Below are 57,043 nucleotides of genomic sequence, written 5' to 3'. Positions count from 1 at the left end.
GGAGACGTCGAAGGAGTACGAGTCCTTCATCTGGAACTCGCGTCCGCGCAGCACGCCGGAGCGGGGCCGCGCCTCGTCCCGGTACTTGGTCTGGATCTGGTAGAGCATGACCGGCAGGTCCTTGTACGAGGTGCACTGGTCCTTCACGACCAGGGTGAAGATCTCCTCGTGGGTGGGGCCGAGCAGGTAGTCGGCGCCCTTGCGGTCCCGAAGGCGGAACAGCAGGTCCCCGTACTCCGACCAGCGGCCGCTGACCTCGTAGGGCTCCTTGGGCAGCAGCGCGGGGAGCAGCACCTCCTGGGCGCCGATCGCGTCCATCTCCTCGCGGACCACGCGCGAGACGTTGTCCAGTACCCGCTTGCCGAGCGGCAGCCAGGTCCACACGCCGGCCGAGCTGCGCCGGACGTAGCCGGCGCGGACCAGCAGCCGGTGGCTGAGGGTCTCGGCGTCGGCCGGGTCCTCGCGGAGGGTCTTGGCCATGAGGCGGGACATGCGCTGCACGGGGGGCGTGCCGTGGTGTGTGGACATGTCCGGAGGCTACCGGGGCGCACGCGGGCCCCGGAAACCGGTTTTGCCCGGCTCAGGGCCTGCGCAGCGGCAGTTCCGCGCCCATGACGGCGTACGGGAGGCTCGCGCTCGGGAAGAGGACCTGGCGGGCGAGGTCCTGGTAGCCGAGGGCACGGTAGAGGCCCCGGGCGGGGCTCTCGGTGTCGATGGCGGAGAGGATCGAGCGGGGCTCGGCGGCGGCGTCGGTGATGCGGGTGATCAGCTCGCGGCCGACGCCGTGGCCCTGGAAGCCGGGGTGGACGTGCAGTTCGGTGATGACGAAGGAGCCGTCGAGCCAGGCCTCGTGGCCGCCGGCCCGCAGGTAGGGCTCGACGATGCCGGACCACCAGTGGCGGCGGTCGTTCGGCATCCCGTAGACGAATCCGGTGAGCGCGCCGTCCTCGGTGAAGGCGCCGAGCGCACGGGCTCCGGGGCAGGTCATGTGGCGCTGGACGATGTAGCGCCGGATGCCGACCTCCTCCTCGCTGAGGCCGAAGGCTACGGCCTGCACGCGCAGGGCCTCGTCCACGCGGGCGGCGAGGTCGAGGGGGCCGATGCTCAGTCCGGAAGGCAGCATGCGGCTGACCTTACTGCGCGGTACCCGCGTGCCGGTATGCCAGGCCCCGTTCGGAGCCGGGGCGTTCAGAAGAGCACGCTCATGAACGCGCCGACCTCGCGGAAACCGACGCGTCGGTACGCGGCCCGCGCCGCGGTGTTGAAGTCGTTGACGTACAGGCTGACCACGGGTGCGACGTCGCGCAGGGCGTAGTCGACGACGGCGGCCATGCCGGCCTCGGAGTGGCCGCGGCCGCGGAATTCGGGGGCCACCCACACACCCTGGATCTGGCAGGCCTTGGCGGTGGCGGCGCCGATCTCCGCCTTGAAGACGACCTTGCCGTCCTCGACGCGGGCGAAGGAGCGGCCGGTGCCGACGAGCTCGGCGACGCGGGCCTGGTAGAGCAGTCCGCCGTCGCCGGCCATCGGGGAGATGCCGACCTCCTCCGTGAACATGGCCACGCAGGCGGGCATGATCAGGTCCATCTCGTCCTTGCGGATCCGGCGGACCCGGGGGTCGGGGGCGACCGTCGTGGACGAGTGCTCGATGACCATGAGCGGCTGGTGGGAGCGGACCTCGCGGGCCGCTCCCCAGCTGGGCTCCAGGAGCTTCCACAGCAGCCGGGTGGGTTCGGCGGGGCCGACGATGGAGGAGCAGCGGCGGCCGGTGCGGCGGGCCCGGTCGGCGAAGGCGCGCACGGCGTCGGGGCCGGCGCACACGGGGACCAGGTTGGCGCCCGCGTAGCAGAGGGAGCGGAGCTCTCCGTCGGCGTACCAGCCCCACATCTCGCCACCCAGGCGCCAGGGGTCGAGCCCGGCGACCTGGACCCGGGAGGTGACGAAGGCGTTCTCGACCGGCTCGCGTCCGAGGACTTCGAGCGCGGCGTCGAGATCACTGGGTTCAAGGACCCTTGTGGTGGTCTGCGTCAACACGGGGGCCTCACGGTACAAGTCTGCTGATCTCCGCACTGTACCCGCCGGGGCCGGAGGATGCCCGGCCGGCGGGTCACGAAAAGGCCCCGGCCCCGCCCGCGAGCTGCGGTAACGGGGCCGGGGCCGATGCTTGGAGGGCGGGGTGGGGGGCCCGGATCAGACGCCGATGGCGACGGTGGGCTCGCCGCTCATCACGCCGTCCTTCTCCATCTGCTCGGCGATCTTCATCGCCTCTTCGATGAGGGTCTCCACGATCTTCGACTCGGGGACGGTCTTGATGACCTCGCCCTTGACGAAGATCTGGCCCTTGCCGTTGCCGGAGGCGACGCCGAGGTCGGCCTCGCGGGCCTCGCCGGGGCCGTTGACGACGCAGCCCATGACCGCGACGCGCAGCGGGACCTCCATGCCCTCCAGGCCCGCCGTGACCTCCTCGGCCAGCTTGTAGACATCGACCTGGGCGCGGCCGCAGGACGGGCAGGAGACGATCTCCAGGCGCCGCGGCTTGAGGTTCAGCGACTCCAGGATCTGGATGCCGACCTTGATCTCCTCCACCGGCGGGGCCGACAGGGAGACGCGGATCGTGTCGCCGATGCCCTCGGAGAGCAGCGCGCCGAAGGCGACGGCGGACTTGATGGTGCCCTGGAAGGCGGGGCCGGCCTCGGTGACGCCGAGGTGCAGCGGGTACTCGCACTGGGCGGCCAGCTGCCGGTAGGCGTTGACCATGACGACCGGGTCGTTGTGCTTGACCGAGATCTTGATGTCGCTGAAGCCGTGCTCCTCGAAGAGGGAGGCCTCCCACAGCGCGGACTCGACCAGCGCCTCGGGGGTGGCCTTGCCGTACTTCTTCAGCAGTCGGGCGTCGAGGGAGCCCGCGTTGACGCCGATCCGGATCGGGGTGCCCGCGTCCTTGGCGGCCCGCGCGATCTCCTTGACCTTGTCGTCGAACTGCTTGATGTTGCCGGGGTTCACGCGGACGGCGGCGCAGCCGGCGTCGATCGCGGCGAACACGTACTTCGGCTGGAAGTGGATGTCGGCGATGACGGGGATGTTCGACTTCTTCGCGATCACGGCGAGCGCGTCGGCGTCGTCCTGCGTCGGGCAGGCGACACGGACGATGTCGCAGCCGGAGGCGGTCAGCTCGGCGATCTGCTGCAGGGTGGCGCCGATGTCGGAGGTACGCGTCGTGGTCATCGACTGCACCGAGATGGGCGCGTCGCCGCCGACGGCCACGGAACCGACCTGGATCTTGCGGCTGACCCTGCGGTCGGCAAGCTTCGTCGGCACGGCCGGCATTCCGAGAGAGATGGCAGTCATCTGCTGTGCAACCCCAAGGTGTGGATCAAGGTCCCGAATTCGGCGGGCTCCAGCCTCCGAGATTACGGCAATCCCCGCGTGCCCCTTGCATCCGAGGGGGGTGCGCCACCCGAACGTAGGGAGCCGGGCACGATCCGTGCCCGGCTCTCCTGTCGGTGGGGTATCGGCCCGGGCCGCTAGGTGATCTTGATCGGGTTCACCACGTCGGCGACCATCACCAGCAGCGTGAAGCAGATGAACACGCCGGCCACCACGTAGGCGACGGGCATCAGCTTCGCCACGTCGAACGGGCCCGGGTCGGGGCGCCGGAAGATCCGCGCCAGGTTGCGGCGGAACGACTCCCACAGGGCGCCCGCGATGTGCCCGCCGTCCAGCGGGAGCAGCGGGAGCATGTTGAACAGGAACAGCGAGAGGTTGAAGCCGGCCAGCAGGTTGAGGAAGAAGACGAGCTGGTGCTGGGCGGGGATGTCGAGGGTGAAGATCTCCCCGCTGACCCTGGCCGCGCCGACGACGCCCATCGGGCTGTCCTGCTTGCGCTCGGCGCCGTTGAAGGCCGCGTTCCACAGGTCCGGGACCTTGGACGGAAGCTGGACCAGCGACTGCACGCCGGCCTCCATCATCTCGCCCATGCGGTCGACGGACTGGCCGAAGGACTGCGGGACGTAGCCGGGGGCGGGGGTGAAGCCGAGGAAGCCCGCGGTGACGTACTGGTCCTTGACGTACTTGCCGCTGCCGTCCGTCTTGGCGACCTTGTTCTCGATCAGGGTGGCCTTGAGGTCCACGCGCTGACCGGCCCGCTCCACCGTGATGGTCGCGGGGCCGACGGTGGCCCGGATGTCCTTCTGCAGCGCGGACCAGTCGTCGACCCGGCGGCCGTTGAAGGCGACGATCTTGTCGCCCGCCTTCAGGCCCGCGGCCTTGGCCGGGGCGGCGGGGTCGCCGGGGGCGCACTTGTCGCGCTTCTCGCTCTGCTGGATGACGCAGTCCGAGACCGTCTGGACCGAGGTGGTCTGCGTGTTCAGCCCGAAGGTCATCAGGGTGGTGACGAAGATCGCCACGGCCAGGACCAGGTTCATGAACGGTCCGGCGAACATCACGATCACGCGCTTCCACGGCTTGCGCGTGTAGAAGAGCCTGCTCTCGTCGCCGGGCTGGAGCTCCTCGTACGCGGCCGAGCGGGCGTCCTCGATCATCGACCGGAACGGCGAGGTGGACCGGGCGGTCACCTTGCCGTCCTCGCCGGGCGGGAACATCCCGATCATGCGGATGTAGCCACCCATCGGGATGGCCTTGATCCCGTACTCGGTCTCGCCCTTCTTCCGCGACCAGACGGTCGGGCCGAAGCCGACCATGTACTGCGGTACGCGGATGCCGAAGAGCTTGGCCGTGGAGAGGTGCCCCAGCTCGTGCCAGGCGATGGAGACCAGCAGGCCGAAGGCGAAGATCACGACCCCGAGCACCGTCATCAGAACTGTCATGCGCGCGCCTCCACGGCGGCCCGAGCCGCCATCTCCCGCGCCCGGGCCCTGGCCCAGGCCTCTGCTTCAAGGACGTCCTCGACGGTCAGGGAAGTTCCCGACGCCGGCGTCCCGTGCTCACCTACCACGGCAGAGACCGTATCCATGATTGCTGTGAACGGCAGCCGGCCGGCCAGGAACGCCTCGACGCACTCCTCGTTGGCCGCGTTGAACACAGCCGGTGCGGTGCCGCCGAGGGTCCCGACGTGCCGGGCCAGGCCCACCGACGGGAAGGCCTCGGTGTCCAGCGGGAAGAACTCCCAGGTGGACGCCTTGGTCCAGTCGAAGGCGGGGGCGGCGTCCGGGATCCGCTGGGGCCAGCCGAGGCCGATCGCGATGGGACCGCGCATGTCCGGCGGGGTCGCCTGGGCGAGGGTGGAGCCGTCCGTGAACTCCACCATCGAGTGGACGTAGGACTGCGGGTGGACGACGACCTCGATGCGGTCGAAGGGGATGTCGTAGAGAAGGTGCGCCTCGATGACCTCCAGCCCCTTGTTGACCAGCGTCGCCGAGTTGACGGTGATGACCGGGCCCATCGCCCACGTGGGGTGTGCCAGGGCGTCCTCGACGGTGACGGCGGCCAGCTCGGCGCGGGTGCGGCCGCGGAAGGGACCGCCGGAGGCGGTGACCACGAGCTTGCGGACGTCGGCCCGGGTGCCGGCGGCGAGGGCCTGGAAGAGGGCCGCGTGCTCGGAGTCCACGGGGATGATCTGGCCGGGCTTCGCGAGGGCCTTGACCAGCGGGCCGCCGACGATCAGCGACTCCTTGTTGGCGAGGGCCAGCGTGCGGCCCGCGCGCAGCGCGGCGAGGGTGGGCGCGAGGCCGATGGAGCCGGTGATGCCGTTGAGGACGGTGTGGCACTCGGAGGCGGCGAGCTCGGTCGCGGCGTCGGGCCCGGCCAGGATCTCGGGCAGCTGCTCTCCGGCCCCGTACTGGGCGTTCAGCGCCTCCTTGAGGGCCGGTACGACGTCCTCGCGGGCGACGGCGACCTTCTCGACCCGCAACCGGCGGGCCTGCTCGGCCAGCAGTGCGACCCGCCCGCCGGCGGCGGACAGCGCGGTCACGCGGAACCGGTCGGGGTTGCGCAGGGCCAGGTCGATGGCCTGGGTGCCGATGGAGCCGGTGGACCCGAGGATGACGATGTCCCGGCGGCCGGCCGCGGGGTCGAAGAGGAGGTGCGGGTCGGCGAGGGGGGCTGGGCTGTCGCTCATGCCCCCATTGTTGCCGCAACTCACGACGGCTTGGACACGGAGTCCCCCTGGACGACGGCGGCGAGGAGCTCGGGCAGGGTTCCGGCGAACTCGGGGAGCGAGCGGGCCGCGCGCCACCAGGCCCCGGTGTCCCCGCGCAGCGCGGCCTCGAAGAGCCGGTCCGCCTCGGCCCGGGCGTCCAGCACGGCCTGCGGGCGGTCGTGCCGGTCGGGGTGGTCCACGTCCCCGAGCCAGTGGTCCTCGTCCAGGGCCCAGGCGGCGGGGGCCTTGTGCCGGATGACGTCGGTGCCGGTGAGCACGCCGCCGTCCAGGCAGGCGCGGACCCAGCGGATGTCCTCGCCGAGGTCGCCCATGGCGTTGGGCACGGCGAGGCTGGCCAGGGCCAGTTCGCGCTCCGGAGCGTCGCCCGGCGGGACGGAGCGGGGGGCCAGCGCGTCGATCGCCCGGGTGAGACCGGGCACGGCGGGCACGGCCGGCCCCGCCGGCACGGGCACGGTCCCGGCGGCCACCGCGGCGGCCAGCTCCGGGAGGGTGCCGGGGAACGCGTGGGCGTGCCGGTGCAGCTCCGCCCACAGGCGCGGGTCGTCGCCCAGCGCGGGGCGCAGCACCCGCCGCAGTGCCGTGCGCATCCCCGCCCACTCGTCGAGGTTCCAGGCGAAGCGACCGGTGGCGTGCGCCTGGCCGAGCAGCAGGGCCCGGTGGGCCGGGGCCACGGACTGCGCGAGCTCGTCGAAGGTGAGGGTGCCGGTGCGGACGGCTCGGACGGCGGGCCGGTGCCAGTGGGGCCCGTACGAGGTCTGCGCGCGCGTGTCGAGCAGGGCGAGGCACTCCTCCCGGCCGAGCCCGCCCACGAGCAGCAGCGCCTCGGCCGAACCGGGCGGCAGCGGGGCGCGGGCGTGCTCGCGCAGCAGGGCCCCGGGGTCGAGCGCGTGGGGCAGGGCCAGTACGTCGAGCGGGATGCGCGGCCGGTGGGCGCCGTGGCGGCGCAGCAGGGTGAGGACCTCCTCGCCCGTCAGGGGCGGTGCGTCGGGGCCGAGCTCACGGCCCAGCTCGGAGCCGAGCGTGGCGAGGAGTTCCGGGGAGGGGGCGGGGCGGCGCGCGTACCGTGCGGGGCCGGGCAGGCCGGGCAGGGGGCGGCCCCGTACGTGCGGGTTGCGGGCGATGGTGCGTCGGTCCTCTTCGGTGCCGTCGCGCAGCAGGAGCGTGACGACGGGGGCCGGGAGGTGTTCGTCGCGGCTCAGGTAACGGCGGGTGGACGGGTCGAGGCGGCCGAGCAGGTTCGCCGTGACGGTGTCCGGTGCGTGGCGCAGGAGTAGTGCCACGCACCAGGCCAGCCGCCTGCTCTGTCTGTCGACGTCCACATGCATCCGATTCCCCGTCGCCGCTCCGGTACGCCTTTGCGCGTGCGGAGATGATCTCAGTCGACGGGCCGGGAGTCAGCGGATGGGGCGGTGGACGTTCGGGTGGGTGGAGGGGCCGGGGGTGGCGTCCGCGATCCAGGGGCCGTCGCCGGAGGGGTCGATGATCCCTTCTTCGAGCCAGGCGTAGGTGCCGGTCAGGACGCCGGCGACGACCTTGCGGTCGAGGTCGTCTGTGTTGGACCAGAGGCGGCCGAAGAGTTCCTCGACGCGGAGCCGGGACTGCTCGCAGAAGGCGTCGGCGAGCTGGTAGGCCTCGCGGCCGTGGTCTCCGGTGGCGCGCAGGTGCTCGGCGCGGACGCAGGCCGCGCTCATCGCGAAGAGTTCGGCGCCGATGTCGACGACGCGGCCGAGGAAGCCCTGTTTGGTCTCCATGCGGCCCTGCCAGCGGGACATCGCGTAGAAGGTGGAGCGGGCGAGTTTGCGGGCGCCACGTTCGACGTAGCGCAGGTGGGTGGCGAGGTCGGGGTGGCCTGCGGGGTGGAAGGCGCGGTACGTGCCGGGGACCTGGCCGGCGCCGGTGGCGAGCCTGGGCAGCCAGCGGGCGTAGAACCCGGCGGCGCGGGCGCCCGCCTTCGCCTTGTCGCCGAGCGCCTTCTCGGGGTCGATGAGGTCGCCGGCCACCGACAGGTGGGCGTCGACGGCCTCGCGGGCGATCAGCAGGTGCATGATCTCCGTCGAGCCCTCGAAGATCCGGTTGATGCGCAGGTCGCGGAGCATCTGTTCGGCCGGTACGGCCCGCTCCCCGCGGGCGGCCAGGGATTCCGCGGTCTCGAAGCCGCGGCCGCCGCGGATCTGGACGAGTTCGTCGGCCATCAGGCAGGCCATCTCGGAGCCGTAGAGCTTGGCGAGGGCGGCCTCGATGCGGATGTCGTTGCGGTCCTCGTCCGCCATCTGGGAGGCGAGGTCGACGACAGCTTCCAGGGCGAAGGTGGTCGCGGCGATGAAGGAGATCTTGGCGCCGACGGCCTCGTGCTCCGCGACGGGGCGGCCCCACTGCTCGCGCACTCCGGCCCACTCGCGGGCGATCTTCAGGCACCACTTGCCGGCGCCGACGCACATGGCCGGCAGCGAGAGCCGGCCGGTGTTCAGGGTGGTCAGGGCGATCTTGAGGCCGGCGCCCTCGGCTCCGATGCGCTGGTCGGCGGGGACCCGCACCCGGTGGAAGCGGGTGACGCCGTTCTCCAGGCCGCGCAGGCCCATGAAGGCGTTGCGGTGTTCGACGGTGATGCCGGGCGAGTCGGCCTCGACGACGAAGGCGGTGATGCCGCCGCGGTGGTTCTCGCTCTTCGGCACCCGGGCCATCACGACGAGGAGGTCGGCGACGACCCCGTTGGTCGTCCACAGCTTCACGCCGTCGAGCACGTACGCGTCGTCCCCGTCGGGCACGGCCGTGGTGGCCAGCCGGGCCGGGTCGGAGCCGACGTCCGGTTCGGTGAGCAGGAAGGCGCTGATGGCGGTGGTGGCGCAGCGCGGGAGGTAGGCGTCCTTCTGGGCCTGCGTGCCGAACATCTTCAGCGGCTGGGGCACGCCGATCGACTGGTGGGCGGAGAGCAGGGCGCCGATGGCGGGGCTGACGGAGCCGACGAGGGCGAGGGCCTTGTTGTAGTAGACCTGGGTCAGGCCGAGGCCGCCGTACTTGGGGTCGATCTTCATGCCGAGTGCGCCGAGCTCCTTGAGCGCGCGCACGGTCTCGTCGGGGATCTTCGCCTCGCGCTCGATGCGCGCCCCGTCGATGGAGGTCTCGCAGAAATCCCGCAGCCGGGCCAGGAAGGCCTCGCCGCGCCGGACGTCCTCGTCGGCGGGGAGCGGGTGGGGATGGATCAGGTCGAGGCGGAACCGCCCCAGGAAGAGCTCCTTGGCGAAGCTGGGCTTGCGCCAGTCCTGTTCCCGGGCCGCTTCCGCGACCTGCCGTGCCTCGCGCTCGGTCACCTTGGGCGTTACGGGACGTGCGGGCTGTGTTGCGGACATGAGCGGGCTCACCTCGCCGCGGGAGTCGGGTGGAACCGGCCTACCGGCCGGTACTACCTGTCAGACGTACCCGTTTCACGGCGCGGGGAAAATCCCGGCTGGGCCGGGTGGATGAAAAGGAGACGGCCGGAGCCCCCGCACAGTAGGCTCCGGCCGTCGGCTCAGTGGCCGTACGAGATCAGATGTCGAGGCCGGTCAGGACCAGGACTCGCTCGTACGTGTAGTCGTCCATCGCGTAGCGGACGCCCTCGCGGCCCACACCGGACTGCTTGACGCCGCCGTACGGCATCTGGTCGGCGCGGTAGGACGGCGCGTCGCCGACGATCACACCGCCGACCTCGAGCTCGCGGTGGGCGCGGAACGCGGTCTGGACGTTGCGGGTGAAGACGCCGGTCTGCAGGCCGAACTTCGAGTCGTTGACGGCGGCGAAGGCCTCGTCGGTGTTCTCGACCTTCAGCAGGGTCAGGACCGGGCCGAAGACCTCTTCGGTGGCGAGCTTGACGCCGTCCGGGACGTGGGCCAGGACGGTGGGCTCGAACGAGGCACCCTCGCGCTTGCCGCCGGTGAGGAGCTTGGCGCCCGCGGAGACGGCCTCGTCGACCCAGGACTCGACACGCTTGGCGGCGTCCTCGGAGACGAGGGGGCCGACGTCGGTGGCGTCGTCGTTCGGGTCGCCGGTGACCTGCGCCTGGACCTTCGCGACGACCTTCTCCACGAGGCGGTCGTAGACGGAGGCGTCGGCGATCACGCGCTGCACGGAGATGCAGGACTGGCCGGCCTGGTAGTTCGAGAAGGTCGCGATACGGGTCGCGGCCCAGTCGAGGTCCTCCTCGGAGGACCAGTCGTCCAGGACGACGGCCGCGGCGTTGCCGCCGAGCTCCAGCGTGCAGTGCTTGTGGGGCACCGACTGCTGGATGGCGTAACCGACGGTGTCGGAACCGGTGAAGGAGATGACGGGCAGGCGCTCGTCCTTCACCAGGGCCGGCATCTTGTCGTTCGCGACCGGCAGGACCGACCAGGAGCCGGCCGGGAGGTCGGTCTCGGCGAGCAGCTCACCCAGGATCAGGCCGGAGAGCGGCGTGGCCGGGGCGGGCTTGAGGATGATCGGAGCGCCGACGGCGATGGCGGGGGCCACCTTGTGGGCGCACAGGTTCAGCGGGAAGTTGAACGGCGCGATGCCGAGGACCGGACCCTTGACGAAGCGGCGGGTCAGGGCGAGACGGCCGACGCCACCGGCGTCGGTGTCGAGGCGCTGGGCCTCTCCGCCGTTGAAGCGGCGGGCCTCTTCGGCGGCGAAGCGGAACACGGACACCGCACGGCCGACCTCACCGCGGGCCCACTTGATGGGCTTGCCGTTCTCGGCGGAGATCAGCTGGGCGATCTCCTCGGTGCGCTCGACGAGCCGCTTGGACACGTGGTCCAGGGCGGCGGCCCGTACGTGGGCGGGGGTCGCGGAGAACTCCGCCGTCACGGCGTACGCCGCGGCCACGGCCTCTTCGACCTGCGCGTCGGTGGGCACGCTGACGGTGCCGACGAGGCGTCCGTCCCACGGGGAGTGGACGTCGAAGCTGTCCTCGCCGGTGGCCTGGCGGCCGGCGAGCCAGAAGGCGTGGGTGGAAGTCATGCGAATCCCGGCCCTTCGGAGTGTGCGGTGGGTCCTTGTCCCCTCCACCGTAGGACTCCGGCGGGGATTCGGCGTTTATCCGGGGTGTAGTACCTGGTGTCGGGGGCGCGCCGGTTTGTCACTGTCCCGGGCGGCCCGGCCTGTGCGGGCCCTGCCGGTGCGGCTCCCGCGAGGGGGCCGCGCCGGCCTTTACGAGGGGGTCGAGCTGGCCTTGAGGGCGAGCCACAGCTCCATGCGTACGTCCGGGTCTTCCAGGGAGCGGCCGAGGATCTCCTCGACGCGCTTCATCCGGTAGCGCAGGGTGTGCCGGTGGACGCCGAGGTCGGCGGCGGCCGCGTCCCACTGGCCGTGCCGGGACAGCCAGGCCTGCAGGGAGGCCACCAGGTCGCCCCGGCCCGTCGCGTCGTGATCCTTCAGGGCCCGCAGCGTGCCCTCGGCGAAGGCGCGTACGGCGTCGTCGGCGAGCAGCGGCAGGACCGAACCCGCCGCCATGTCCTCGTGCTCGACCATCGGCCGGCCGCGCCTGCGGGCCACGGCGAGGGCCTGGTCGGCCTGTTTCAGGGCGGCCGCCACGGTGCCGGGTCCGGCCGGTGCGGACAGGCCGACCACCAGTTCGTCGGGCTCCGGGCCGTTCGTGTCCCGGCCGCGCCTGGCCTCCAGTGCCTCCGCGTGGTCCACGCACGCCTGTACGGCCGAACCGGCGTCGGCGGCCAGCACCACGAGTCGGCCCGGCTCGGGCACCACCAGCAGCGCCTCGCCGGTACGGGCGGCCGCGGACTCGACGGCGTCCGTCAGCAGGGCCAGGCCTTCGGGCTGGGCCGTGCCGGGGAGCGCCGGTTCGGCCACGATCAGCCGGAAGGGCGCCTCCAGGAGGACCCCGTACAGGTCCCCGGCCACGGACCGGGCGTGCTCCGCCTCGCCCGCCAGCAGCATCCGCAGCACCGCCGCGCCCAGCCGGGACTCGGCGTCGTGCAGGGAGCGGGAGCGTTCGGTGGTGAGGGTGAGCAGGGCGACGGCGGAGTGCACCGCGTACCGCTCGGCCGTGCCCAGCGGGGCGGCGGTGCCGACGGCCAGCGCACCGCGGGCCCGCCGCCCGGTGCCGAGCGACTGGAGCTCGACCCGGTCCTCGGCGCCGCCCACCACCGCGCTGGCGGGCGCGGGCCGGTCGCGCAGCCGCTCCACGTCGGGGGTCAGCCGGGCGGCGCGGCGGGCCGCCCAGTCGGGGGCCGCGGCGACGACGGCGCCCGAGGTGTCGTAGAGCGCGGCCCACCCGTGCACGTGCGCCGCCAGCTTGCCGAGCAGTTCGGCGGGGCCCTCGGCGGAGAGCGCGGCCCGCGTCAGCTCCCGCTGCGCCTCGAAACCGGCGGTGACGGCCCGGTACTGGTCCGCCGCGAGGGCCGCGGAGACGGCCTTGCTGATCGCGAGGAAGGGGGTCTTGCGCGGCACCTCCAGCAGCGGCATCTCCTCGGCCCGCGCGGCCTCGACCAGGGCTTCGGGGATCGCCTCGTAGTTGACCCCGATCGCGAAGCCGATGCCGACGACTCCGGCGGCGGCGAGGCGCCGCACGTAGCGGAGCATCTCCTCGGGATCCTCCGCGTCCAGCTTCATCGCGGTGATCAGCAGCAGCTCCCCGCCCTCCATGTAGGGGACGGGGTCGGCGAGCTCGCTGACGTGGGCCCAGCGCACGGGGGTGTCGAGGCGGCTCTGCCCCGCCCGGACGCCGAGCTTGAGCGCCGAGTGCTGGACGAGTGAGGCGAGGGTGAGCGGCATCGGTTACCAGGAGCCTTAGCGGGAGGGGTCGGCGGAGGGGAGGGCGGAACGGAGGCCTACAGGCCACCAGAACGACCGCAGGGCTTTTCGCCGTGGCGTATGAACGGCTCCCCTCGATTCTGCCACCTCGTATGGGTCCGGGTGTGGTTCAGGCCGATCCGGCCAGCCGTACCAGCAGCGGCGCCGCCCGCTCCCCGCGGACCGAGGTCAGCGACAGCACGGCGGACCCCGGGGGCACGGCGTGCGCGAGGTCGGACGCGGACCAGCGTTCGCGCTCGACCTGGCGCACGGTCACCGCGTCGGTGGTGACAGCCTTGCCCGTGACGAGCTTGCGGAAGGTGTGGATGGCCCGGGTCAGCGGCTGGTCGGCGAAGACGGTGCGGTGGGTGACGTCGCGGGTCTCGACCCACTCGGTGCCCCAGGCCTCGGCGAACCGCCGGCCGTCCCAGGTGGTGACCCCGGAGAAGGCCATCCGGCAGCCGACCGCCCCGAGCAGCGGAATGCGCAGGGCCTCCGGTACGTCGTCCAGCGTGCGCAGCGTGAGCAGCACTCCGGCGTTGGCGGAGCGCAGCCGCTGTACGCCGCGCACGGTCTCCGGGGTCAGGGTGTGGGAGGCGTCGTCCAGCGCGAGCAGGGCGAAGAGGGAGCGGTCGGTGCGGGCCGCCGCGGCGGCGTTGAACTGGGCGAGCAGCAGCCGGGCCAGCATCCGGGAGGCGTCGGCGTGCGCACGCTCGGGCAGGTCGACCCGGACCCGGATCGGGTGTTCCAGGGCGCGCAGGGAGAAGGGCCGCCCCTGCCCGGTGGTGTCGAAGAAACCGGCGAAGGCGGGCCGGTCCAGCAGGGCCACCCGGTCGGCGAGGGCCGGCCCGGGGTCGCCGTGGGCCCCGTACTGCCGCTCCCGCGCGTCGAGGTCGCGGAGCATGGCGTGCGCCCCCGCGTCCCCGGCGTCCTCCAGGGCGCGGCGCAGCCCGTCGAGGGCCGGGCGCGCCTGGTCGAGCAGCCCGCGCAGCTCGGGCACGGAGGGGAAGCGCCCGTACGCCGTCCGGAAGGGCCCGAGGAGCTGCGCGAGGGCGGTCGCGGCGCGGCGCACGTCGATGCCGGGGACGTCTCCGACGAAGCCCTCCGCGAGCAGGGTGGCGGCCTCGTCGGGGTCGGTGGTGCCGCCGTAGAGGTCGAGGTCGTAGACGGATTCGGGGTCGCCGACGCGGACGACGACGTCGTAGGCGGCGTCGGGCCCGAGCTGCGCGCCGGCCGCCCCGACGGCGACGACGGCCGCCTGCCCGGCGAGCGCCTGCAGCGCGAGCGACTCGACGACGGGCCGCACGAGGCGGCCCGTCTTGCCGGCCCCGGAGGGCCCGACGGCGAGGAGGGATGTGCCGAGCACCGCGGGATCGAGGGCGAGGCCGGTGCCGCGGCGGGCGTAGGGGTTGCGCGGCTCGTCCTCGACGGTGCCGAGGCGCACCTGCCGCACCAGCAGATCGTGCCGCGCGGCCCTGACGGGCAGGTCCCGCGCCCCGGAAGGGTGCCCACAGGCGGCGGCGCCCTTGTCCCGCACGGCATCGGCGAAGGCCCGCAGCCGGCTGGGATCGGCTTGCACGGACTCCCAGGCCCGGCCGATGCGGGCGTAGTCCACGTCGTTCATCCGCCCGGCCCTGATCTCGGCCTCCAGCCTCTCGGCCGTCTCGACCAGCCCCGCGGCGCGCACTTCCGCCCAGGTGGCCGGGTCCGTGCTCCGCCCCGACTGCGCGGCCGCCCGTGCGGCCGCGGCTTCCGCCCGAGTGGCTCGGCCCCGGCCGGACCAGTCGGCGAGCCGCACGAAGAACACGATGACCGGCAGGTAGATGAGGGCGTAGAGGAGCCACTGGACGACCGCCGAGGTGACTCGACCCATCTCCGAGTACGGCAGGTGCCCGAAGGCGAGGTCCTCGGCCCTTACGAGATGGGTCCTGAAGACCATCACCACGAACAGCGCGCCGAGCGCCGCGCCGAGCGCCGCGGCCGGCCGTCCGCGGTCCGCCACCACGCGCTCGAAGGCGGTCCGCCAGTTGCCCAGTCGGGCGAAGCCGTAGACGAGGCCACCCGTGAGGATCAGCTCGTAGACCTCCATCGCGATGAGGCCCCGATCGTCGACCGGCAGGTTGTCGAGACCGCCCCACCAGTCTCCGGGTGTGAAGAGCACCAGCAGGAAGGACGAGTAGGGAACGGCTCCGTACATCGTGAGCCGCCACACGAGGACGCAGCCGAGGAAGGCCAGGATCGCGCGATTGCGGAGCTGGCGGACGTCCACTGCCTCACGTGCGGCACCCCGAGTCGGACCGGTCCTCCACACGCCCGGGTCGGTGCCCGCACGAGGAGCGGACAACCACTGCTCGAACGTCGGCCCTTGGGCCGGCGCGTGCGCGGGGGGCGGCGGTACGGGCGGCTTCGGGGGAGCACCCGCGGGTGCGGGCGGGGCCGCCGGCCTGGGGACGTGGCCCGGGTGGGTCGTCCGTCCGTCGTGCGTGCCCTCGGTGTCCATGAACCCCTGCCCCCTGCCAGTTCCGGTGCTGCGCCGCTCAATCTAGTGCCCGGCCCGCGCCTTCGGCCCGTACCCGGTCATGATCCACAAGACACGCCGCACATCCCTCCTATGGCCGCCACGGACAAGGACACGCGGGCACCACTCCCGAACGGAGCATGCAGGACCCCCTCCCCCGGGCCTAGCCTGCGGACAAAGACACAAGTGCGTCCGAAATCACCCCCAGGGAGCTCCCTATGACCGCTGTCCCGCAGGAGCGCAAGCTCGTCACCGCGATCCCCGGCCCCAAGTCGCAGGAGCTGCAGGCCCGCCGCCTTGAGACCGTGGCCGGCGGCGTGGGCTCCGTGCTCCCCGTCTTCACGGCCCGCGCGGGCGGCGGCATCATCGAGGACGTCGACGGCAACCGCCTGATCGACTTCGGCTCCGGCATCGCCGTGACCTCCGTCGGCGCCTCCGCCGAGGCCGTCGTGCGCCGCGCCTCCGCGCAGCTCGCCGACTTCACCCACACCTGCTTCATGGTCACCCCGTACGAGGGCTACGTCGAGGTCTGCGAGGCGCTGGCCGAGCTGACCCCCGGCACCCACGCCAAGAAGTCGGCGCTGTTCAACTCCGGCGCCGAGGCCGTCGAGAACGCCGTCAAGATCGCCCGTGCGTACACCAAGCGCCAGGCCGTCGTCGTCTTCGACCACGGTTACCACGGCCGTACGAACCTCACGATGGCGCTGACCTCGAAGAACATGCCGTACAAGCAGGGCTTCGGACCGTTCGCCCCCGAGGTCTACCGCGTCCCGGTCGCCTACGGCTACCGCTGGCCCACCGGTGCCGAGAACTGTGGCCCCGAGGCCGCCGCCATGGCGATCGACAACATCACCAAGCAGATCGGCGCCGAGAACGTCGCCGCGATCATCATCGAGCCGGTCCTCGGCGAGGGCGGCTTCATCGAGCCGGCCAAGGGCTTCCTCCCGGCGATCGTGAAGTTCGCCAACGAGAACGGCATCGTCTTCGTCGCCGACGAGATCCAGTCCGGCTTCTGCCGCACCGGCCAGTGGTTCGCGTGTGAGGACGAGGGCATCGTCCCCGACCTGATCACCACCGCCAAGGGCATCGCGGGCGGTCTGCCGCTCGCCGCGGTGACCGGCCGCGCCGAGATCATGGACTCCGCCCACGCGGGTGGCCTGGGCGGCACCTACGGCGGCAACCCGGTGGCGTGCGCCGGTGCGCTCGGCTCCATCGAGACCATGAAGGAGCTCGACCTCAACGCCGCGGCGAAGAAGATCGAGTCCGTCATGAAGTCCCGCCTGGCCGCGATGCAGGAGAAGTACGACATCATCGGCGACATCCGCGGCCGCGGCGCCATGATCGCGATCGAGCTCGTGAAGGACCCGGTCTCCAAGACCCCGTTCCCGGAGGCGGCCGGCGCGCTCGCCAAGGCCTGCCACGCCGAGGGCCTGCTCGTCCTCACCTGCGGCACCTACGGCAACGTGCTCCGCTTCCTGCCGCCGATCGTGATCGGCGAGGACCTGCTGAACGAGGGCCTGGACCTCATCGAGGCCGCGTTCGCCGGCATCGGCACGGAGATCTGATCGAACGTCTAGAACGTCCGATCGCAGCGCCCGCCCGGTACCCGCGGTAACGGTCGGGCGCTGTGAAGAAGCTGTGGGGGGCCGATGGCAAGAGCGCGTTCGTGCTGTCGGTCCCCTTTCCTCTGCCGTACGGTTTCTGCAGATGAGTGAGACACCCCGCTCCCGGGAAATCGGGGGCGAAACCAGTACCGGGCTTCCCCAGCGCCGCACTGGGCATGCGTTCGCGCACACTCCTCGCCGATCGGACAGCCGTCCGCCCCAAACCCCCCGGGGCGTACGGCAACCCGATCCGGGCGGCCGTCCCGGAACCACCCCCCCTGTTCCGGGACGGCCGGCCATTCTCCCGGCGCTCTGCGCCGGCCTCCTCGGCCTCTTCGCCCTGATCACCTGGCAAGTGCTCGCGTCGGGCCCGCTGCTGACCCCGGATCACGCGCTCAGTCGCGCCCTGGTGCGCACCCTCCCGGACCCGCTGACCGAGCGCCTCGCGGACCTGGGCAACATCCCGGTCGCCGTGCCCGTCCTCGTACTGGCCATGGTCTACGCGGCCCGGCGCGGCCGGTACCTCGCCGCGGGCGCCGCCGGCCTGGCGATGGCCCTGGTGCCGGCCCTGGTCATCCCGCTGAAGGAGTGGACCGCCCGGCCGGGTCCCCTGGAGCCCTGGGCCGCCGGCTACTACCCCTCCGGCCACACCGCCACCGCCGCCGTCGCCTACTTCGGGGCGGCCGTGCTGCTGCGCCCCCACACCCGCCGGGCCTGGCCGACGGCCGTCGCCCTCGTGTTGACGGGGGCGACGGCCGCGGGTCTCGTCGTACGGGGCTGGCACTGGCCGTTGGACGTGGTGGCCAGCCTCCTGCTGTGCGCGCCCCTGGTGCTCTGGGTGCGGTGGGTCAGCCGCCGAAGTACGCGTCGAAGTTCCGGCTGAACTCCCCGCCCCCGAAGCGGTCCCAGTTGATGGACCAGGTCATCAGGCCGCGCAGGGCGGGCCAGGTGCCGTGGGTCTGGTAGCCGCCGCAGTTCGTCTTCTTCGTCAGGCAGTCCAGGGCCTTGTCCACCTCGGCGGGCGAGGTGTGCCCGTTGCCCGCGTTGGGCGTGGCCGGCAGGCCGATGGCGACCTGGTCCGGGCGCAGCGGCGGGAACACGCGGGCGGTGTTGCCGGCCACCGGGAAGCCGGTGAGCAGCATGTCGGTCATGGCGATGTGGAAGTCCGCGCCGCCCATGGAGTGGTACTGGCCGTCGAGGCCCATGATCGAGCCCGAGTTGTAGTCCTGGACGTGCAACAGGGTGAGGTCGTCGCGCAGGGCGTGGATGACCGGCAGGTAGGCGCCGGCCCGCGGGTCCTGGCCGCCCCAGGGGCCCGAGCCGTAGTACTGGTATCCCAGCTGGACGAAGAAGGTCTCGGGGGCCATGGTCAGGACGAAGCCGGGGCCGTACCTGGCCTTCAGGGTCTTCACGGCCGAGATCAGGTTGACGATTCCGGGGGTGGTGGGGGCCCTGAAGTCGGTGTCCCCGGTGGCCAGGGAGAGCGAGTGGCCCTCGAAGTCGATGTCGAGGCCGTCGAGGCCGTACTCGTCGATGATCTTCGAGACGGAGGAGACGAAGGCGTCGCGGGCGGCGGTGGTCCCGAGCTGGACCTGGCCGTTCTGGCCGCCGATGGAGATGAGCACCTTCTTGCCCGCCGCCTGCTTGGCCTTGACGGCCGCCTTGAACTCGGCCTCCGACTCCACGTTCGGGCATTCGGTGACCGGGCAGCGGCGGAAGCGTATGTCGCCGGAGGTCACCGAGGTGGGTTCGCCGAAGGCGAGGTCGATGACGTCCCAGGAGTCGGGTACGTCGGCCATCCGGACGTACCCGGAACCGTTGGCGAAGCTCGCGTGCAGGTAGCCGACGAGCGCGTGCGCGGGGAGCCCGCCACCGCCACCGCCGCCGCTCGTGGTGGTCGCGGAGACGGGGGCGCTCTTCGGGGACTCGCCCGCCGCGTTCACCGCGCCGACCTGGAAGGTGTACGTGGTGGAGGCGGCGAGGCCGGTGACCGTCGCCGAGGTGGTGGTGACGGACAGGGGCGCGGCGCCGTCCCGGTGGACGGTGTACGAGGTGGCTCCGGGCACGGCCGTCCATGACAGGGCGATCGCGCTCGACGAGCCGGCGGAGGCGGTCAGGCCGGTGGGGGCGGCCGGGGGCTTGGTCTCGCCGGTGCCGCCGGGGTCGGGTCCGACGAGGGTGAGGTCGTCGGTGAAGTGGGCCGGCTGGCCGTACCAGCCGTGGGTGTAGACCGTCACGGAGGTGGTCGACGGTCCGGTGCGGAAGGTGGTCGTCACCTGCTTCCAGGCACCCGGGGTCTGGGTCCAGGTGGAGACGTCGGTGGTGCCGGTGCCGCTCGCGCCGAGGTAGACGTAGGCGCCCTGCACCCAGGCGGTCAGCGTGTACGCCGAGTCGGGCTTGACGGTGACGGTCTGGGAGCAGCGGGCGTTGTCCTGGCCGGCCGGAGTGGCCCGAAGGGCCGAACCGCCGCCGTGGACGGGTGTGGTGACGACGGCTCCGCTGCCCGCCGAGCAGCTCCAGCCGTCGAGGCCGGTCTCGAAGCCGCCGTTGCGTACCAGGTCGGCGTCGGCCGCCGCGGCGGGCGGCCCGGCGGCGAGGAAGCCGGCCACGGCGAGCGCGGCGGCTCCGAGGAAGGACATGGCTCTGCGCACAACTGCCTCCGGGGCGTGGGGGGATGGAGGGGGTCAGCGGCGCCCAAGATGGTCCAGACCAATACCCTTGTCAAGACTTCCGGCCCTCCTTCGTGAGCACGCGTGCGGCCGCCTCGTGCATCGCGAGCTCCAGCACCGCCGTGTCGGTGAGGGTCCCCTCGCCGTCCGGGACCACCAGCCAGCGCACCCCGCCCGTGGCCCGACCGGGGTACGGGACCACGATCCAGGTCCCGCGCCCCGCTCCCCGTACGCCCGTACCGAGCCAGCGGGAGGTCGTGCCCGGGGGCACGAAGAAGCCCAGCCGCGAGTCGCCGAAATCGGCGAGCACCGGGCCGGGCCGGTCGAGGAGCGTCTTCAGTACGTCGAGGGTGGCGCGCCCCAGCTCCCCGGGCAGGATCAGCACGTCCCAGCGCCGGCCGGCGGGCAGCAGCGTCACCCCGAGGGGGTGGCGCTCCCACTCGGACCGGCAGGCCTCCGGGTCGGGTGCCACCGACGCCAGCCATTCCACCGCCGTCTTGGTCTCCGGGATCGTCATCGCCCGGCCTCCGTTCCCTGTTGGTGAGGTCCTCACCAGGGGAGAGCGGGGCCGGGCGCGACTATGACGCGGGTTCGGGCAACCCGTGGCGGTGAACCGGGTCACAGGGCGAAGGAACGGTAGGCCCGGGTCGTACGCCGGGGTGGGACGCCCCGGCGTACGCGCGTCCTCGGGGCCTCAGCTGTCGAAGCCGAGCCCGAAGCGGTCCAGCGTCCTCAGCCAGAGGTTGCGTCGCCCGCCCCGGGCGTCCGCACGGGCCAGCGACCACTTGGTGAGGGTGATCCCGGTCCACGCGAAGGGCTCGGGCGGGAACGGCATCGGCTTGGAGCGGACCATCTCCAGACGGGTCCGCTCGGTGGGGACGCCGTCCAGCAGGTCCAGCATCACGTCCGCGCCGAAGCGGGTGGCGCCCACCCCGAGCCCGGTGTAGCCGGCGGCGTAGGCGACCTTTCCGGAGTGCGCGGTGCCGAAGAAGGCGGAGAAGCGCGAGCAGGTGTCGATCGCACCGCCCCAGGCGTGGCTGAACTTCAGCCCCTCCAGCTGCGGGAAGGCGGTGAAGAAGTGCTCCGCGAGCTTGAGGTAGGTCTCCGGGCGGTGGTCGTACTCGGAGTCGAGCTTCCCCCGGTAGGGGTAGATCGCGTCGTAGCCGCCCCACAGGATCCGGTTGTCCCGGGTGATCCGGAAGTAGTGGAACTGGTTGGCGCTGTCGCCGAGGCCCTGGCGGTTCTTCCAGCCGATGGAGGCCAGCTGCTCCTCGGTCAGCGGCTCGGTCATCAGCGCGTAGTCGTAGACCGGGACGGTGAACGGGCGGATCCGCTTGACCAGCGACGGGAAGATGTTGGTGCCCAGGGCGACCCGGCGCGCCAGGATCGTGCCGTACGGGGTCTGGACGGTCATCCCCTTGCCGGCCGAGGCCATCTTCAGGCCGGGGGTGTTCTCGTAGATCCGCACGCCGAGGTCCAGGCAGGCCTGCTTGAGGCCCCAGGCGAGCTTCGCCGGGTTGAGCATGGCGACGCCGTCGCGGTCCCAGACGCCCGCGAGGAAGGTCGGGGAGTTCAGCTCCGCGCGCACCGCGTCCTGGTCGAGGAACTCCGAGGTGCCGGACAGACCGGCGGCCTCGGCCTCCCGGTGCAGCTCCTTGAGCTCCTCGACCTGGTGCGGCTCGGTGGCCACGTCGATCTCGCCCGTGCGCTCGAAGTCGCAGTCGATGCCGTAGCGGGCGACCGCCTCCTCGATGGCGTCGAGGTTGCGCGCGCCCATCTCCTCCAGCTTGGCGAGCTCGCCGGGCCAGCGGGCGAGCCCGTTGGCGAGGCCGTGGGTGAGGGAGGCCGCGCAGAAACCGCCGTTGCGGCCGGAGGCGGCCCAGCCCGCCTCCTTGCTCTCGATCAGGACGACGTCCCGCTCCGGGTCCCGCTCCTTGGCGAGGAGCGCGGTCCACAGGCCGCTGTAGCCGGCACCGATGACGAGGAGGTCGCACCGCTCGTCGGAGGTGAGAGCCGGCCGGGGGGCGGGCCTGCCGGGGTCGTCCAGCCAGTACGAGACCGGCTTCGCTTCGGAAAGGGATTTCGCAACACTACGCATGGCGACTGGGGCCATGTCTTCCAACTCCCTACGGGGTGTTACTTGGGCTGTGCCTTCTTGCGGCGGTTGCCGACCATCTGGCCGGCGAGGACCACCAGCACCGCGATGACGAACATCGCCGTGCCGATGACGTTGATCTGTACAGGCGTACCGCGCTGGGCCGATCCCCACACGAACATGGGGAAGGTGACGGTGTTGCCCGAGTTGAAATTGGTGATGATGAAGTCGTCGAACGAGAGCGCGAAGGAGAGCAGCGCGCCCGCCGCGATTCCGGGTGCGGCGATCGGCAGGGTGACCCGTACGAAGGTCTGCACCGGGCCCGCGTAGAGGTCGCGGGCGGCTTCCTCCAGGCGCGGGTCCATGGACAGCACGCGCGCCTTGACGGCGGCGACGACGAAGCTGAGGCAGAACATGATGTGGGCGATCAGGATCGTCCAGAAGCCCAGCTCGATGCCCATGTTCAGGAAGAGCGCGAGCAGCGAGGCCGCCATCACGATCTCCGGCATGGCCATGGGCAGGAAGATCAGCGAGTTGACCGCGCCGCGCGCCTTGAAGCGGTAGCGCACCATCGCGAAGGCGATCGCGGTGCCCAGTGCGGTCGCCACGATGGTGGACCACAGGGCGATCTGGAGCGAGAGCGAGAGCGAGCCGCACATGTCGGCGACCCCGCACGGGTCCTTCCAGGCGTCGAGCGAGAACTCCTGCCAGGCGTAGTTGAACCGTCCGGTGGGGTTGTTGAAGGAGAAGACGGTGACGACGACGTTCGGCAGGATCAGGTAGGCGAGCGTGCCGAGACCGGCGATGACCACGAGGTTGCGCCGCAGCCAGGTGAGTGGGTTCTTGCGCATCAGACCAGGTCCTCCGTCCCCGCACGGCGGATGTAGATGGTGACCATGATCAGCACGATGGCCATGAGGATGAAGGACAGCGCGGCCGCCGTCGGGTAGTCGAGGATCCGCAGGTACTGCGACTGGATGACGTTGCCGATCATGCGGGTGTCCGTGGAGCCGAGGAGTTCGGCGTTGACGTAGTCGCCGCTCGCCGGGATGAAGGTGAGCAGGGTCCCGGAGACCACGCCCGGCATGGAGAGCGGGAAGGTCACCTTGCGGAAGACCGTGGCCGGCTTCGCGTACAGGTCCCCGGCCGCCTCGTGGAGGCGGGTGTCGATGCGCTCCAGCGAGGAGTACAGCGGCAGGATCATGAAGGGGAGGAAGTTGTACGTCAGACCGCAGACCACCGCGAGCGGCGTGGCCAGCACCCGGTCGCCCTCGGTCATCCCGAGCCAGCTGGTGACGTCGAGGAAGCCGATCTTGTTGAGGACGCCGACCACCGGGCCGCCGTCGGCGAGGATCGTCTTCCAGGCCAGCGTGCGGATCAGGAAGCTGGTGAAGAACGGGGCGATGACCAGGACCAGCAGCAGGTTGCGCCGGCGACCCGCCCTGAAGGCGATCAGGTAGGCCAGCGGGTACCCGAGCAGCAGGCACAGCACGGTCGCCGTGCCGGCGTAGGCCAGGGAGCGCAGGAACTGCGGGTAGTACTCGGTGAAGGCGTCCCAGTAGGTCTGGAAGTGCCAGGTGACCCGGAAGCCCTCTTCGAGGGAGCCCGTCTGCACCGAGGTCGAGGCCTGGTAGACCATCGGAAGCACGAAGAAGACCAGCAGCCACAGGATGCCGGGGAGCAGCAGCCAGTACGGGACCAGCCGCTTGCGCACCGACGGCTTGTGCACCGGGGGTTCGGCCGAGGCGGGCGCCTGGGGCGGCGCCGTGTCGGTGGCGGGGGCGGTCACGCGCTCTCCTCGACGGTCTCGATGCCCGCGTCGATGTCCTGGTCGGCGTCCAGCCCGAAGGTGTGGTCCGGGTTCCAGTGGAGGACGACCTCGGCGCCGGGCACCAGGCGGGCGTCCCGCTCGATGTTCTGGACGTAGACCTCCAGCTCGGGGCAGACCTGGCTGTCGATCACGTACTGGGTGGAGACGCCGATGAAGGAGGTGGCGGCTATCCGGCCGGTGATCTTGTTGCGGCCGGCGCCTATGGTGTGCTCCTCGTCGGCGTGGACCAGGGAGATCTTCTCCGGGCGCACTCCGACCAGCAGCTTTCCACCGGCGCGCGGGGTCGTCGCGCAGCGGGCCGCGGGCAGCCGCAGCTTCGTACCGGAGGCGGAGACGGCGATGTCGGTTCCGGCGGACTCCACGGAGGCCTCGATGAGGTTGGAGGTGCCGAGGAAGTTGGCGACGAAGGTGGTGCCCGGGTTCTCGTAGAGCTCGGCGGGGGCGCCCAGCTGCTCGACGCGGCCGCCGTTCATCACGGCCACGGTGTCGGCCATGGTCATGGCCTCCTCCTGGTCGTGCGTGACGTGCACGAAGGTGATGCCGACCTCGGTCTGGATCCGCTTGAGCTCCAGCTGCATCTGGCGGCGCAGCTTGAGGTCGAGGGCGCCGAGGGGCTCGTCGAGGAGGAGTACCTGCGGGTGGTTGATCAGGGCGCGGGCGACGGCGACGCGCTGCTGCTGGCCGCCGGAGAGCTGGTGCGGCTTCTTGCGGGCGTGCTCGCCGAGCTGGACCAGGTCGATCATCTCGTCGACCTGCTTCTTGACCGACTTGATGCCGCGGCGGCGCAGGCCGAAGGCGATGTTCTCGAAGATGTCCATGTGCGGGAAGAGCGCGTAGCTCTGGAAGACCGTGTTCACCGGGCGCTTGTACGGCGGCAGGTCCGTGACCTCGCGGTCGCCGAGGTGGACGGTGCCGGTGGAGGGGTCCTCCAGGCCGGCGATCATGCGCAGGGTGGTCGTCTTGCCGCAGCCCGAGGCGCCGAGCAGGGCGAAGAAGGAGCCCTGGGGGATGGTGAGGTCCAGCGGCTGTACGGCCGTGAAGGAGCCGTAGTGCTTGCTGATCCCGGAGAGGCGGACGTCGCCGCCCTCGGTCTTGTCAGTCATGGATGGGTCCCGGGGTGGTGTGGTCGAGGGGTCGGAGGTGGGCCCGGCCGTCGAAGGGGCTCGGGGGGCCGGGCGCCTAGGCGCCGATGAGTTTGGCGAACTTCTCTTCGTACGCCGTCTCTTCCTCACTGGTGAGCGAGCGGAAGGCGTGCGCCTTGGCGGCCATCGCCTTGTCCGGGACGATCAGGGGGTTGTCCGCGAGCGCGGGATCGATCTTGGCGAGCTCGTCCTTGACGCCCTCGACCGGGCAGACGTAGCTGATGAAGGCGGCCAGCCGGGCCGCGACCTCGGGCTCGTAGTAGTAGTCGATGAGCTTCTCCGCGTTGCCCTTGTGCCTGGCCTGCGCGGGGACCAGGAGGTTGTCGCTGGAGGTGATGTAGCCGGGGGCCGGGATCGCGTACTGGATGTCCGGGTTGCCGGCCTGGAGCTGGATGACGTCGCCCGCCCAGGCGAGACAGGCCGCGAGGTCGCCCTTGTCGAGGTCCGCGGTGTAGTCGTTGCCCGTGAAGCGACGTATCTGCTTGGTGTCCACGCCCTTCTGGAGGCGTCCGATGGCGGCGTCGAAGTCCGCGTCGGTGAAGTTCGCCGGGTTCTTGCCCTGGTCGATCAGGGTCATGCCGACGGAGTCGCGCATCTCCGTGAGGAAGCCGACGCGGCCCTTGAGGGTGGGGTCGTCGAGCAGCTGGGTGACGGAGTCGACCTTCTTCCCGCCGGTGGCCTTCGTGTTGTAGGCGATGACGGTGTCGATGCCGGTCCAGGGGTAGCTGTGGGCGCGGCCCGGGTCCCAGTCCGGGTTGCGGAACTGCGGGATCAGGTTGGCGTACGCGTGGGGCAGGTGGGACGGGTCGAGCTTCTGCGCCCAGCCCAGGCGGATGATGCGCGCGGCGAGCCAGTCGGTGACGACGATCAGGTCGCGGCCGGTGTCCTGGCCGGCCGCGAGCTGGGGCTTGATCTTGCCGAAGAACTCGACGTTGTCGTTGATGTCCTCGGTGTACTTGACCTTGATCCCGGTCCGCTTGGTGAACTCTTCGAGGGTGGGACGGGACTTCTCGTCCTCGCTGGTGTCCATGTACTCGGTCCAGTTGGAGAAGTTGATCTCCTTCTCCTGGTTCGAGTGGTCGTCGGACGCCGCTGCCGCGTCCCCCTGGCGCTTGGCGGGCGGGATGCCACAGCCGGCCAGGGTGGACAGACCGCCGAGGGTGAGCGCGCCGACACCGGAGGCGCGCAGCAGCGAGCGGCGGGTGAGGGCGCCGCGCCCGCTGGTGAGGCTGCGTCGCATCGCGGCGAGTTGCGCCTCCGAGAGGCGGTCGGGCTCGAACTGCTCCATGCTCAATGCCCTTTCGGGAGGTGTACCGCTGGTCGGGCGGTGGGCGTGTTATCGGTCCCCGAAGATCGTGCGGTGCCAGTCCTTCGCGGCAACCGCGGTGTTGTCGAACATCACGTGCTTGACCTGCGTGTACTCCTCGAAGGAGTAGGCGGACATGTCCTTTCCGAATCCACTGGCCTTGTAGCCGCCGTGGGGCATCTCGCTGATGATCGGAATGTGGTCGTTGACCCAGACGCAGCCGGCCTGGATCTCCCGGGTGGCCCGGTTCGCCCGGTAGAGGTCACGACTCCAGGCGGAGGCGGCGAGCCCGTACGGGGTGTCGTTGGCCAGTGCGATGCCCTCGTCGTCGGTGTCGAAGGGCAGGACGACGAGGACCGGGCCGAAGATCTCGGACTGGACGACCTCGCTGTCCTGGGCGGCCCCGGTGATCAGGGTGGGCCGGTAGTACGCGCCCTCGGCCAACTCCCCACCGGGGATCTCGCCGCCGGTGACGACGGTGGCGTAGTCCCGGGCCCGCTCGACGAAACCGGCGACGCGGTCGCGCTGGGCGTGGGAGACCAGCGGGCCGAGGTCGGTGCCGGCGTCGAAGGGGTCGCCGAGGCGTACGGTCTCCATCAGCTCGGCGACGCGGGCGACGAAGGCGTCGTGCAGCGGCCGCTGGACGTAGGCGCGGGTGGCCGCCGTGCAGTCCTGGCCGGTGTTGATGAGGGAGGCGGCGACGGCGCCGTTGGCGGCTGCCTCCACGTCCGCGTCGTCGAAGACCACGAAGGGCGCCTTGCCGCCGAGCTCCAGGTGGAGCCGCTTGACGGTGGCGGTGGCGACCTCGGCGACCCGCTTGCCGACCGCGGTGGAGCCGGTGAAGGAGGTCATGACGACGTCCGGGTGGCCGACCAGGTGCTCACCGGCCGTGCGGCCGGCGCCCGTGACGATGTTGATCACGCCGTCGGGCAGGCCCGCTTCCTTGGCCGCCTGCGCGAACATCAGCGAGGTCAGCGGGGTGAGCTCGGCCGGCTTGAGCACGATGGTGTTGCCGGCCGCGATCGCCGGGAGGATCTTCCAGGCGGCCATCTGGAGCGGGTAGTTCCAGGGCGCGATGGAGCCGACGACCCCGATGGCCTCGCGGCGTACGTAGGAGGTGTGGTCGCCCGAGTACTCCCCCGCCGCCTGCCCCTGGAGGTGACGGGCGGCGCCCGCGAAGAAGGCGGTGTTGTCGATGGTGCCCGGCACGTCGAACTCCGTGGACAGCCTGATCGGCTTGCCGCACTGGAGGGACTCGGCGTACGCGAAGTCCTCGGCCTGCTCGGCCAGGACGGCGGCCAGCCGGTGCAGCGCGTCCGAGCGCTCGCCGGGGGTGGCGCCGGACCAGGCCGGGAAGGCCCGCTTGGCGGCGGCGACGGCCTCGTCGACGTCCGCGGTGCTCGCCAGCTCGTAGGTGAGGACCTCGTCGCCGGTGGCGGGATCGATCACGGTGTGTGACAGGCCGGATGTCCCGGCCCTCAGCTGTCCGTCGATGTACTGCGCGCCGTCTGCGAAGCGGTCTTTGACCTGGAAGCGGTTGCCCATCACGCTCTCACGCTCTCCGTAGCTACAGTTCGAGCTAAAGCCCGAATTGAGTGCCGATCCTGACAGAGGAGAACCACTCGGCCAAGTGATTCCGCTGTTGCCTTTTGATTACGCGACGGAATCGGTCGACCATGTGTCGAGGCGCGCCCGAAATCCCGTACGAAGTGTCAGTGGCGACTGTCAGACTCGCGTGCATGGAGATGATCGAGAAGCTGACGGAGCAGGTCAGCCGTGGTGAACGCGTCAAGTTCCTGCCGTTCTGGGGACACCGTCCGAGGCCCGACGGAACCCTCGGCCCGAGCTGCCTGAGCCAGTGGTGGCCGTCCGAGTTCACTGTGGGTGACGTCCGCTACGACACGGCGGAGCACTGGATGATGGCCGCGAAGGCCCGGCTGTTCGGGGACGCGGAAGCGGAGCGGGCGGCCCTGGAAGCACGCACCCCGGCCGAGGCGAAGAAGGCCGGGCGCCTCGTGCGCGGCTTCGACGACGCGATATGGGAGCGCGAGCGGTACGGGATCGTGGTGGAGGGCAGCGTGCACAAGTTCTCCTCCACGCCGGAGCTCACCGCTTTCCTGTTGGGCACGGGGAACCGGGTGCTGGTCGAGGCCAGCCCGCTGGACCGGATCTGGGGCATCGGGCTCGCGGCCGACGACGAGCGCGCCCTGGACCCGGCGCGCTGGCGGGGGCTGAACCTGCTCGGGTTCGCCCTGATGGAGGCCCGCGAGCGGATCGGATGGGGAGAGGGACCGGGCGGGACGCCGGGTGGGGGCCGGGGCGTGGTGTGACGGCTCGGCGCCGGGTCGCCGCCGTGATCATCAGGGACGGTTGCGTGCTGCTGGTGCGCGAGCGTGGTCCGGGCCCGGCGGGGCGGCACGACGGGCCGGAGTGCTGCACCCTGCCGGGCGGCGGCCCGGAGCCGGCGGCGGCGCTCCGCGGATGGTGGGGCTGATCCGGGTCCCGCTGTCGCGCGGCACGGACGGGGGGCGGTCATGGTGCCGACGCTGCTGCGTAATTGCGTGGTGGATCCCGACCCCGGCGCCTAACGTGAGTCCCGTCCAGGTGCGAAGGCGAGACCTACTTCGACTCATAATCGGGCGGCCGCGGGTTCGAGTCCCGTCACCGGCTTCGGCCGGTGTAGCTCAGCTGGTAGAGCACCATGTGGTTTCGCCGACCTTGTTCTCTGGACACCTACGTCACGCACCTCCCGGTGCGCGGGCTGCGGCTCCTTCTTTCGCAGAGAATCCCAAGCCGCCGCCACCTTGATCTCGGGAGGCACGCGTGGGGGACGTCCGGTGCGCAGGCGACGGTTACTTCCGGATCAACGGGTCGCGGGTTCGAATCCCGCCCGGCCACGGCCGGTAGCTCAGTTCGGTAGAGCAGTCGACACAGTCCGTCGCCGACTTCGATCTCGGGCGTCCCCCACGTCAGGCCTCCCCCGCTTTCCTCGCTCACTTTGAATTCGGGGGGATTCACCATGGCTCGTTTCAACCTGCGCGCACTCAAGGCAGCGCCCGCCGAGCCCACTTCGCCCGTACGCTCGACCCGCCACGCCCGCACCCACGAGGGCGGCCCCGGCTACGAACGCGATGCGCGCTCCGAGCTGTTCCTGCTCGCCGTCTCCAACTTCGTGACGCAGCGGACCTTCTACGAGAGCGGCGAGAACCGCGACGACCGCTTCGCCTCGCTCGTGCGCCGGCTCGCCGTCGAGGACCCCGCGTGGACCGCCGGCCTGCTGCGCTGGCTCCGCGGGGACGCGCACATGCGGACGGCCTCGCTCGTCGGCGCCGCCGAGTACGTCAAGGCGCGCCTCGACGCGGGCGCCGCCGACGGGCCCTCGAACCGCCGGGTCGTGGACTCCGTGCTGCAGCGCCCCGACGAGCCCGGCGAACTGCTCGCGTACTGGACGGCCACGCACGGGCGCAACGTGCCCAAGCCCGTCAAGCGCGGCATCGCCGACGCCGTGCGCCGGCTCTACTCCGCGACCTCCCTCCTGAAGTACGACACCGCGTCCAAGGGCTACCGCTTCGGTGACGTCCTCAACCTCGTGCACGCCTCCCCCGACCCGGCCAAGCCCTGGCAGGGAGAGCTGTTCCGGCACGCCCTCGACCGTCGGCACCACCCCGAGGACGCCCGGATCCCGGAGGGCAACCGCACCCTCGCGGCCCACCGGGCGCTGATGGAGCTGCCCGTCCCGGAGCGGCGCGATGTGGTGCTCTCCCCGGACGGCGCGGAGCGCCTCGCCGAGGCGGGCATGACCTGGGAGGCGCTCGCCGGATGGCTGCAGGGGCCGATGGACGCGGCCGCCTGGGAGGCGGTCATCCCCTCCATGGGTGCGATGGCGCTGCTGCGCAACCTGCGCAACTTCGACCACGCCGGGGTCTCGGACGAGGTGGCCGCGCGGGTCGCGGCGAAGATCTCCGACCCCGAGGTCGTCGCCCGGTCGCGGCAGTTCCCCTTCCGCTACCTGGCGGCCTACCGGCACGCGCCCTCGCTGCGTTGGGCGTATCCGCTGGAGCGGGCGCTGGGGCACTCGCTGGCCAACGTACCGGCGCTGACCGGCCGGACGCTGGTGCTCGTCGACCGGTCCGGGTCGATGTGGAGTCCGCTGTCCGACCGCTCCCAGCTCAACCGGGCGGACGCCGCCGCCGTCTTCGGCACAGCACTGGCGCTGCGGGCCGAGAACGCCGACCTGGTGCAGTTCGGCACGACGAGCGAGGCGGTCCCCCACACCCGGGGCGAGTCCGTGCTGAAGGTGCTGGAGCGGTTCGGGGACCTCGGCGGCACCGACACGGTCCGGGCCGTGAAGGAGCACTACCGGGGCCACGACCGGGTGCTGATCGTCACCGACGAGCAGGCCGCCTCGTACGGCCACGGCGGCGACCCGACCCGGGAGGTGCCCGACACGGTCCCGGTGTACACCTGGAACCTGGCCGGGTACCGGGTGGGTCACGCGCCCTCCGGTTCCGCGAACCGGCACGCCTTCGGCGGGCTCACCGACGGGGCGTTCCGCATGGTGTCCCTGATCGAGGCGGGCCGGGACGCCGACTGGCCGTGGGCTTAGACGTCGTTTCTTATGGCGTGATCGTTCGTTGGTCCGTGCATGACGGACTTGGTCGGGCGGCTGGTGCCGGACGAGTTGTGGATGCTGTTTCGGCGAGTGGTACCGCCGACAGAGGTCATACGCCCGCAGGGCGGCGGCCGGCGTAGGGCGGGTGACCGTGAAGCATTGGCCGCGATCATCTTCGTAGCCACCTCGGGCTGTACCTGGCGGCAGCTCCCGCCGGTGTTCGGTCCGAGCTGGCAGACCGTCTACCGACGCTTCGCCCACTGGAGCCGAGCCCGCGTATGGGCTCGGCTCCACCGCGTCATCCTCGACGAACTCGGCGCCTGCGGGGAACTGGACTGGTCGCGCTGCGCGATCGACTCCGTCAGCATGCGGGCTGCAAAAGGGGGCCTCTGACGGGACCGAATCCGACCGACCGTGGCAAGCCAGGATCGAAAATCCACCTGATCACTGACCGGAATGGGCTGCCGCTCTCGCTGGGCATCTCGGGTGCGAACATGCACGACAGCCTCGCTCTCGAACCGCTCGTGCGAGGCATCCCGCCGCTCCGGTCCCGACGCGGACCTCGTCGACGGCGCCCCCACAAGCTTGACGGAGACAAGGGCTATGACTACGACCACCTCCGTCGGTGGCTCCGCGAACGTGGCATCCGCCACCGCATCGCCCGCAAGGGAATCGAGTCCTCACAACGTCTCGGTCGCCACCGGTGGGTGGTCGAACGGACCGTGTCCTGACTCGCCGGTTGCCGTCGGCTCCACCGGCGATACGAGCGCAAGGCCGAGCACTTCCTCGCCTTCGTCGGCATAGCCGCAGCTCTCATCGGCTATCGCCGGTTGGCGACCCTTCTCAAGGCCTGAGCCGGTCCTGCTGCACGTCGAAACAGACCAGACCCATGGACTCCGCCACGGCTACCGCATAGGCCGATGCCTCCTCGGCCATGCTCCACCTCATCGGGAAGTAGATCAACGGACCACTCGCCTCGTCGATCAACGGGCCCGTCGACCAGGGCGAAGTGTCCTCCTCGTCCTCGGTGAGGTCGCACCACCGCTCAAGAAGCGCCGCGACGTATGCCGCTATGCGTTCGGACGGAGGCTCCTCGACCTCGCTGTCGATATAGCGGTCGTACAGGTCGCTGAAGACCCGGCCAGCGGACTTGTCATCCGCTGGCCTCTCGCCTTCCCACACAGCCAAGTCGTAGCTCATGCCCGGAGGCTCTCACAGGGCACTGACATACATCGTCGCCGGTCAACGGCACGGACCTCAGCCAAAGGAAACAACGTCTTAGAGGACCTGTCGTCGAACTCCCGTCGTCACCCGCGGGGCAGGCGGGAGTTCGACGACGGGCCCAGGCCGTGCCGGGTCGGCTCAGACCCTCTCGCGGTTCTGGGAGTTCGGGTACGGGCTGTCGTACCGGGTGTCGGGGAGCGGACCCTGGTCCATGATCGTCTTGATGCCCAGGACGAGTATCAGCCCGCCGAGCACGATGCCGATGGCGCCGAGGATGATGCCGGCCAGGGCCATCCCGCCGTTGTCGGCCTCGCCGCGGTTCGCCTTGCCCTTGCCCAGGGCGCCGAAGACGACGGCCGCGATGCCCGTGGCGACGGCCAGGATGCTGGTGACGCAGCCCACCACGGACAGGATGCCGAGGACGAGGCCGGTGGTGCCGAAGCCGTTGCTCTTCGGCACGCCGTAAGGCTGGTAGGCGGCGTAGCCCGGGTATCCGGCCTGGCCCGGATACCCGGGCTGGCCGGGGTACCCGTACGTCGGCCGGGCGGGGCCCGCACCGGGGTAGGCGTAGCCGTGGGCGTTCGGATCGGGCTGCGCCGGATAGCCGTACGCGGCGGACGCGGCGGGGGCGGGCCCGGACGCGGGGAACGCCGCGGGGGCCTGGGCCCCCGGCATCCCGACGACCGTTTGCTGTTCGTGCACCGACGGCGGACCCGACACGCCCGGAGCGCCCGACATCCCGTGCGTGTCCTGCGGCTTGGCCGGCCCCACGGGCGGCCGCTCCGGCGGAGCCCACGGGTCTCGCGGCTCGGGACTGTTCTCGGTCATGCGGAGCCCCCTCTCGTACAGCCATGCTAAGTGCTGCCACTGACGGTCACCGGTCTGCCTACGATGAACGCCGACCTGCCCGCACCAGCGTCTTTCCGGAGGCACCCCCATGACCGACCTGCACCCCTTCATCGCGGGGCTGCCCAAGGCGGAACTCCACGTCCACCACGTCGGCTCCGCGTCGCCGCGCATCGTCGCCGAGCTCGCCGCCCGACACCCCGACTCGAAGGTCCCCACCGACCCCGAGGCGCTCGCCGACTACTTCACCTTCACCGACTTCGCGCACTTCATCGACGTCTACCTGTCGGTCGTGGACCTGATCCGCACGCCCGAGGACGTCCGGCTGCTGACCTTCGAGGTCGCCCGCGACATGGCCCGGCAGAACATCCGCTACGCCGAGCTGACCATCACCCCGTACTCCTCCACCCGCCGCGGCATCGACCCGAAGGCCTTCATGGAGGCCATCGAGGACGCGCGCAAGGCCGCCGAGGCCGAACTCGGCGTCGTCCTGCGCTGGTGCTTCGACATCCCCGGCGAGGCCGGCCTGGAGTCCGCCGCCGAAACCGCCCGCCTCGCCCTCGACTTCCGCCCCGAGGGGCTGGTCTCCTTCGGCCTCGGCGGCCCCGAGATCGGCGTCCCGCGCCCGCAGTTCAAGCCGTACTTCGACGCCGCCCGCGCCGCCGGCCTGCACAGCGTGCCGCACGCCGGCGAGACCACCGGCCCCGAGACCATCTGGGACGCCATCCGCGAGCTGGGCGCCGAGCGCATCGGCCACGGCACCAGCGCCACCCAGGACCCGGAGCTCCTCGCGTACCTCGCCGAGCACCGCATCGCGCTGGAGGTCTGCCCGACCTCCAACATCGCCACGCGTGCCGTCGCGGACCTCGACCGGCACCCGGTCAAGGAGATGGTCGCGGCGGGCGTCCTCGTCACCATCAACAGCGACGACCCGCCGATGTTCGGCTCGGACCTCAACAACGAGTACGCGGTGGCCGCCCGCCTCCTCGACCTGGACGAGCGCGGGCTGGCCCGGCTCGCCAAGAACGCCGTCGAGGCCTCCTTCCTGGACGACGCCGGAAAGGCCGCGCTGAGCGAGGAGATCGACACGTACACCACCGCCTGGCTGGCGCGCTGACGCCCCGTCGACAATGGGCGCATGCGCACCCTTACCGCCGTCGGTCACCGCGGCGATCCCTACCGTGTCCGTGAGAACACCCTGGCCTCGATCCGCTCCGCGTTCGCGCGCGGGGCGGACGCGGTCGAGATCGACGTCCGGCTGACCCTCGACGGGGTGCCGGTCCTGCTCCATGACGAAACGCTCCAGCGGCTGTGGGGCCACGACGTGCGCCTGGACGCCGTCACGGCCCCGCAGTTGCGGGAGCTCACCGGGGGCGGCGTCCCCACCCTCCGCGAGGCGCTGATGGAGGCCGGGGCGGGCCGGCTGATGATCGACCTGCCGGGTGCCACCGCGGAATCGGTGCGCACCGTCGTGGGCCAGGTCCACGAGTGCGGGGCGCGCGAGCGGACGTACTACTGCGCGGGCCCGAACACCATGCTGGCCGTCCGCGCCGCAGATCCGGCCGCGGAGATCGCACTGACCTGGACCACGCTGTCGCCGCCGCGCAGGGTGTTGATCGACGCGGTGTCCCCGCGCTGGCTCAACTACCGTTTCGGGCTGGTGAGCCGGGAGCTGACGCAAGCGCTTCACCGGGACGGGCTGCTGGTGTCGGCGTGGACGGCGGACACCAAGAGGACGATGAAGTCGCTGGTCCGGGCCGGCGTCGATTCCATCACCACGAACCGCCTGGACGCGCTGGCCGCCGTACACGCCGGGCTCGGGCAGTGACGGGCGGGCTCGGAGAGCGGCTGCGCGAGCGGGTCGCGCGGGCGGATCCGCGCTGGCAGGACGTGGGGATGACGCTGCTGGTGCAGGCGGCGACGACCATCCCCTTCGTGGTGCCCCGTGATCCCGAGGACTCACCGGCCACCTGGGCCGCGTACCTGCTGACGACACTCGGCAACCTGCCGCTGGTGTGGCGGCGCCGGGCGCCCACGGCGGCTCTCCTCGGGGTGATCGCGGCCGGTTACCTCTACCGCACGGTGCTGGACGGTCCCGGGCAGCCGCTGCCGTACGCGGGCCTGATCTGCGTCTACTCGATCGCCCTGCTGCGGCCGCCGCGGGAGCGGCTGGCCGTCGGGGCGGCCCTGGTCGTGGTGATCTTCGTGTCCGTCGGGCTCAACACGGGTACGGCCAGGGAGCTGTTGTTCGCGCTGTTCGTGTTCGCGTCGGCGTTCGCGCTGGGGCGGCTCCAGGCCACGCGGCTGGCGTACACGGAGGCGGCCCTGGACCGGGCGGCGCAGCTGGAGCGGGCGAACCGGATCGAGGCCGAGCAGGCGGCGGCCCGCGAACGGGCGCGCATCGCGCGGGAGATGCACGACATCCTCTCGCACGCCGTCAGCATCATGATCGTGCAGGCGGAGGCCGGTCCGGTCACGGTGCGCCGGGCCCCGGAGCGGGCGGAGGCGGCCTTCGAGGCGATCGCCGAGACGGGCCGGGACGCGATGGCGCAGCTCCGGACGATCCTGGGGGTGCTGCGGGCGGAGGAAGCCGCTCCGCGCGCTCCGCAGCCGGGGATCGGGGAGCTGCCTGCGCTGGTGGACCGGGTGCGGGCGAGCGGGCTGGCGGTGTCGTACGAGCGGACGGGCGAGGTACGGGAGCTGCCGGCCGCGCTGGAGGCGACGGTGCACCGGGTGGTGCAGGAGGCACTGACCAACGTGGTGAAGCACGCGGGGGCCACGGCGGTGGACATACGTCTGGAGTACGGGGCGCGGGAGCTCGCGGTACGGGTCACGGACGACGGCCGGGGAGCGACCGGCGGCGGCGCCGGTGGGCACGGGCTGATCGGGATCCGCGAGCGGGCGGCGGCGCACGGCGGAACGGCGTGGACCGGACCGGGGGAGGACGGTCGCGGCTTCACGGTGCTTGTAACCTCACCGCTGGAGGTGGGGAATTGACGATCCGTGTGGTGGTGGCGGACGACCAGGAGCTGGTGCGCAGCGGGTTCGCGATGATCCTGGACGTACAGGAGGACATCGAGGTCGTGGCGGAGGTCGGGGACGGGGCGGAGGCGCTGTCGGCGGTGGAGCGGCTCTCCCCCGACGTGGCGCTCCTGGACGTCCGGATGCCGGTGCTGGACGGGATCGAGGCCTGCCGGGCGATCTCGGCGCGCAGCGCGTGCCGGACGGTGATGCTGACGACCTTCGACTCGGACGAGTACGTCTACGAGGCGCTGCACGCGGGAGCGAGCGGGTTCCTGCTGAAGGACGTGCGCCGGGACGACCTGGTGCACGCGGTGCGGGTGGTGGCGGCGGGCGAGTCGCTGCTGGCGCCTTCGGTCGCGCGGCGGTTGATCGAGGAGTACACGGCGGCGACGGCCCGGCAGCCGGCCGTGCCCCCGGCGGCCGCGGAGCGGTTGGAGGCGCTGACGGCCCGGGAGCGGGAGACCCTGGTGCATCTGGGGCGGGGGCTGTCGAACGCGGAGATCGCGACGGCGCTGGTGGTGAGCGAGCACACGGTGAAGTCGCACGTGGGGAACGTGCTCGCGAAGCTCGGGCTGCGCGACCGGATCCAGGCGGTGATCTGCGCGTACGAGACGGGGCTGATCACGGCGGGATCGGCGGATCCCTCTGGGGTATCTCCCTCTGGCGGGTGAGGGGCGGCGGGCCGACTCCCCCGTGCCGGTGAGTTGTCGTACCGCTGAAGACCCCTCTTGGTGGTGATCCGCAACGACCCCTCCGACCTGCAGCATTGAGGTCATCGGGGGGCAGCGGGCCCCGCGGGTCGCACACAGGGGGAACGTCATGAAGGCACGTACGCGCACGCTGGTCGCCGCCGCTCTGGTCCTCGGCATCGTCGCCGGTCCGGTGGCCGCCGCCCAGGCCGCTCCGGCACCGGCGCCGACACCGGTCTCGGCTCCGGCCACGTCCCCGGTCTTCTCCACTCCGCCGGACGCGGCGGCCCTGCGCAACGCGATCGCCGGGGTCGGACCGCAGAACAAGGACGCGACGGCCGCGCTGGTCCGGGTGGGCGGTACGAGTGGCAGCTGGCGGGGGGCTGCGGGCGTCGCGGACGTCCGCAGCGGGCGCGCGGCGATGGAGGACGCCCGCTTCCGGGCCGGCTCGGTGACGAAGACCTTCACGGCGGCGGTGGTGCTCCAGCTGGCCGCCGAGGGGAAGGTGGACCTGGACCGGCCGGTGCAGGACTACCTCCCGGGGCTGCTGCCCGGGTTCGAGCCGGTGACGGTGCGGCAGCTGCTGAACTACACGAGCGGCCTGCAGTCCGCCGACGGTCCCGGGGACACCTTCCAGGACGAGTACGCCCACCGCTTCGACCTGGTCGACCCGCACGCGCTGATCGCCAACGCGGTGGCGAAGGGGCCGGAGTTCAGGCCCGGTGAGAAGCAGCGTTACAGCAACATCCACTACACCGTGCTGGGCGTGCTGATCGAGAAGCTGACGGGGACGACGTACGAGAAGGCCGTCGGGGACCGGATCATCAAGCCGCTGGGCTTGCGGCACACCTCGTTCCCGGCCCGTACCCAGAACCGCATACCGGGCCCGTACAACCACGGCTACCAGGCGGTGGTGGGGGCCGACGGCAGCCGCACGCTGGTCGACGTGTCGGAGTGGAACTCCTCGTCCAACTGGGCCGCGGGTGACCTGATGTCGACGACGGCTGACCTGGAGAGGTTCACGACGGCCCTGTTCGGCGGCCGGGTGGTGCCGCAGACGCAGCTGGAGGAGATGTTCACCGTCCCCGACGTGGCGGACGCCGAGAACGGCGGGCACGCGGTGCAGACGGCCGGCATGAAGGAGTTCGTGCTGCCGGACGGCACGAAGCTCTACGGCAAGACGGGCTCCCGGTACGGCTACAGCACGGTCATCGGCGGCACCCGCGACCTGTCGCGCACGCTGGTGTACTCGGTGAACGCCACCGACGCCAAGGGCCGGGACATGAATGCCGTGAGCTACGGCATCATCGGTGCGGCCTTCGCCAAGTAGCCCGGGCCGTCGGCCTCTTGCAAGACCTCCAACCGCTTGATCATGCGGCGCAGGACCAACAGGGGGATCACTCCGAAGACGCCGAACGACATGTCGATGACGCTCCACCAGACGGGTATCCCGCGGATCGGCCCGCAGATCAGGGCGAGCGGGATGATGCCGGCGCAGGCGATCATGCCGGCTTCGACGATCCAGACGTTGCGGACGGGGTCGCGGTGGACGCCGTGGAAGAAGACGGCGATGACGAGGTGGGCGAAGGCGAGCCAGTCCGTGCCGTAGAGGAGGAAGGGGTACTCGGCATCGGCCCGCTCCAGCCCGTCGCCGACCCGTCGGAGCCACTCGTTGTCCACCAGGGCGTTGGCCCAACGGAGTTCGCTCACCAGGGGGAAGGCGGTGAGTCCGCTCAGCACCAGGCAGACGAGGAACAGGACCAGCCAGGCGCGTATGCGCCGCTCAAGGGCGCTTCTCTCGCTCATGGAAGGAAGCGTACACCTGGAATTGAACACGTTCAGCCAAATCTCTGAACGCGTTCAATCCAATGGTGGGCCGTGCTCAGAGTCCGACGATCGCGTTCCAGCGCTTGGCGAAGGTGCGGCGCTCGGCGGTGGAGATGTCACGGGCGACGGCCAGCCGCTTGCGCATCTCGTCGTCGGGGAAGATCAGCGGGTTCTCGGCCAGTTCGGCGGTCTCCTTGTCGTCGGAGCCGGCCAGGACCTCGCGGGCCGCCGGGACGGGGCAGACGTAGTTGACCGAGGCGGCGAGCGCCGCGGCCGTCTCGGGCTCGAAATAGTGGTCGATCAGGGCCTCGGCATTGGCCTTGTGGCGGGCGAGGTTGGGAATGAGCAGGCTCTCCGCCCAGAGTTCGGCGCCCTCCTCGGGGACCACGAACTCGATGTCGGGGTTGTCGGCCTGGAGCTGGATGACGTCGCCGGAGTAGGCCTGACAGGCCAGGACGTCGCCCTTGCTCAGATCGGAGGTGTAGTCGTTGCCGGTGAAGCGGCGGATGTGCTTCTTGCGCACGAGCTCCTCGACCTGGTCGCACACCCGGTGGTAGTCGGAGTCGGTCCAACGGGTGACGTCCACCCCGTTGCCCTGCATCAGCAGCGAGAAGGACTCGTCGAGGCCGGAGAAGAGGGTCACCTTGCCCGCGAGGTCCGGGTGCCACAGGTCCTTGACCGATTTGATCTCGCGGCCCAGGGCCTTGCGGTTGTAGGCGATGCCGGTGATCCCCGACTGCCAGGGGACGGTGTGCAGCCGACCCTCGTCGAAGGCGGGAGAACGCAGTTGCGGATCCAGATTGCGGGAAACGTTGGACTGCGCCGAGCGGTCCATCTTCTGGGCCCAGCCCAGGTGGACGAAGCGGGCGGCCATCCAGTCGCTGACCACGACCAGGTCGTGGCCGGTCTCCTGGTGGTTCATCAGGGCTGGGCTGATCTTGCCGAAGAACTCGTCGTTGTCGTTGATCTCCTCGGAGTACCGGACCTCGATCCCGGTGCGCTTCGTGAAGGAGTCCAGCGTCGGCCGGCTCTCCTCGTCCTCGTCGTCGGTGTCGATGTAGAGGGGCCAGTTGGAGAAGACCACCCTCTGCTCCCGCTCGGAGCGGTCCGCGCCCTCGCGCTGCCCTTCCGGAACGTAGGCGGCGGGGACGCCGCAGCCGGTGAGGGCGGCGAGCAGGCCCGCGGCACCGAGGCCGCGCAGCGCGTCGCGGCGGGAGAAGTCGAGTCGAGGCATGGCCAAAGCCTCGGTGAACGCCGAAGGGCGGGCAATAGACAACGTGTCTACTGCCCGCCCCTTCAGCGCTGTGCTGTGATCAGTGCGGCAAGGCCGCTGATCAGCCGTCGAGCGAGGTCATGACGTGCTTGATGCGCGTGTAGTCCTCGAAGCCGTAGGCGGAGAGGTCCTTGCCGTAGCCGGACTTCTTGAAGCCACCGTGCGGCATCTCGGCGACGAGCGGGATGTGGGTGTTGATCCACACGCAGCCGAAGTCGAGGTTCTTGGACATCCGCATCGCGCGGCCGTGGTCCTTGGTCCACACGGAGGAGGCGAGGGCGAACTCGACGCCGTTCGCGTACTCCACGGCCTGGGCCTCGTCCGTGAAGGACTGGACGGTGATGACGGGGCCGAAGACCTCGTTCTGGATGATCTCGTCGTCCTGCTTGAGGCCGGAGACCACGGTCGGGGCGTAGAAGTAGCCCTTGTCGCCGACCTGGTGGCCGCCCGCCTCGACCTTGGCGTGCGCGGGAAGGCGCTCGATGAAGCCCGCGACCTGCTTGAGCTGGTTCGGGTTGTTCAGCGGGCCGTACAGCACGTCCTCGTCGTCCGGCTGACCCGTCTTGGTGTCCGCGGCGGCCTTGGCGAGCGCGGTCACGAACTCGTCGTGGATCGACTCGTGCACGAGCACGCGGGTGGCCGCGGTGCAGTCCTGGCCGGCGTTGAAGTAGCCGGCGACCGCGATGTCCTCGGCGGCCTTGGCGATGTCGGCGTCCGCGAAGACGACGACGGGGGCCTTGCCACCGAGCTCCAGGTGGACGCGCTTGACGTCCTTCGAGGCGCTCTCGGCGACCTGCATGCCGGCGCGCACCGAGCCGGTGATGGAGGCCATCGCCGGGGTGCTGTGCTCGACCATCGCCTTGCCGGTCTCGCGGTCACCGCAGATGACGTTGAAGACGCCCTTGGGCAGGATCGAGTCGATGATCTCCGCCATCAGGATGGTGGAGGCCGGGGTGGTGTCCGAGGGCTTGAGCACCACGGTGTTGCCCGCGGCGATCGCCGGGGCGAACTTCCACACGGCCATCATCATCGGGTAGTTCCACGGCGCGACCTGGGCGCAGACACCGACGGGCTCACGGCGGATGATCGAGGTCATCCCCTCCATGTACTCGCCGGCCGAGCGGCCCTCCAGCAGTCGGGCGGCACCCGCGAAGAAGCGGATCTGGTCCACCATCGGCGGCAGCTCCTCGCTGGCCGTGAGGCCCAGCGGCTTGCCGGTGTTCTCCGACTCGGCGGCGACGAGCTCGTCCGCGCGCGCCTCGAAGGCGTCCGCGATCTTCAGCAGCGCCTTCTGGCGCTCCGACGGCGTGGTGTCGCGCCAGCCCGGGAAGGCGGCCGCGGCGGCGGCCATGGCCGCGTCGACGTCGGCCTGGCCCGAGAGCGGGGCCGTCGCGAAGGCCTCGCCGGTGGACGGGTTGACCACCTCGGTGGTCCGCCCGTCGGCGGCGTCCTTGAACTCCCCGCCGATGTAGTTGCGCAGACGACGCAGTTCGGTGGTCACTACAGCCACACTCCTGATCACATGTCCAACGATTGAGACGAATCCCAAGCCTAGCCCCTCGGGCGACGCTTTCGACAGACCCAGACGCTACCAACTACGAAATCAGTGAGATCCGGGTCGGCAAACAACGGATTTCATCGATTCCGTCTTGCGGAACAGACGACCCTCGTGCACAGTGAGGTCGTGGTCAGTCGAAGCGCAGATTCCAGGAACAGACAACCGTCCCCTTCGGTCGATGCTGTGTCCCTGGCGATCATCGAGCAACTGCAGGAGGACGGCCGCCGTCCCTATGCATCGATCGGCAAGGCCGTCGGCCTCTCCGAAGCCGCCGTACGCCAGCGCGTACAGAAGCTGCTCGACCAGGGCGTCATGCAGATCGTCGCCGTCACCGACCCGCTCACCGTGGGCCTGCGGCGCCAGGCGATGGTCGGCATCAACGTCGAGGGAGACCTCGACCCGGTGGCCGACGCGTTGACCGCCATGGCCGAGTGCGAATACGTGGTGATGACCGCGGGGTCGTTCGACCTGATGGTGGAGATCGTCTGCGAGGACGACGACCACCTGCTCGAAACGATCAACAAGAAGATCCGCACGCTCCCCGGCGTGCGATCAACCGAAAGCTTCGTTTATCTGAAGCTCAAGAAGCAGACCTACATGTGGGGAACTCGATAGCCCGTGAGCCAGGACCTCTCCAAGACCGCGTACGACCACCTGTGGATGCACTTCACCCGCATGTCGTCGTACGAGAACGCACCCGTCCCCACCATCGTGCGCGGTGAGGGCACCTACATCTTCGACGACAAGGGCAAGCGCTACCTCGACGGCCTCGCCGGCCTGTTCGTGGTCAACGCCGGCCACGGCCGCAAGGAGCTGGCCGAGGTCGCCTACAACCAGGCGCAGCAGCTCGCCTTCTTCCCCGTGTGGTCGTACGCCCACCCGCAGGCCGTGGAGCTCGCCGAGCGCCTCGCGAACTACGCTCCGGGCGACCTGAACAAGGTCTTCTTCACCACCGGTGGCGGCGAGGCCGTCGAGACCGCCTGGAAGCTCGCCAAGCAGTTCTACAAGCTGCAGGGCAAGCACACCAAGTACAAGGTCATCTCGCGTGCGGTCGCCTACCACGGCACCCCGCAGGGCGCCCTGTCCATCACCGGTCTGCCGGCCCTGAAGGCCCCCTTCGAGCCGCTGGTCCCCGGTGCGCACAAGGTGCCGAACACCAACATCTACCGCGCCCCGATCTACGGCGACGACCCCGAGGCCTTCGGCCGCTGGTGCGCCGACCAGATCGAGCAGGAGATCCTGTTCGAGGGCGCCGACACCGTCGCCGCCGTCTTCCTGGAGCCGGTGCAGAACGCCGGTGGCTGCTTCCCGCCGCCGCCCGGGTACTTCCAGCGGGTCCGCGAGATCTGCGACGAGTACGACGTGCTGCTCGTCTCCGACGAGACGATCTGCGCCTTCGGCCGCCTCGGCACGATGTTCGCCTGTGACAAGTTCGGCTACGTGCCGGACATGATCACCTGCGCCAAGGGCATGACCTCGGGTTACTCCCCGATCGGTGCCTGCATCGTCTCGGACCGCATCGCCGAGCCGTTCTACAAGGGTGAGAACACCTTCCTGCACGGCTACACCTTCGGCGGACACCCGGTGTCCTCGGCGGTGGCGATCGCCAACCTCGACATCTTCGACAAGGAAGGCCTCAACCAGCACGTGCTGGACAACGAGGACGCCTTCCGCTCGACGCTGGAGAAGCTGCTCGACCTGCCGATCGTCGGCGACGTCCGCGGCAACGGCTACTTCTACGGCATCGAGCTCGTCAAGGACAAGGCCACCAAGGAGTCCTTCACGGACGAGGAGACGGAGCGCGTGCTCTACGGCTTCCTCTCCAAGGCCCTGTTCGACGCCGGCCTGTACTGCCGCGCCGACGACCGTGGCGACCCGGTCATCCAGCTGGCCCCGCCGCTGATCGCGGACCAGGGCACCTTCGACGAGATCGAAGGCATCCTGCGCTCGGTGCTCACCGAGGCGTGGACCAAGCTGTAACCCGAGCTGCACCCGGACTGTAAATAGTCCGATCCACACGGCCCGGATCCCCCTTTCGAGTGAGAGGTGGGGGTCCGGGCCGCGTGCTGTCGCCATCCAAGACGTTCATCTCTTTACATCTCCATGCGGCGCCAGTGACCGAACCGGCTCCGCTTCGTTCCCCCGGACGGAGGTGTACGCCATGGTGGCTCCACCGGACAATGCCCCGCCTGACAATGACGTCCTGTGGGCACGGTCCCTTCAGTACTCCCACAGCGGTTCTCCCGGTCTCGCCGGGATCTCCCTGGGAGTGCGCCAGGGCGAGATCCTGGCCCTGACCGGCCCCCGCGGCAGCGGCAAGACCACCCTGCTGCGCTGCCTCTCCGGGCAGCTCCTGCCGGACGAGGGAGAGGTCTGGTTCAACAGCCTCCCCGTGCACACCATGGGGGCGCTGTCCCGGGAGCGGCTGCGCCGCGACCGGTTCGGCTGGATCGGCCCCGAACCGCAGCTGCTGCCCGAGCTGAAGGTCTGGGAGAACGCGGCCCTGCCGCTGCTGCTCTCCGGCACCTCCCACCGCAGTGCCAAGCACGCCGCGTGCGAATGGCTGGACCGCCTCGACATCGGCGGCTTCGCCCGCAAGCGGCCCACCGCCCTGGGGCGGGCCGAGTCGCAGCGGGTGGCCCTGGCCCGGGCGCTCGTGAACCAGCCCGCGGTGATCTTCGCCGACGAGCCCACGGCCCCGCTGCACCAGGCCGAGCGCGCCCTGCTCCTCCGTACGCTGACCACGGCGGCCCGCTCACACGAGATCACCGTGCTGTTGGCCACCCACGACGAGGAGAGCGCCGCCCTCGCCGACCGGCGCCTGGCCCTGCTCGACGGCCGCTGGGCCGGAGCCGCGGCAGCCGCCCCGTCACAGGGTCCCGAAACGTCGGAGGGGCAGGCCGCGTGCTCGCTCTCCGCCTAGCCCGAGGCTCCCGGCCCCTGGTCCAGCTGCGCCGGCTCCTCGTCGCGGCCGCCTGCGCCGGCACCGGGTTCCTGCTGCTCTCCGTCCTCCAGGACGCCGTGGTCCGGCCTGCCGGATCGTTCCCTCGCCTGCTGTGGGCACTGGTCCCGCTCGCCGCGACCGTCCACTTCTCCGTCGCCGTGGCCCGTACGGATCCCGCGACCCGCCCCCGCGAGGGACTGGACGCCGCGGGGCTGGGACCCGTACGGCTCGTCCTCGTCGCGGCGATCTCCACCGCCGTCGCCTGCACCCTCGGCAGCGCGGTGGCCCTGGCCGCCTTCCTCCACCTGCGCGGCGATCTGTCCGGGCTGCCGTTCGACGGGGCCGGGGCCCGGCTGCTGCACGCCGAGCAGCCGCTGCCCGTGGCCGCCGCCCTCACCCTGCTGGCCGTGATCCCCCTCACCGCATCCATCGCGACCGCCCTCACCCTGCGCCCCCGGCCGTCCATGGCCCCGCAGACCGGGCTGCCCTGGGGCATCGCCCTGACGGCCTGCGGGCTCGCGGTCCAGGCGTACGCGGGCCGCAGCGGCACGGGGACGCTGACCGGCTGGTCGCTGACCGCGGTCGGCCTCGCCCTCGCCGGCCCCGGCCTCGCCTACGCCTGCGGCGCCCTCGTCCAGGCCGTGCGTCCGGGCGCGCTCCGGCTGCTGGCCGGACGGGCCCTCCAGGAGGAGGCGTCCCGGCTCGGCCCGCCGCTCGGGGTGCTGTGCGCGGTCGGTGCGGGCGCGCTCACCGCGCTGGCGCTGCCCGGCGGGGGCGGGCTGCTCGTGCCGCTCGGTCCGCTCACCGGGCCGGCCGCCGCCCTGGTGGCCGGGTGCGCGGCCGCGACCCTTCTCACATCCGCGGTCGAGGCGAGGCAGATCCGGGCCTCGGCCCGCGAGACGCTGACCGGCATGGGCGCTCCGGCCAAGGTGCTGCGTACGGCGGCGAGTTTGCGGGCCACGGCGCTCGTGGCCGTGTGCCTGCCGCTCAGCTGGGGTGTGGCGCAGCTGACGTCGCTGGCCCTGACCCGCTGACCGGGGCAGCCCTTAGGGTGGGCCGGATGGTCAATGGAAACAGCGACATCGAGATCGAGACGCTCGCCGAATTCGACCGGGTCGCCTCCCGCGGCTCGCTCGCCGGCTACCGGATCCAATCGGTCAACCTGCTGGAGCGGACCTTCGCGCTGCTGTCCGCCGACACCTCCGCGGCCGTGTTCCTGGGCTGCCCGATGGAGCCGGACGCGGCCGCGAAGGTCCGCGCCGACGGCGCGCTGGTCTTCCCGCCCGTCCCCGACCTGCCCTTCGACCCGTACCGGGGGCTGCTGTACAGCCCCGAGGAGCTCTTCGCCGGGCTGCCCGAAGGGTACGGGGCGACCCCGGACTGTCAGGCGTACACCTGGTTCCAGGAGACCAAGGCCGACGGGGACGTCTTCTCCTCGATGCTGCGCTCGCTCCACGACGACGCCGTCTCGGACGCCCTCGACGAGCACCTCGCCGGCGCCCGTGTCGTGGGTGTGATGGGAGGCCACGCCATGGCTCGCGGCGGTCCGGCCTACCAGGGCGCCGCCGAGCTCGGCCGGGCGCTGACCAGGTCCGGGCTGACCGTGGCCACCGGTGGCGGGCCGGGCGCGATGGAGGCCGCCAACCTCGGCGCCTACCTGGCCCCGGCGGCCGACGAGGCCCTCCCCGAAGCGCTGGAGCTGCTGGCCAAGGCTCCCTTCTTCGAGCCGTCGGTGGCCGAATGGGCGCGTGCGGCGTTCGCCGTGCGGGACCGCTGGCCCGGCGGCGGCGAGTCGGTGGGCATCCCGACCTGGTTCTACGGGCACGAGCCGCCGAACGCGTTCGCCTCGCACATCGGCAAGTACTTCGCGAACGCCACCCGGGAGGACGGGCTGCTGGCCCGGTCCAACGCGGGCGTGGTCTTCCTGCCGGGCGCGGCGGGCACCGTACAAGAGGTCTTCGACAGCGCCACGCCGAACTACTACGGGTCGCGGGGCGAGCCGGCGCCGATGATCCTGGTCGACCGGGCCCACTGGACCGAGCACCTCCCGGTCTGGCCGCTGCTGCACGCGCTGGCGCGCGGCCGGTCGATGGAGTCCCGGATCGCGCTCGTGGACTCGGTGGACGAGGTCGCGGACGTCCTCGCCTCGATGGGCCGAACCGAACCGAACTGACTTCCCGAGGCAACTTCGGGGCCCGTTCCCACGTCTGGCAGAGGTACCGCAAAACCTGCCAGACGTGAACGGAGCCCTCGGTGCTCATAGGCCTGCTGACCGCTGTCGCGGCATCCATCTGCTACGGCACGGGCTCCGTGCTGCAAGCCGTCGGATCGCGCCGCGCCGCGCGGATGTCCCCGACCGCGGCCGGGATGACCGCCCATGGCGGACCCAATCTGTCGTCCACCGCGAAAGCGGCGATGACCTGGGAGTTCATCGTCGGCACGATCCTGGACTTCGTGGGCTTCGGCCTGGGTGCCCTGGCCGCCCGCCTCCTTCCCCTCTTCCTGTCGCAGACGGTGATCAGCGCCAACCTGGTGATCACGGCCGTGCTGAGCGTGAAGATGCTCGGCATCCGCCTCAGCCGCAAGGAGTGGACCTCGATCGGGGTCGTCTGCACGGCGCTGGTCCTGCTGGCGACGGCCGCGGGCCACGAGGGCGGCCACCACGCTGCGACGGCCACCCACTGGTGGCTGCTGGGGATCACCGTGCTGCTGATGGTGGGCGGCACCGTGGCCGTACGCCTCCTGGGAGGCGGGGCGGCGATCCTTGCGGGTCTGCTGTCGGGCCTGGGCTTCGGTGCGCTGGGCGTCGGCGTCCGGATCCTCGACGGGGTCGACCCGTTCGACCTCGGCACCCTCCTGTCCGACCCCGCGCTCTACGCCATCGTGCTGGCGGGTGTCGGCGGCATGTACCTGCACACGGTCGCCCTCCAGATCGGCTCGGTGAACGGCGCCACGGCGGCGCTGGTCGTCGGCGAGACGGTCCTGCCGGGCGCGATCGGCGTCCTGTGGCTCGGCGACGCATCGCGCCCGGGCCTGGCGTGGCTGGCGGTGCTCGGATTCGTCCTCGCGGTCGCCGGTGCGGTGGCCGTCGCCTGGTACGGCAAGCACGAGGGCTCCGATCCGCAGGTGGAGACCCCGGTCCCGGCGGCGGTCGGGTAGGCGCGGGGCCGCCCGCTGCCGGTGCCGCCGGCTGCCGGTGCCGCCCGCTGCCGGTGCCGCCGGGCCCCGCAGTGGCGGTCGGCCCGTCGCCCGGCGGCCGGCACCGGCCCGGGGCCGCCCCTTCACCCGCTCGCTCCCCCCAGGTGGCGTACGCCCGGCGGCTGCCGCTTGCTGGACGGGGGAGAAAGCGAGGAGCCCATGGCCCCCACGGACACCGCCACCGCCCGGCTGTACGCGCCCCGGGCCGCCGGGGCGGCCGGCATCGCCTTCGCCGTGCTGCTCGCGGCGGCGATCGTCCTGATGCGGCTCGCCATCCCGTCGGGCGACGGCGGGGAGCCGGTCCCCGAGGCGGACCGCTGGGCGGTGCGGCTGGCCCTGGAGATCGTGCCCTTCGCCGGAATCGCCTTCCTGTGGTTCATGGGCGCGATGCGTGCCCACGTCGGGGAGGTCGAGGACAAGTTCTTCTCCACCGTCTTCCTCGGCAGCGGCTTCATCTGTGCCGCCACCCTGTTCGTCGCCGCCGGAGCGGCGGGAACCGTGCTGGCGGAGGACAGCCCCTCCGACTTCGGCCGCCACTACGCGTACACGGTCCTCGCGACGTACTCGATGCGGATGGCGGCCGTCTTCGTCCTCTCGACCTCGATGATGGGGCGCCGGCTCGGGGTCTTCTCCCGGCCGCTGATCGTGGTGGGCGTCCTCGCCGGCCTGGTCCTGCTCGTGGTCGGCTCCAGCGTGCCCTGGTCCGAGCTGGTGTTCCCCGCCTGGGCCTTCGTCATCAGCGTCCACATCCTGCGCATGAGGGCCCGGCCGCGGTAGGCAGTCGACTCCGCAGAGCCCACGTCACCTCCCGTGACCTGCGGGTTCGTTCCCCGGCAGGACGCACCCCGCTGCCGCATGCATGCTGGATGAGGTAAGGGAACGGGGGGTCGGGGAACTCGGGGACGACGGGGAAGATCCAGCCACCGAAAGGCGGATGCCTCATGAGGCTTGTCGTGGACCTCAACCGCTGTCAGGGCTACGCCCAGTGCGCGTTCCTCGCCCCGGACGTCTTCACCATGCACGGCGACGAGTCGCTGTTGTACAATCCGCAGCCCGACGAGGAGCACCGCGAGAACGTCGTCCGCGCCGTCCACGCCTGTCCGGTCAGGGCCATCCTGCTGGACGCGATGAACGGCTCCCTGTCGACCACGGAGGCACCCGGTGAGCGGTGACTCAGCCCTTGAGCGGCTCAAGCGCGAAGGCCGCATCGTGGTCGTCGGCGCTTCCCTCGCCGGCCTGCGGGCCGCCGAGACCATGCGCGAGAAGGGGTTCGCCGGATCCCTCACGATGATCGGCGACGAGCCCTACGAGCCGTACGACCGCCCACCGCTGTCCAAGCAGGTCCTGCTGGGCAAGGCGACCGCGGACCGTACGCTGCTCCCCCGCCGCCGGGACATCGACGCCAAGTGGCGGCTCGGCGTACCGGCCACGGGCCTGGACATGGCGGCCCGCCGGGTCAAGCTCGCCGACGGCGACGAGGTGGAGTACGACCGGCTGCTGATCGCCACCGGGGTACGGGCCCGCCCGTGGCCCAACGAGGAGGAGGCGTCCCTGGAAGGCGTCTTCACCCTGCGCACCCGCGACGACGGGGCGGCCCTGGAGCGGCGCCTCGCGGCCGGACCGCGCCGGGTGCTGGTCATCGGGGCCGGATTCACCGGCTCCGAGATCGCCTCCGCCTGCCGGGAGCGGGGGCTTGAGGTCACGGTCGCCGAGCGGGGCGACGCACCGCTCGTCGGGGCCCTGGGCGGGGTGATCGGAGAGGTCGCGGCCTCGATGCACCGCGAGAACGGGGTGGACCTGCGGACCGGGATCATGGTGACCCGGCTGGAGGGCGACTCCTCCGGCCAGGTGCGCGCCGCCCATCTGTCGGACGGCAGCGTCCTGGAGGCCGACGTCGTGGTCGTGTCGCTCGGCGCCCAGCGCAACACCGACTGGCTGACCGGCTCCGGGCTGGGTGCGGGTCCGCGGGGCATCGCCTGCGACGCGGGCTGCCGGGCCTTCAACATCTGGGGCATCGTCACCGACGACATCTACGTGGCGGGTGACGTGGCGCGCTCCCCGCACGCGCTCTTCGGGTACCAGTTCCTGTCCCTGGAGCACTGGGGCAACGCCGTCGCCCAGGCCGAGACGGCGGCGCACAACATGCTCAGCGAGGGCGTGGACCGCCGACCGCACGTGTGGGTCCCGGCCTTCTGGTCCTCGCAGTTCGGGGTGAACATCAAGTCGGTCGGGGTGCCCTCGATGGGCACCGAGATCCTCATCACGCAGGGCTCGCGCGCCGAGCGCCGCTTCGTGGGCGTCTACGGCTACCAGGGGCGCGTCATCGGCGCCGTCACGTTCGACCAGTGCCGTTGGCTGGACTTCTACGAGCAGCAGATCGAGCAGACCGCGCCGTTCCCGCCACCCTTCGCGACGGTGGACCGCAGGAGCGAGGGGAACAACCCGCTGGACGCGGACTTCCCCGACCCGTCGGTGCCCACGCACGGACCGACCATCACCCTGAGCGGCTACTCACCGGCCGACCGGCGGATGACGTTCACGCCGGCCCACAACTGAGCACGAGGACCTCTCATGACTGAAGGCATCCTGCGGCAGATCCTCGACTACTCCAGCCGGTCCAACCCGTATCCGCTGTACGAGGAGCTCCGCAAGACCCCGGTCTTCCACGACGGGGACGGACCGTACGTCATCAGCACGTACCACGAGATCAAGAGCCTGTTGCACGACCCTCGGATCAGCTCCGACGCGCGCAACCTGGCGGCCACGGACGCCGACCTGCTGAGCGAGGGGGACGGCGAGGACGACGGGATGGCGTCCCTGCCCCCGTCCTTCCTGAAGCTGGACCCGCCCGACCACGACCGGCTGCGCCGGATGACGAACCGCCCCTTCGGGCCGCCGCACGCACCGCACCGGATCCACGACATGCGCGGCGAGCTGGGCGACATCGTCACCGGTCTGATCGACTCCGTCGCCGAGAACGGCAACGCGGCGCGCATCGACCTGGTGGAGGAGTTCTCGTACCCCTTCCCGGTCACCGTGATCTGTCGGCTGCTGGGCATCCCGCCCGAGGACGAGGCCCGCTTCCACGTCTGGGCGGACACGCTCGCGGCGAGTCTGGACCCGGATCCGGACGCCGATCCCAACGAGCGCATCAAGAAGACGCAGGACACCCGCATGGAGCTCGGCATGTACCTGGCCGGGCTGATCGAGGAGCGGAAGAAGAACCCCGGCGACGACATGCTGTCCCAGCTGTCGACCGCGGACGGGCCGGACGGGGCCATGAGCACGATGGAGGTGCTCAGCACCTCGGCGCTGCTGCTGATCGCCGGGCACGAGACCACCGTCAACCTGATCACGAACGGCATGCTCACCCTCCTGCGCCATCCGGAGGTCCTGGACCGGCTGCGCGCCGAGCCGCAGCTGGCCGTCCCGATCGTGGAGGAGCTGCTGCGCTACGAGCCGCCGGTGCAGCTGCTGCCGCAGCGCACCCCGCTGGCCGACATCGAGATGCAGGGCGTGACCATCCCCAAGGGCTCCTCGCTCTGGCTGATCCTGGCCTCCGGCAATCGCGACCCCCGCCGGTTCAAGGACCCGGACCGCTTCGACCCGGACCGCCCCGACGTCCAGCACCTGGGCCTGGGCAGCGGCATCCACAGCTGCTTCGGGGCGCCGCTGGCCCGGCTGGAGGCGGCGCTGGCGCTCAGCGAACTGGCCCGCAGGCTGGAGAACCCGAGGCTGCTGGAGGACCCGCCGCCGTACCGGCAGAACGCGGTCCTGCGCGGCCCGCGCCACCTGCCGATCGCCGTGGACGGCATCCGGGCGGCCTGAGGAGGACCCCGGCGGGCCCTACTCCCCGGGCCCGCCCCCGACCGAGGTGGCCGGCAGGACGACCACCTCGGTCGGCGTGAACGTCACCGCCACCCGGTCGCCCACCGCGGGCGCCACCGCGAGTCCGCACTCCGCCTCCAGCACCGGCCCCGCTTCGGGCCTCAGCCGCAGCGCGACGTGCGTGCCCCGGAAGGTACGGGAGACGACCTCGCAGCCCAGGCCGGCCGCGCACAGCACGACCCCGGCCGGACGGATCAGCAGCCGGTGCTCCCCGTCCGGGGTGCCGGCCGGAACCGGGACCTTGCCCCACGGGGTACCGGCCGCGCCGCCCGACACCGTGGCCGGCACCACGTTCTCGAAGCCGAGGAAGCGGGCCACGAACTCCGACGCGGGCCGCTGCCACACCTCCAACGGGGTCCCGGCCTGCGCGATCCGCCCGTCCCGCATCACCACCACCCGGTCGGCCAGGGCGAACGCCTCGCCCTGGTCGTGGGTGACGGCCAGCACGGTCGTCCCCAGCCGGGAGAAGAGCCCCCGCAGCTCCACCACGAGCCGCTCCCGCAGCCCCCGGTCGAGCTGCCCCAGCGGTTCGTCCAGCATGAGCAGCCTCGGCGAGGGCGCCAGCGCCCGGGCCAGCGCGACGCGCTGCTGTTCGCCGCCCGACAGCGAGGCCACCGCCCGGCCCTGGGCTCCGGGGAGCCCGACCAGTTCCAGCAGCTCCGCGACCCGGGGAGCGTACGAGCCCCGCCCGTACGAGGAACCCCGCATCCGCAGGCCGAACGCGACGTTCCCGCCGACGTCCCGGTGCGGGAAGAGCTGGTGGTCCTGGAACATCAGGCCCACGCCACGGCGGTGCACCGGCACCCCTGCCTGGTCCGCGCCGCCGAGCAGCACCCGGCCCTCGGACACCGGTTGGAGCCCGGCGACGACCCGCAGCAGGGTGGACTTCCCGCTTCCGCTCGGGCCCAGCACGCACACGGTCTCGTGCTCGGCGACCTTCAGGTCGACGGCGTCCACGACCGCGCGCTCACCGAAGCGGACCGACACCCCTTCCAGCTGAAGCAGTGTCATCAGAACTCTCCGGAGGTCTTGTCGGGGCGCAGCCGCTCCAGCACCAGCAGGGACACCGCGCACACCAGCATCAGGATCGTGCTCAGGGCCATCGCCTGCCCGTAGTTCAGCTCACCGGCCCGCCCCAGCAGCCGCGCCACGGCCACGGGCAGCGTCGGATGGTCCGGCCGCGCGATGAACACGGTCGCGCCGAACTCCCCCAGCGAGACCGCGAAGGCGAATCCGGCCGCGATCAGCAGCGCCCTGCGCACCAGCGGCAGGTCCACCTCCCGCCACGCCCGCAGGGGCGACGCCCCGAGCACCGCGGCCGCCTCCCGGAGCCGCCCGTCGACCGCGCGCAGCACGGGCAGCATGGTCCGTACGACGAACGGCACGCCGACGAGGGCCTGCGCGAGCGGCACCAGGATCCACGAGGTCCGCAGGTCCAGCGGCGGCTCGTCCAGGGTGATGAGGAATCCGAAGCCGACCGTCACGGCGGACACCCCGAGGGGGACCATCAGCAGCGCGTCGAAGCCGCGGACGAAGCGGCCCCCGCGCCGGGTCAGCGCCGCGGCCGCCAGCCCCCCGATGACCAGGGCGATGGCGGTGGCGGCGAGCGCGTACTGGAGGGAGTTCCAGATCGCCTCCAGTGGTGCCACCAGGAACGTCCCGCCGCCGGCGTTCCCGAGCGCCCGGTAGAAGCCGAGCCCGTATCCGCCGGGAGCGTCGAAGGAGCGTTCCACCAGCACCGCGAGCGGCGCCACGATCAGCAGCGCCACCGTCAGCAGCACCCCGCCGAGCAGGGACCGCTGCGCCCAGCCGCGCGGCCGGTGCGCGGTCCGGGCCGGATCGACGAGCCGCAGCGCGGTCTCCCGCTTGCGCACGGTCCAGGCGTGGATGCCGAGGATCGCGGCGAGCGCGGCGAACTGCACCATGGTCAGCACGGCGGCCGTGGACAGGTCCAGGAGCTGCGCGGTCTGCCGGTAGACCTCCACCTCCAGCGTGGAGTACGAGGGCCCGCCGAGGATCAGCACGACGCCGAAGGAGCTGAAGGTGAACAGGAACACCATCAGCGCGGCGGCGGCCACCGCGGGGGCCAGCGCGGGCAGCGTCACCCGACGCCAGGCGGCGAAGCGCCCGGCGCCGAGCACCCTCGCGGCCTCTTCCTGCCGCGGGTCCAGCTGGGCCCAGAGCCCGCCGACGGTGCGCACGACGACGGCGTAGTTGAAGAAGACGTGCGCGAGGAGGATGGCCCAGACGGTGGTGTCGAGGCGGACCCCCACCAGTTCGTCCAGCAGCCCGCCCCGGCCGACCAGGGCGAGGAAGGCGGTGCCGACGACCACGGTGGGCAGCACGAAGGGGATGGTCACCAGGGCCCGCAGCAGCTGCTTCCCGGGAAATTCGAAGCGCGCGAAGACGTAGGCCGCCGGGAGGGCGATCAGCAGCGTGAGCGCGGTGGAGGCCAACGCCTGCCACGTGGTGAACCAGAGCACGCCGGCGATGTCGGGCCGGGTGATCACCTCGGCGATCCGGCCGAACTGCCAGCCGGTGTCGGTCTTCAGGCCGCGCCCGAGGATCGCGGTGACGGGGTAGGCGAAGAACAGCCCGAAGAAGGCCAGGGGCACGATCATCAGCGCGAGCCGCACGGCCGTGGCCCGGCCGGACTCGCGCACGGGTTGCCGCACGACCCCCGCCGGGACCGGCGCGGCGCCCCCCGACGCCGCAACCGCTCCCTCGGTACCGCTTACTTCACGACGAGCGCGGTCCATGCCGAGACCCACTGCTCACGGTTCTTGGCGATGGTCTCCGGGGCCACGTTCTCGGGCTTCTCGACCACCACGCCGTGCTTGGTGAACAGCTCCGGCAGGGAAGCGTCCTTCGTCACGGGGTTCACGAACATCTGGAGCGGCATGTCCTCCTGGAACTTCTTGCCGATCAGGAAGTCCACGAGCGCCTTGCCGCCCTCGGTGTTCTTCGCGCCCTTGAGCAGACCCGCGAACTCGACCTGGCGGAAGCAGGTCCCGGTGGCGACGCCCGTCGGGGCCTCGGCCGGCTGCGGCTCGCCGTACAGCACCTCGACCGGCGGGCTGGAGGCGTAGGAGACGACCAGCGGGCGGTCGCCCTTGGCCTTCTTGCCGCCCGCGGAGCCGGAGAAGCGCTCGTTGTAGGCCTGCTCCCAGCCGTCGACGACCTCGACGCCGTTGGCCTTCAGCTTGCTCCAGTAGTCCTTCCAGCCGTCCTCGCCGTACTTGCCGACGGAGGCGAGCAGGAAGCCGAGGCCGGGCGACGAGGTCGCGGCGTTCTCGGTGACCAGCAGGTTCTTGTACTCCGGCTTGACCAGGTCGTCCAGGGTCTGCGGCGGGGCGATCTTCTTGTCGGCGAAGTAGGCCTTGTCGTAGTTGACGCAGATGTCGCCGGTGTCGATCGGGGTGACGCGGTGCTGCTTGTCGAGCACGTACTCGGGCTTCACGTCGGCCAGGCCCTTGGCCTCGTACGGGGTGAAGATGCCGTTGTCGAGGGCGCGCGAGAGCAGGGTGTTGTCCACGCCGAAGAAGACGTCGCCGCGCGGGGAGCCCTTGGTGAGGATCTCCTGGTTCAGCGCCGCGCCCGCGTCCCCGGACTTCAGCACCTTGACCGTGTAGCCGCTCTCCTGCTCGAACTCCTTGAGGACCGATTCGGTCACGTTGAAGGAGTCGTGCGTGACGAGCGTGACGGTCTTGGACTTCGGGCTCTCGGTCCCGCCCGCGCTCTTGTCCTTGGCGTCCCCGCCGCCGCAGGCGCTGAGCGTGGTGACGCCCAGCGCGGCCGCGAGCGCGACGCCCGCGATCTTCTTGGTGGTGCTCACTGGTGATTCCTCCTGGGATGACCAGGAGAAGACGCGGCCCTGACCGGCGCTCTGTGGGAGCGGACGCCGGGCAGGGCGCAACAGCTTGAGTGGTGACCGAACTTCCTACCCCGAATGACCGGGGCGAGGTTCAGAGGGTCTGCGGATGACGGATACCGCACTCTCAGCGCTGTGGCGCTCCCCTGTCGGAATATGAAATTGGTTCGGCCACAGGGTACCCCGTGGCCGAAGATGATCGATCAGGACCGGAATCTAGCGCTCCGAGGCGGCCAGCTGGCCGCACGCGCCGTCGATCTCCTGGCCGCGGGTGTCCCGTACGGTCACCGGCACGCCGTGGCGGGCGATCGCGTCGACGAAGGCCCTCTCGTCCTCGGGCCGCGAGGCGGTCCACTTGGAGCCGGGGGTCGGGTTCAGCGGGATCAGGTTGACGTGGACGCGCTTGCCCTTGAGCAGTCGGCCCAGGAGGTCACCGCGCCAGGCCTGGTCGTTGATGTCGCGGATCAGCGCGTACTCGATCGAGATGCGGCGGCCGGACTTCTCGGCGTACTCCCAGGCGGCGTCGAGGACCTCGCGGACCTTCCAGCGGGTGTTCACGGGGACCAGGGTGTCGCGCAGCTCGTCGTCGGGCGCGTGCAGCGAGACGGCGAGGCGGCACTTGAAGCCCTCGTCGGCGAAGCGCAGCATGGCCGGGACCAGGCCGACGGTGGAGACCGTGATCCCGCGCTGGGACAGGCCCAGACCGTCGGGCTCGGGGTCGGTGAGCCGGCGGATGGCACCGACGACGCGCTTGTAGTTCGCGAGGGGCTCGCCCATGCCCATGAAGACGATGTTCGACAGTCGGGCCGGGCCGCCCGGGACCTCGCCGTCGCGCAGGGCGCGCATGCCGTCGACGATCTGGTGCACGATCTCGGCGGTGGACAGGTTGCGGTCCAGACCCGCCTGGCCGGTGGCGCAGAACGGGCAGTTCATGCCGCAGCCGGCCTGCGAGGAGATGCACATGGTGACTCGGTCGGGGTAGCGCATCAGCACGGACTCGACGAGCGTGCCGTCGTGCAGCTTCCACAGGGTCTTGCGGGTGGTGTCGTCGTCACAGGAGATGTGGCGGACGACGTTCATCAGCTCGGGCAGCAGCTCCTGCCGGAGCTTCTCCCGGGAGGCGGCCGGGATGTCGGTCCACTCGGCCGGGTCGTGCGCGTACCGGGCGAAGTAGTGCTGGGAGAGCTGCTTGGCCCGGAAGGGCTTCTCGCCGATCGCGGCGACCGCCTCGCGGCGCTCCTCCGGCGTGAGGTCGGCGAGGTGCCGGGGAGGCTTCTTCGCTCCGCGCGGTGCGACGAAGGTGAGCTCTCCCGGAACAGGGCGGGCCATGGCAGGTACTCCTTGTAAGACGAAAGGCGCGCCGCAGAAGCAGCGCGCCTTTCCAGAATAACCGCCCGGCGTCCTACGACGCCTTTTCCCAGGTCAGCCCGTACCCACGAAGGCCGCCAGCAGCAGCCACACCACCGGGGCGGTGGGCAGCAGGGAGTCGAGGCGGTCCATGATCCCGCCGTGCCCCGGGAGCAGGGTGCCCATGTCCTTGATGCCGAGGTCCCGCTTGATCATCGACTCGCCGAGGTCGCCCAGCGTGGCGCTGACCGCGACCGCGAGGCCCAAGAGCAGGCCCTGCCACCAGGCACCGCCGTCGATCAGGAACTCCATGCACAGGGCGCCCGCCGCCATGGCGAAGGCCACGGCGCCGAAGAGCCCCTCGCGGGTCTTTCCGGGGCTGATGCGCGGCGCGAGCTTCGTCTTGCCGAAGCGCCAGCCCACCGCGTAGGCCCCGGTGTCGCTCACCACGGTCAGCACCAGGAAGGTCACCACGCGCTGCGGACCGTCGTCGGCGGTGAGCAGCATCGCGACGAAGGTGGCGAGGAACGGCACGTAGAACGCCGCGAAGACACCCGCGGTGACGTCCTTGAGGTAGTCCTCGGGCGGCTCGGTCATCCGCCACACCAGCACCGCGAGGGCGGTCAGGGCCATCGCGACCCAGGCTCCCTCGGCGCCGCGGACGTACCCGGCGATGACCATGGCCGCGCCGCCCACGGCG

48 protein-coding genes, 1 pseudogene and 1 riboswitch (2 of these 50 running past the window's edge) are annotated in these 57,043 nt (G+C 71.3%); of the genes and pseudogenes, 20 read left to right on the top strand and 29 right to left on the bottom strand.

Features of this window, described 5'->3' with window-relative positions; genetic code table 11:
- The 11 genes from ACFYZL_RS23120 to ACFYZL_RS23070 all read right to left on the bottom strand — a co-directional run.
- Positions 1 to 528 carry the start of a proline--tRNA ligase gene (locus ACFYZL_RS23120; protein WP_388681325.1) on the bottom strand. It extends 1,179 nt beyond the left edge of the window, so only the first 528 of its 1,707 coding nucleotides appear in the window; its start codon is at positions 526 to 528; its stop codon lies off the left edge, out of view.
- A 52-nt stretch (positions 529 to 580) separates the two neighbouring features.
- Positions 581 to 1,123, bottom strand: a complete 543-nt coding sequence (locus ACFYZL_RS23115; protein WP_384746464.1) for a GNAT family N-acetyltransferase — start codon at positions 1,121 to 1,123, stop codon at positions 581 to 583.
- Between the two features lie 65 nt (positions 1,124 to 1,188).
- A complete protein-coding gene (locus tag ACFYZL_RS23110; protein WP_384746468.1) occupies positions 1,189 to 2,031 on the bottom strand; it encodes a GNAT family N-acetyltransferase in 843 nt (280 codons plus the stop codon).
- Positions 2,032 to 2,190: 159 nt separating this feature from the next.
- Complete coding sequence (gene ispG / locus ACFYZL_RS23105; protein ID WP_384579979.1) at positions 2,191 to 3,348, bottom strand: flavodoxin-dependent (E)-4-hydroxy-3-methylbut-2-enyl-diphosphate synthase; 1,158 nt, start codon at positions 3,346 to 3,348, stop codon at positions 2,191 to 2,193.
- Between the two features lie 176 nt (positions 3,349 to 3,524).
- Positions 3,525 to 4,826, bottom strand: coding sequence for a M50 family metallopeptidase (locus tag ACFYZL_RS23100; RefSeq protein WP_384746463.1), 1,302 nt, complete (start codon positions 4,824 to 4,826; stop codon positions 3,525 to 3,527).
- A complete protein-coding gene (gene dxr / locus ACFYZL_RS23095; protein WP_384746462.1) occupies positions 4,823 to 6,076 on the bottom strand; it encodes a 1-deoxy-D-xylulose-5-phosphate reductoisomerase in 1,254 nt (417 codons plus the stop codon). The genes ACFYZL_RS23100 and dxr overlap by 4 nt, the downstream gene beginning before the upstream one ends.
- 20 nt (positions 6,077 to 6,096) lie before the next feature.
- Positions 6,097 to 7,437 (bottom strand): hypothetical protein, encoded by a 1,341-nt coding sequence (locus tag ACFYZL_RS23090; RefSeq protein ID WP_384746461.1) that lies wholly within the window; start codon positions 7,435 to 7,437, stop codon positions 6,097 to 6,099.
- Positions 7,438 to 7,512: 75 nt separating this feature from the next.
- A complete protein-coding gene (locus ACFYZL_RS23085; protein ID WP_388681319.1) occupies positions 7,513 to 9,465 on the bottom strand; it encodes an acyl-CoA dehydrogenase family protein in 1,953 nt (650 codons plus the stop codon).
- 178 nt (positions 9,466 to 9,643) lie between these two features.
- A complete protein-coding gene (locus ACFYZL_RS23080; protein WP_384746459.1) occupies positions 9,644 to 11,089 on the bottom strand; it encodes an aldehyde dehydrogenase family protein in 1,446 nt (481 codons plus the stop codon).
- Positions 11,090 to 11,278: 189 nt separating this feature from the next.
- Positions 11,279 to 12,859 (bottom strand): PucR family transcriptional regulator, encoded by a 1,581-nt coding sequence (locus tag ACFYZL_RS23075; protein WP_388681316.1) that lies wholly within the window; start codon positions 12,857 to 12,859, stop codon positions 11,279 to 11,281.
- A 148-nt stretch (positions 12,860 to 13,007) separates the two neighbouring features.
- A complete protein-coding gene (locus ACFYZL_RS23070; protein ID WP_388681313.1) occupies positions 13,008 to 15,377 on the bottom strand; it encodes an ATP/GTP-binding protein in 2,370 nt (789 codons plus the stop codon).
- A 236-nt stretch (positions 15,378 to 15,613) separates the two neighbouring features.
- Between ACFYZL_RS23070 and gabT the strand changes: the two genes are divergently transcribed.
- Positions 15,614 to 16,960 (top strand): 4-aminobutyrate--2-oxoglutarate transaminase, encoded by a 1,347-nt coding sequence (gabT, locus tag ACFYZL_RS23065; protein WP_384746456.1) that lies wholly within the window; start codon positions 15,614 to 15,616, stop codon positions 16,958 to 16,960.
- Positions 16,961 to 17,354: 394 nt separating this feature from the next.
- Positions 17,355 to 17,882: a phosphatase PAP2 family protein gene (locus ACFYZL_RS23060; RefSeq protein ID WP_388681310.1), complete on the top strand. Its 528-nt coding sequence runs from the start codon at positions 17,355 to 17,357 to the stop codon at positions 17,880 to 17,882.
- On the opposite strand, the gene ACFYZL_RS23055 is transcribed toward ACFYZL_RS23060, so the two are convergent.
- The 8 genes from ACFYZL_RS23055 to ACFYZL_RS23020 all read right to left on the bottom strand — a co-directional run bounded on the left by ACFYZL_RS23055 (position 17,848) and on the right by ACFYZL_RS23020 (position 27,587).
- The gene (locus ACFYZL_RS23055) at positions 17,848 to 19,638 is read right to left on the bottom strand and encodes a chitinase (RefSeq protein ID WP_388681362.1); all 1,791 of its coding nucleotides are present in this window, start codon (positions 19,636 to 19,638) and stop codon (positions 17,848 to 17,850) included. The two genes, ACFYZL_RS23060 and ACFYZL_RS23055, sit on opposite strands and share 35 nt — an antisense overlap.
- Positions 19,639 to 19,720: 82 nt before the next feature.
- Complete coding sequence (locus ACFYZL_RS23050) at positions 19,721 to 20,185, bottom strand: hypothetical protein (RefSeq protein WP_384746454.1); 465 nt, start codon at positions 20,183 to 20,185, stop codon at positions 19,721 to 19,723.
- A gap of 177 nt (positions 20,186 to 20,362) precedes the next feature.
- Complete coding sequence (locus ACFYZL_RS23045; RefSeq protein ID WP_384746453.1) at positions 20,363 to 21,781, bottom strand: NAD(P)/FAD-dependent oxidoreductase; 1,419 nt, start codon at positions 21,779 to 21,781, stop codon at positions 20,363 to 20,365.
- A 23-nt stretch (positions 21,782 to 21,804) separates the two neighbouring features.
- Positions 21,805 to 22,614: an ABC transporter permease gene (locus ACFYZL_RS23040; protein WP_388681307.1), complete on the bottom strand. Its 810-nt coding sequence runs from the start codon at positions 22,612 to 22,614 to the stop codon at positions 21,805 to 21,807.
- Positions 22,614 to 23,552 (bottom strand): ABC transporter permease, encoded by a 939-nt coding sequence (locus ACFYZL_RS23035; RefSeq protein ID WP_384746451.1) that lies wholly within the window; start codon positions 23,550 to 23,552, stop codon positions 22,614 to 22,616. Before ACFYZL_RS23035 ends, ACFYZL_RS23040 begins: the two co-directional genes overlap by 1 nt.
- Positions 23,549 to 24,697, bottom strand: a complete 1,149-nt coding sequence (locus tag ACFYZL_RS23030; protein WP_384746450.1) for an ABC transporter ATP-binding protein — start codon at positions 24,695 to 24,697, stop codon at positions 23,549 to 23,551. The genes ACFYZL_RS23035 and ACFYZL_RS23030 overlap by 4 nt, the downstream gene beginning before the upstream one ends.
- A 76-nt stretch (positions 24,698 to 24,773) precedes the next feature.
- A complete protein-coding gene (locus ACFYZL_RS23025) occupies positions 24,774 to 26,024 on the bottom strand; it encodes a spermidine/putrescine ABC transporter substrate-binding protein (RefSeq protein WP_384746449.1) in 1,251 nt (416 codons plus the stop codon).
- A gap of 48 nt (positions 26,025 to 26,072) precedes the next feature.
- Positions 26,073 to 27,587, bottom strand: a complete 1,515-nt coding sequence (locus ACFYZL_RS23020) for a gamma-aminobutyraldehyde dehydrogenase (RefSeq protein ID WP_384746466.1) — start codon at positions 27,585 to 27,587, stop codon at positions 26,073 to 26,075.
- Positions 27,588 to 27,781: 194 nt separating this feature from the next.
- Here ACFYZL_RS23020 and ACFYZL_RS23015 point away from each other — a divergent pair, with 194 nt between their 5' ends.
- The 3 genes and pseudogenes from ACFYZL_RS23015 (at position 27,782) to ACFYZL_RS23005 (ending at position 31,508) form a co-directional block, all read left to right on the top strand.
- On the top strand, positions 27,782 to 28,372 hold the full coding sequence (locus ACFYZL_RS23015) for an NADAR family protein (RefSeq protein ID WP_388681302.1): 591 nt from the start codon (positions 27,782 to 27,784) through the stop codon (positions 28,370 to 28,372).
- A 689-nt stretch (positions 28,373 to 29,061) separates the two neighbouring features.
- On the top strand, positions 29,062 to 30,648 hold the full coding sequence (locus ACFYZL_RS23010) for a TROVE domain-containing protein (protein WP_388681299.1): 1,587 nt from the start codon (positions 29,062 to 29,064) through the stop codon (positions 30,646 to 30,648).
- Between the two features lie 39 nt (positions 30,649 to 30,687).
- Positions 30,688 to 31,508: pseudogene (locus ACFYZL_RS23005) on the top strand (IS5 family transposase).
- Here ACFYZL_RS23005 and ACFYZL_RS23000 read toward each other — a convergent pair.
- Together ACFYZL_RS23000 and ACFYZL_RS22995 are read right to left on the bottom strand one after the other, a co-directional pair.
- Positions 31,498 to 31,854, bottom strand: a complete 357-nt coding sequence (locus ACFYZL_RS23000; RefSeq protein WP_388681297.1) for a hypothetical protein — start codon at positions 31,852 to 31,854, stop codon at positions 31,498 to 31,500. The pseudogene ACFYZL_RS23005 and the gene ACFYZL_RS23000 sit on opposite strands and share 11 nt — an antisense overlap.
- A gap of 162 nt (positions 31,855 to 32,016) precedes the next feature.
- Positions 32,017 to 32,706, bottom strand: coding sequence for a DUF4190 domain-containing protein (locus tag ACFYZL_RS22995; RefSeq protein ID WP_384746446.1), 690 nt, complete (start codon positions 32,704 to 32,706; stop codon positions 32,017 to 32,019).
- 109 nt (positions 32,707 to 32,815) lie between these two features.
- Between ACFYZL_RS22995 and ACFYZL_RS22990 the strand changes: the two genes are divergently transcribed.
- From ACFYZL_RS22990 to ACFYZL_RS22970, 5 genes are all read left to right on the top strand, one after another.
- Positions 32,816 to 33,841: an adenosine deaminase gene (locus tag ACFYZL_RS22990; protein WP_384746445.1), complete on the top strand. Its 1,026-nt coding sequence runs from the start codon at positions 32,816 to 32,818 to the stop codon at positions 33,839 to 33,841.
- A 21-nt stretch (positions 33,842 to 33,862) separates the two neighbouring features.
- The gene (locus ACFYZL_RS22985) at positions 33,863 to 34,552 is read left to right on the top strand and encodes a glycerophosphodiester phosphodiesterase (protein WP_388681293.1); all 690 of its coding nucleotides are present in this window, start codon (positions 33,863 to 33,865) and stop codon (positions 34,550 to 34,552) included.
- On the top strand, positions 34,549 to 35,721 hold the full coding sequence (locus ACFYZL_RS22980; protein ID WP_388681290.1) for a sensor histidine kinase: 1,173 nt from the start codon (positions 34,549 to 34,551) through the stop codon (positions 35,719 to 35,721). The genes ACFYZL_RS22985 and ACFYZL_RS22980 overlap by 4 nt, the downstream gene beginning before the upstream one ends.
- Complete coding sequence (locus tag ACFYZL_RS22975; RefSeq protein ID WP_388681287.1) at positions 35,718 to 36,419, top strand: response regulator; 702 nt, start codon at positions 35,718 to 35,720, stop codon at positions 36,417 to 36,419. Before ACFYZL_RS22980 ends, ACFYZL_RS22975 begins: the two co-directional genes overlap by 4 nt.
- Before the next feature lie 148 nt (positions 36,420 to 36,567).
- The gene (locus ACFYZL_RS22970) at positions 36,568 to 37,767 is read left to right on the top strand and encodes a serine hydrolase domain-containing protein (RefSeq protein WP_388681284.1); all 1,200 of its coding nucleotides are present in this window, start codon (positions 36,568 to 36,570) and stop codon (positions 37,765 to 37,767) included.
- Here the strand turns inward: ACFYZL_RS22970 and ACFYZL_RS22965 are convergent.
- From ACFYZL_RS22965 to ACFYZL_RS22955, 3 genes are all read right to left on the bottom strand, one after another.
- A complete protein-coding gene (locus ACFYZL_RS22965; protein WP_384746440.1) occupies positions 37,734 to 38,243 on the bottom strand; it encodes a hypothetical protein in 510 nt (169 codons plus the stop codon). The genes ACFYZL_RS22970 and ACFYZL_RS22965 overlap by 34 nt on opposite strands.
- A gap of 76 nt (positions 38,244 to 38,319) precedes the next feature.
- Positions 38,320 to 39,498, bottom strand: coding sequence for a spermidine/putrescine ABC transporter substrate-binding protein (locus tag ACFYZL_RS22960; protein WP_384746439.1), 1,179 nt, complete (start codon positions 39,496 to 39,498; stop codon positions 38,320 to 38,322).
- Between the two features lie 100 nt (positions 39,499 to 39,598).
- Positions 39,599 to 41,038: a gamma-aminobutyraldehyde dehydrogenase gene (locus ACFYZL_RS22955; protein ID WP_384727309.1), complete on the bottom strand. Its 1,440-nt coding sequence runs from the start codon at positions 41,036 to 41,038 to the stop codon at positions 39,599 to 39,601.
- Between the two features lie 168 nt (positions 41,039 to 41,206).
- Between ACFYZL_RS22955 and ACFYZL_RS22950 the strand changes: the two genes are divergently transcribed.
- From ACFYZL_RS22950 to ACFYZL_RS22905, 10 genes are all read left to right on the top strand, one after another.
- The gene (locus tag ACFYZL_RS22950; RefSeq protein WP_007266859.1) at positions 41,207 to 41,710 is read left to right on the top strand and encodes an Lrp/AsnC family transcriptional regulator; all 504 of its coding nucleotides are present in this window, start codon (positions 41,207 to 41,209) and stop codon (positions 41,708 to 41,710) included.
- Positions 41,711 to 41,713: 3 nt separating this feature from the next.
- A complete protein-coding gene (locus tag ACFYZL_RS22945; protein WP_384746438.1) occupies positions 41,714 to 43,075 on the top strand; it encodes an aspartate aminotransferase family protein in 1,362 nt (453 codons plus the stop codon).
- Positions 43,076 to 43,256: 181 nt separating this feature from the next.
- Positions 43,257 to 44,018: an ABC transporter ATP-binding protein gene (locus ACFYZL_RS22940; protein WP_384746437.1), complete on the top strand. Its 762-nt coding sequence runs from the start codon at positions 43,257 to 43,259 to the stop codon at positions 44,016 to 44,018.
- Complete coding sequence (locus ACFYZL_RS22935) at positions 44,000 to 45,073, top strand: hypothetical protein (RefSeq protein ID WP_388681277.1); 1,074 nt, start codon at positions 44,000 to 44,002, stop codon at positions 45,071 to 45,073. Before ACFYZL_RS22940 ends, ACFYZL_RS22935 begins: the two co-directional genes overlap by 19 nt.
- Positions 45,074 to 45,099: 26 nt before the next feature.
- Positions 45,100 to 46,212 (top strand): LOG family protein, encoded by a 1,113-nt coding sequence (locus ACFYZL_RS22930; RefSeq protein ID WP_388681274.1) that lies wholly within the window; start codon positions 45,100 to 45,102, stop codon positions 46,210 to 46,212.
- A gap of 80 nt (positions 46,213 to 46,292) precedes the next feature.
- Positions 46,293 to 47,198, top strand: a complete 906-nt coding sequence (locus ACFYZL_RS22925; RefSeq protein WP_388681271.1) for a hypothetical protein — start codon at positions 46,293 to 46,295, stop codon at positions 47,196 to 47,198.
- Between the two features lie 198 nt (positions 47,199 to 47,396).
- Positions 47,397 to 48,014 carry a hypothetical protein gene (locus ACFYZL_RS22920; protein WP_388681268.1) on the top strand — a complete coding sequence of 206 codons (618 nt, stop codon included), beginning with the start codon at positions 47,397 to 47,399 and terminating at the stop codon, positions 48,012 to 48,014.
- 164 nt (positions 48,015 to 48,178) lie between these two features.
- Positions 48,179 to 48,409: a ferredoxin gene (locus ACFYZL_RS22915; RefSeq protein ID WP_384745169.1), complete on the top strand. Its 231-nt coding sequence runs from the start codon at positions 48,179 to 48,181 to the stop codon at positions 48,407 to 48,409.
- Positions 48,399 to 49,793, top strand: coding sequence for an NAD(P)/FAD-dependent oxidoreductase (locus tag ACFYZL_RS22910; protein ID WP_388681265.1), 1,395 nt, complete (start codon positions 48,399 to 48,401; stop codon positions 49,791 to 49,793). Before ACFYZL_RS22915 ends, ACFYZL_RS22910 begins: the two co-directional genes overlap by 11 nt.
- Before the next feature lie 15 nt (positions 49,794 to 49,808).
- On the top strand, positions 49,809 to 51,065 hold the full coding sequence (locus ACFYZL_RS22905; RefSeq protein WP_384745173.1) for a cytochrome P450: 1,257 nt from the start codon (positions 49,809 to 49,811) through the stop codon (positions 51,063 to 51,065).
- Between the two features lie 18 nt (positions 51,066 to 51,083).
- Here the strand turns inward: ACFYZL_RS22905 and ACFYZL_RS22900 are convergent, their stop codons facing one another.
- The 5 genes from ACFYZL_RS22900 to ACFYZL_RS22880 form a co-directional block, all read right to left on the bottom strand.
- Complete coding sequence (locus tag ACFYZL_RS22900; protein ID WP_388681262.1) at positions 51,084 to 52,136, bottom strand: ABC transporter ATP-binding protein; 1,053 nt, start codon at positions 52,134 to 52,136, stop codon at positions 51,084 to 51,086.
- Positions 52,136 to 53,746 carry an ABC transporter permease gene (locus tag ACFYZL_RS22895; RefSeq protein ID WP_384745241.1) on the bottom strand — a complete coding sequence of 537 codons (1,611 nt, stop codon included), beginning with the start codon at positions 53,744 to 53,746 and terminating at the stop codon, positions 52,136 to 52,138. The genes ACFYZL_RS22900 and ACFYZL_RS22895 overlap by 1 nt, the downstream gene beginning before the upstream one ends.
- Before the next feature lie 113 nt (positions 53,747 to 53,859).
- Positions 53,860 to 54,960: a thiamine ABC transporter substrate binding subunit gene (locus tag ACFYZL_RS22890; protein WP_384580044.1), complete on the bottom strand. Its 1,101-nt coding sequence runs from the start codon at positions 54,958 to 54,960 to the stop codon at positions 53,860 to 53,862.
- Between the two features lie 84 nt (positions 54,961 to 55,044).
- Positions 55,045 to 55,154, bottom strand: a riboswitch (TPP riboswitch).
- A 58-nt stretch (positions 55,155 to 55,212) separates the two neighbouring features.
- On the bottom strand, positions 55,213 to 56,325 hold the full coding sequence (gene rlmN, locus ACFYZL_RS22885) for a 23S rRNA (adenine(2503)-C(2))-methyltransferase RlmN (protein WP_384745178.1): 1,113 nt from the start codon (positions 56,323 to 56,325) through the stop codon (positions 55,213 to 55,215).
- A 93-nt stretch (positions 56,326 to 56,418) separates the two neighbouring features.
- Positions 56,419 to 57,043 carry the 3' portion of a phosphatidate cytidylyltransferase gene (locus ACFYZL_RS22880; protein WP_384745179.1) on the bottom strand. It continues 452 nt past the right edge of the window, so 625 of the gene's 1,077 nt are visible here — the last part of the coding sequence; the start codon falls outside the window, past its right edge; its stop codon occupies positions 56,419 to 56,421.

Origin of the sequence: Streptomyces sp. NPDC001717 (assembly GCF_042892775.1) — a bacterium.
Classification (GTDB): domain Bacteria; phylum Actinomycetota; class Actinomycetes; order Streptomycetales; family Streptomycetaceae; genus Streptomyces.
This window is presented reverse-complemented; position numbering and strand designations above follow the sequence as displayed.

Coding starts and splice junctions, on each gene's coding strand:
- ACFYZL_RS23115 (WP_384746464.1), bottom strand. CDS start 1,123: ATGCTGCCTTCCGGACTGAGCATCGGCCCCCTCGACCTCGCCGCCCGC.
- ispG (WP_384579979.1), bottom strand. CDS start 3,348: ATGACTGCCATCTCTCTCGGAATGCCGGCCGTGCCGACGAAGCTTGCC.
- ACFYZL_RS23100 (WP_384746463.1), bottom strand. CDS start 4,826: ATGACAGTTCTGATGACGGTGCTCGGGGTCGTGATCTTCGCCTTCGGC.
- dxr (WP_384746462.1), bottom strand. CDS start 6,076: ATGAGCGACAGCCCAGCCCCCCTCGCCGACCCGCACCTCCTCTTCGAC.
- ACFYZL_RS23085 (WP_388681319.1), bottom strand. CDS start 9,465: ATGTCCGCAACACAGCCCGCACGTCCCGTAACGCCCAAGGTGACCGAG.
- ACFYZL_RS23080 (WP_384746459.1), bottom strand. CDS start 11,089: ATGACTTCCACCCACGCCTTCTGGCTCGCCGGCCGCCAGGCCACCGGC.
- ACFYZL_RS23075 (WP_388681316.1), bottom strand. CDS start 12,859: ATGCCGCTCACCCTCGCCTCACTCGTCCAGCACTCGGCGCTCAAGCTC.
- ACFYZL_RS23070 (WP_388681313.1), bottom strand. CDS start 15,377: ATGGACACCGAGGGCACGCACGACGGACGGACGACCCACCCGGGCCAC.
- gabT (WP_384746456.1), top strand. CDS start 15,614: ATGACCGCTGTCCCGCAGGAGCGCAAGCTCGTCACCGCGATCCCCGGC.
- ACFYZL_RS23055 (WP_388681362.1), bottom strand. CDS start 19,638: ATGTCCTTCCTCGGAGCCGCCGCGCTCGCCGTGGCCGGCTTCCTCGCC.
- ACFYZL_RS23050 (WP_384746454.1), bottom strand. CDS start 20,185: ATGACGATCCCGGAGACCAAGACGGCGGTGGAATGGCTGGCGTCGGTG.
- ACFYZL_RS23045 (WP_384746453.1), bottom strand. CDS start 21,781: ATGGCCCCAGTCGCCATGCGTAGTGTTGCGAAATCCCTTTCCGAAGCG.
- ACFYZL_RS23040 (WP_388681307.1), bottom strand. CDS start 22,614: ATGCGCAAGAACCCACTCACCTGGCTGCGGCGCAACCTCGTGGTCATC.
- ACFYZL_RS23030 (WP_384746450.1), bottom strand. CDS start 24,697: ATGACTGACAAGACCGAGGGCGGCGACGTCCGCCTCTCCGGGATCAGC.
- ACFYZL_RS23025 (WP_384746449.1), bottom strand. CDS start 26,024: ATGGAGCAGTTCGAGCCCGACCGCCTCTCGGAGGCGCAACTCGCCGCG.
- ACFYZL_RS23020 (WP_384746466.1), bottom strand. CDS start 27,587: ATGGGCAACCGCTTCCAGGTCAAAGACCGCTTCGCAGACGGCGCGCAG.
- ACFYZL_RS23015 (WP_388681302.1), top strand. CDS start 27,782: ATGGAGATGATCGAGAAGCTGACGGAGCAGGTCAGCCGTGGTGAACGC.
- ACFYZL_RS23010 (WP_388681299.1), top strand. CDS start 29,062: ATGGCTCGTTTCAACCTGCGCGCACTCAAGGCAGCGCCCGCCGAGCCC.
- ACFYZL_RS23000 (WP_388681297.1), bottom strand. CDS start 31,854: ATGAGCTACGACTTGGCTGTGTGGGAAGGCGAGAGGCCAGCGGATGAC.
- ACFYZL_RS22995 (WP_384746446.1), bottom strand. CDS start 32,706: ATGACCGAGAACAGTCCCGAGCCGCGAGACCCGTGGGCTCCGCCGGAG.
- ACFYZL_RS22990 (WP_384746445.1), top strand. CDS start 32,816: ATGACCGACCTGCACCCCTTCATCGCGGGGCTGCCCAAGGCGGAACTC.
- ACFYZL_RS22985 (WP_388681293.1), top strand. CDS start 33,863: ATGCGCACCCTTACCGCCGTCGGTCACCGCGGCGATCCCTACCGTGTC.
- ACFYZL_RS22970 (WP_388681284.1), top strand. CDS start 36,568: ATGAAGGCACGTACGCGCACGCTGGTCGCCGCCGCTCTGGTCCTCGGC.
- ACFYZL_RS22965 (WP_384746440.1), bottom strand. CDS start 38,243: ATGAGCGAGAGAAGCGCCCTTGAGCGGCGCATACGCGCCTGGCTGGTC.
- ACFYZL_RS22960 (WP_384746439.1), bottom strand. CDS start 39,498: ATGCCTCGACTCGACTTCTCCCGCCGCGACGCGCTGCGCGGCCTCGGT.
- ACFYZL_RS22940 (WP_384746437.1), top strand. CDS start 43,257: ATGGTGGCTCCACCGGACAATGCCCCGCCTGACAATGACGTCCTGTGG.
- ACFYZL_RS22930 (WP_388681274.1), top strand. CDS start 45,100: ATGGTCAATGGAAACAGCGACATCGAGATCGAGACGCTCGCCGAATTC.
- ACFYZL_RS22920 (WP_388681268.1), top strand. CDS start 47,397: ATGGCCCCCACGGACACCGCCACCGCCCGGCTGTACGCGCCCCGGGCC.
- ACFYZL_RS22915 (WP_384745169.1), top strand. CDS start 48,179: ATGAGGCTTGTCGTGGACCTCAACCGCTGTCAGGGCTACGCCCAGTGC.
- ACFYZL_RS22905 (WP_384745173.1), top strand. CDS start 49,809: ATGACTGAAGGCATCCTGCGGCAGATCCTCGACTACTCCAGCCGGTCC.
- ACFYZL_RS22900 (WP_388681262.1), bottom strand. CDS start 52,136: ATGACACTGCTTCAGCTGGAAGGGGTGTCGGTCCGCTTCGGTGAGCGC.
- ACFYZL_RS22895 (WP_384745241.1), bottom strand. CDS start 53,746: ATGATCGTGCCCCTGGCCTTCTTCGGGCTGTTCTTCGCCTACCCCGTC.
- rlmN (WP_384745178.1), bottom strand. CDS start 56,325: ATGGCCCGCCCTGTTCCGGGAGAGCTCACCTTCGTCGCACCGCGCGGA.